The 57,671-nt window shown below is 56.3% G+C and carries 41 protein-coding genes, 1 tRNA gene and 1 riboswitch (1 of these 43 cut by a window edge); of the genes, 30 read left to right on the forward strand and 12 right to left on the reverse strand.

Translation table 11 applies throughout. From position 1 onward, the window contains the following. A protein-coding gene (locus tag AC6I8W_RS00535; protein ID WP_497836551.1) for a VirK/YbjX family protein crosses the window boundary here: on the forward strand, positions 1-362 show its 3' end. 607 nt of this gene lie to the left of the window's left edge; only the last 362 of its 969 coding nucleotides appear in the window; its start codon lies off the left edge, out of view; the stop codon is at positions 360-362. A 4-nt stretch (positions 363-366) separates the two neighbouring features. On the opposite strand, the gene AC6I8W_RS00540 is transcribed toward AC6I8W_RS00535, so the two are convergent. The 5 genes from AC6I8W_RS00540 to AC6I8W_RS00560 all read right to left on the reverse strand — a co-directional run bounded on the left by AC6I8W_RS00540 (position 367) and on the right by AC6I8W_RS00560 (position 5,778). Beyond that, on the reverse strand, positions 367-729 hold the full coding sequence (locus tag AC6I8W_RS00540; protein ID WP_497836552.1) for a YibL family ribosome-associated protein: 363 nt from the start codon (positions 727-729) through the stop codon (positions 367-369). 123 nt (positions 730-852) lie between these two features. After that, positions 853-1,398 carry a mannitol operon repressor MtlR gene (mtlR, locus tag AC6I8W_RS00545; protein ID WP_480367028.1) on the reverse strand — a complete coding sequence of 182 codons (546 nt, stop codon included), beginning with the start codon at positions 1,396-1,398 and terminating at the stop codon, positions 853-855. 45 nt (positions 1,399-1,443) lie between these two features. Beyond that, a complete protein-coding gene (mtlD, locus tag AC6I8W_RS00550; protein WP_497836553.1) occupies positions 1,444-2,592 on the reverse strand; it encodes a mannitol-1-phosphate 5-dehydrogenase in 1,149 nt (382 codons plus the stop codon). A gap of 92 nt (positions 2,593-2,684) precedes the next feature. Next, entirely contained in the window at positions 2,685-4,619 is a 1,935-nt protein-coding gene (locus AC6I8W_RS00555) for a PTS mannitol transporter subunit IICBA (protein ID WP_497836554.1), read from the reverse strand. Between the two features lie 445 nt (positions 4,620-5,064). Beyond that, a complete protein-coding gene (locus AC6I8W_RS00560; protein WP_497836555.1) occupies positions 5,065-5,778 on the reverse strand; it encodes a DUF3053 domain-containing protein in 714 nt (237 codons plus the stop codon). A 379-nt stretch (positions 5,779-6,157) separates the two neighbouring features. Then, a riboswitch (guanidine-I (ykkC/yxkD leader) is annotated at positions 6,158-6,252 on the forward strand. Between the two features lie 61 nt (positions 6,253-6,313). Between AC6I8W_RS00560 and AC6I8W_RS00565 the strand changes: the two genes are divergently transcribed. From AC6I8W_RS00565 to AC6I8W_RS00595, 7 genes are all read left to right on the forward strand, one after another. Continuing rightward, positions 6,314-7,372 carry a putative urea ABC transporter substrate-binding protein gene (locus AC6I8W_RS00565; protein ID WP_497836556.1) on the forward strand — a complete coding sequence of 353 codons (1,059 nt, stop codon included), beginning with the start codon at positions 6,314-6,316 and terminating at the stop codon, positions 7,370-7,372. 15 nt (positions 7,373-7,387) lie between these two features. After that, positions 7,388-8,200, forward strand: a complete 813-nt coding sequence (locus AC6I8W_RS00570) for an ABC transporter permease (RefSeq protein WP_497836557.1) — start codon at positions 7,388-7,390, stop codon at positions 8,198-8,200. Positions 8,201-8,210: 10 nt separating this feature from the next. Continuing rightward, positions 8,211-8,972 carry an ABC transporter ATP-binding protein gene (locus AC6I8W_RS00575; RefSeq protein WP_497836558.1) on the forward strand — a complete coding sequence of 254 codons (762 nt, stop codon included), beginning with the start codon at positions 8,211-8,213 and terminating at the stop codon, positions 8,970-8,972. A gap of 11 nt (positions 8,973-8,983) precedes the next feature. Then, positions 8,984-9,694: an urea amidolyase associated protein UAAP1 gene (locus AC6I8W_RS00580; RefSeq protein ID WP_497838078.1), complete on the forward strand. Its 711-nt coding sequence runs from the start codon at positions 8,984-8,986 to the stop codon at positions 9,692-9,694. Beyond that, the gene (locus tag AC6I8W_RS00585) at positions 9,694-10,329 is read left to right on the forward strand and encodes an urea amidolyase associated protein UAAP2 (RefSeq protein WP_497836559.1); all 636 of its coding nucleotides are present in this window, start codon (positions 9,694-9,696) and stop codon (positions 10,327-10,329) included. Before AC6I8W_RS00580 ends, AC6I8W_RS00585 begins: the two co-directional genes overlap by 1 nt. Before the next feature lie 79 nt (positions 10,330-10,408). Then, positions 10,409-14,008 (forward strand): urea carboxylase, encoded by a 3,600-nt coding sequence (gene uca, locus AC6I8W_RS00590; RefSeq protein ID WP_497836560.1) that lies wholly within the window; start codon positions 10,409-10,411, stop codon positions 14,006-14,008. 250 nt (positions 14,009-14,258) lie between these two features. Beyond that, a complete protein-coding gene (locus AC6I8W_RS00595; RefSeq protein WP_497836561.1) occupies positions 14,259-14,555 on the forward strand; it encodes an HTH-type transcriptional regulator in 297 nt (98 codons plus the stop codon). A 767-nt stretch (positions 14,556-15,322) separates the two neighbouring features. Here the strand turns inward: AC6I8W_RS00595 and AC6I8W_RS00600 are convergent. Further along, positions 15,323-15,913: an HD domain-containing protein gene (locus AC6I8W_RS00600; RefSeq protein WP_497838079.1), complete on the reverse strand. Its 591-nt coding sequence runs from the start codon at positions 15,911-15,913 to the stop codon at positions 15,323-15,325. Between the two features lie 62 nt (positions 15,914-15,975). On the opposite strand from AC6I8W_RS00600, the gene AC6I8W_RS00605 reads away from it, so the two are divergent. From AC6I8W_RS00605 to AC6I8W_RS00680, 16 genes are all read left to right on the forward strand, one after another. Next, entirely contained in the window at positions 15,976-16,440 is a 465-nt protein-coding gene (locus tag AC6I8W_RS00605) for a MarR family winged helix-turn-helix transcriptional regulator (protein ID WP_013507300.1), read from the forward strand. Between the two features lie 85 nt (positions 16,441-16,525). After that, positions 16,526-16,954 (forward strand): organic hydroperoxide resistance protein, encoded by a 429-nt coding sequence (locus tag AC6I8W_RS00610; RefSeq protein WP_480367046.1) that lies wholly within the window; start codon positions 16,526-16,528, stop codon positions 16,952-16,954. A 309-nt stretch (positions 16,955-17,263) separates the two neighbouring features. Further along, a complete protein-coding gene (eptB, locus tag AC6I8W_RS00615; RefSeq protein WP_497836562.1) occupies positions 17,264-18,958 on the forward strand; it encodes a kdo(2)-lipid A phosphoethanolamine 7''-transferase in 1,695 nt (564 codons plus the stop codon). 125 nt (positions 18,959-19,083) lie between these two features. Then, positions 19,084-19,160 (forward strand) — tRNA-Pro (locus tag AC6I8W_RS00620). A gap of 752 nt (positions 19,161-19,912) precedes the next feature. Then, positions 19,913-21,523 (forward strand): dipeptide ABC transporter periplasmic-binding protein DppA, encoded by a 1,611-nt coding sequence (gene dppA, locus AC6I8W_RS00625; protein ID WP_497836563.1) that lies wholly within the window; start codon positions 19,913-19,915, stop codon positions 21,521-21,523. Positions 21,524-21,724: 201 nt separating this feature from the next. Next, on the forward strand, positions 21,725-22,744 hold the full coding sequence (gene dppB / locus AC6I8W_RS00630; RefSeq protein WP_497836564.1) for a dipeptide ABC transporter permease DppB: 1,020 nt from the start codon (positions 21,725-21,727) through the stop codon (positions 22,742-22,744). A 9-nt stretch (positions 22,745-22,753) separates the two neighbouring features. Continuing rightward, positions 22,754-23,656, forward strand: a complete 903-nt coding sequence (dppC, locus tag AC6I8W_RS00635; RefSeq protein ID WP_497836565.1) for a dipeptide ABC transporter permease DppC — start codon at positions 22,754-22,756, stop codon at positions 23,654-23,656. Between the two features lie 12 nt (positions 23,657-23,668). Further along, the gene (gene dppD, locus AC6I8W_RS00640) at positions 23,669-24,655 is read left to right on the forward strand and encodes a dipeptide ABC transporter ATP-binding protein (RefSeq protein WP_021183747.1); all 987 of its coding nucleotides are present in this window, start codon (positions 23,669-23,671) and stop codon (positions 24,653-24,655) included. Beyond that, complete coding sequence (gene dppF / locus AC6I8W_RS00645; RefSeq protein ID WP_480367054.1) at positions 24,645-25,655, forward strand: dipeptide ABC transporter ATP-binding subunit DppF; 1,011 nt, start codon at positions 24,645-24,647, stop codon at positions 25,653-25,655. The genes dppD and dppF overlap by 11 nt, the downstream gene beginning before the upstream one ends. A 472-nt stretch (positions 25,656-26,127) precedes the next feature. Continuing rightward, entirely contained in the window at positions 26,128-26,820 is a 693-nt protein-coding gene (gene bcsO, locus AC6I8W_RS00650; protein ID WP_497836566.1) for a cellulose biosynthesis protein BcsO, read from the forward strand. Then, positions 26,811-27,611 (forward strand): cellulose biosynthesis protein BcsQ, encoded by an 801-nt coding sequence (gene bcsQ / locus AC6I8W_RS00655; RefSeq protein WP_497836567.1) that lies wholly within the window; start codon positions 26,811-26,813, stop codon positions 27,609-27,611. Before bcsO ends, bcsQ (AC6I8W_RS00655) begins: the two co-directional genes overlap by 10 nt. Positions 27,612-27,663: 52 nt before the next feature. After that, the gene (gene bcsA, locus AC6I8W_RS00660; protein WP_497836568.1) at positions 27,664-29,769 is read left to right on the forward strand and encodes a UDP-forming cellulose synthase catalytic subunit; all 2,106 of its coding nucleotides are present in this window, start codon (positions 27,664-27,666) and stop codon (positions 29,767-29,769) included. Continuing rightward, positions 29,766-32,267 carry a cellulose biosynthesis cyclic di-GMP-binding regulatory protein BcsB gene (gene bcsB, locus AC6I8W_RS00665; protein ID WP_497836569.1) on the forward strand — a complete coding sequence of 834 codons (2,502 nt, stop codon included), beginning with the start codon at positions 29,766-29,768 and terminating at the stop codon, positions 32,265-32,267. The genes bcsA (AC6I8W_RS00660) and bcsB (AC6I8W_RS00665) overlap by 4 nt, the downstream gene beginning before the upstream one ends. A gap of 11 nt (positions 32,268-32,278) precedes the next feature. After that, positions 32,279-36,082 (forward strand): cellulose biosynthesis protein BcsC, encoded by a 3,804-nt coding sequence (locus tag AC6I8W_RS00670; protein WP_497836570.1) that lies wholly within the window; start codon positions 32,279-32,281, stop codon positions 36,080-36,082. Further along, entirely contained in the window at positions 36,082-36,528 is a 447-nt protein-coding gene (gene bcsD / locus AC6I8W_RS00675; RefSeq protein ID WP_497836571.1) for a cellulose biosynthesis protein BcsD, read from the forward strand. The genes AC6I8W_RS00670 and bcsD overlap by 1 nt, the downstream gene beginning before the upstream one ends. A 9-nt stretch (positions 36,529-36,537) precedes the next feature. Then, positions 36,538-37,545 (forward strand): family 8 glycosyl hydrolase, encoded by a 1,008-nt coding sequence (locus AC6I8W_RS00680; RefSeq protein ID WP_497836572.1) that lies wholly within the window; start codon positions 36,538-36,540, stop codon positions 37,543-37,545. A 638-nt stretch (positions 37,546-38,183) separates the two neighbouring features. On the opposite strand, the gene bcsC is transcribed toward AC6I8W_RS00680, so the two are convergent. The 5 genes from bcsC to bcsR are packed head-to-tail and all read right to left on the reverse strand — an operon-like array spanning position 38,184 to position 47,419. Next, positions 38,184-41,582, reverse strand: a complete 3,399-nt coding sequence (gene bcsC, locus AC6I8W_RS00685) for a cellulose synthase complex outer membrane protein BcsC (protein WP_497836573.1) — start codon at positions 41,580-41,582, stop codon at positions 38,184-38,186. Continuing rightward, a complete protein-coding gene (gene bcsB / locus AC6I8W_RS00690; RefSeq protein WP_497836574.1) occupies positions 41,575-43,872 on the reverse strand; it encodes a cellulose biosynthesis cyclic di-GMP-binding regulatory protein BcsB in 2,298 nt (765 codons plus the stop codon). Before bcsB (AC6I8W_RS00690) ends, bcsC begins: the two co-directional genes overlap by 8 nt. Positions 43,873-43,887: 15 nt before the next feature. Beyond that, positions 43,888-46,497: a UDP-forming cellulose synthase catalytic subunit gene (bcsA, locus tag AC6I8W_RS00695; protein ID WP_497836575.1), complete on the reverse strand. Its 2,610-nt coding sequence runs from the start codon at positions 46,495-46,497 to the stop codon at positions 43,888-43,890. Then, positions 46,494-47,225 carry a cellulose biosynthesis protein BcsQ gene (gene bcsQ, locus AC6I8W_RS00700; RefSeq protein WP_497836576.1) on the reverse strand — a complete coding sequence of 244 codons (732 nt, stop codon included), beginning with the start codon at positions 47,223-47,225 and terminating at the stop codon, positions 46,494-46,496. Before bcsQ (AC6I8W_RS00700) ends, bcsA (AC6I8W_RS00695) begins: the two co-directional genes overlap by 4 nt. Next, a complete protein-coding gene (gene bcsR, locus AC6I8W_RS00705; RefSeq protein ID WP_497836577.1) occupies positions 47,225-47,419 on the reverse strand; it encodes a cellulose biosynthesis protein BcsR in 195 nt (64 codons plus the stop codon). Before bcsR ends, bcsQ (AC6I8W_RS00700) begins: the two co-directional genes overlap by 1 nt. A gap of 322 nt (positions 47,420-47,741) precedes the next feature. Between bcsR and bcsE the strand changes: the two genes are divergently transcribed. From bcsE to AC6I8W_RS00735, 6 genes are all read left to right on the forward strand, one after another. Beyond that, on the forward strand, positions 47,742-49,289 hold the full coding sequence (gene bcsE / locus AC6I8W_RS00710; RefSeq protein ID WP_497836578.1) for a cellulose biosynthesis protein BcsE: 1,548 nt from the start codon (positions 47,742-47,744) through the stop codon (positions 49,287-49,289). Further along, positions 49,289-49,477 (forward strand): cellulose biosynthesis protein BcsF, encoded by a 189-nt coding sequence (bcsF, locus tag AC6I8W_RS00715; protein WP_497836579.1) that lies wholly within the window; start codon positions 49,289-49,291, stop codon positions 49,475-49,477. Before bcsE ends, bcsF begins: the two co-directional genes overlap by 1 nt. Next, a complete protein-coding gene (gene bcsG, locus AC6I8W_RS00720) occupies positions 49,477-51,132 on the forward strand; it encodes a cellulose biosynthesis protein BcsG (protein WP_497836580.1) in 1,656 nt (551 codons plus the stop codon). Before bcsF ends, bcsG begins: the two co-directional genes overlap by 1 nt. Before the next feature lie 239 nt (positions 51,133-51,371). Further along, on the forward strand, positions 51,372-53,384 hold the full coding sequence (gene hmsP / locus AC6I8W_RS00725) for a biofilm formation regulator HmsP (protein WP_497838080.1): 2,013 nt from the start codon (positions 51,372-51,374) through the stop codon (positions 53,382-53,384). Between the two features lie 295 nt (positions 53,385-53,679). Next, positions 53,680-54,966, forward strand: coding sequence for a dicarboxylate/amino acid:cation symporter (locus AC6I8W_RS00730; protein ID WP_480367060.1), 1,287 nt, complete (start codon positions 53,680-53,682; stop codon positions 54,964-54,966). Positions 54,967-55,210: 244 nt separating this feature from the next. Further along, complete coding sequence (locus AC6I8W_RS00735; protein ID WP_497836581.1) at positions 55,211-56,719, forward strand: M16 family metallopeptidase; 1,509 nt, start codon at positions 55,211-55,213, stop codon at positions 56,717-56,719. A gap of 3 nt (positions 56,720-56,722) precedes the next feature. Here the strand turns inward: AC6I8W_RS00735 and AC6I8W_RS00740 are convergent, their stop codons facing one another. Then, positions 56,723-57,595, reverse strand: coding sequence for an alpha/beta hydrolase (locus AC6I8W_RS00740; protein ID WP_497836582.1), 873 nt, complete (start codon positions 57,593-57,595; stop codon positions 56,723-56,725). Positions 57,596-57,671 lie beyond the last annotated feature (76 nt).

A 57,671-nucleotide genomic window follows, 5' to 3' on the forward strand; every position in this document is an offset into this window, starting at 1 on the left:
GTTTATTTCCGAAACGTCTGTTGATGGAAGCCGTCTTTATTCTGGCACAGCAGTGTGGCGTACAGGCGATTAGCGCGGTGGGGGATACCACCCATGTATTCCGCAGCCTGCGCTACCGGCACAGCAAAGGCGAGCACTTCTTTGCCAGCTACAGTGAATTCTGGCAGTCATTAGGCGGTGAAGTGCGGGCAGATGGCGTATTTAACTTACCGTTGCAGATGGCGCGTAAATCGCTGGACGAGATTGCCAGCAAAAAGCGCGCGGAATATCGCCGTCGTTATGAATTGCTGGATAACCTGACGCAGCAGGTGTTGCAGGCAGCAGGCGTGGCAGGGGTACGCGACGTGTCGCACGCCGCGTAAGCAATCAGAACGGCTGCTTCGCGTAGCCGGTCATCACCTGCAGACCCATTTCACGCCCCAGCGCGGTCATCGGGTGTACCACCACCAGGCCGCGCACGCTTTTCTTCAGCGCACCCATATTGGCCTGCTCTTTTTTGGTGATCTCACGGCTGAACGGCAGCTTCTGGAGCTGCTGTGCTTCTTTGCTCAGCTTCTCGTCACGCACGCCACGCAGGCGTTCGATTTCAACCACCAGCACTTCTTTCTCTTTCAGCAGCTCACCGAGTTTTTCGGCATCACCGGCTTCCAGCAACTGTGGCTCTTTACGGTTCAGGGCATCCAGCTGATCGCTCAGGCGTTTGATCTCAGCTTTTTCTTGTTCTTTCATCGGGAAAACTCGTTAAGGAAAACAGGGAAAGGATACACCATAACGATACGGCTGTTGCGCGATAAATCGCGCCGCTACGGATTTTCGCGCTGTAGCGGCGCGATTTATCGCGCAGTTTTTACCTCAAACCGCAGGCTTTTTAAACGCCTGCTTATGGGAAATCCGGGAAATCAGTTCAGTGAGTGACAGCACCATTGTCGAACGTACCATCTGCAAATAACGCTGCTGCTGCATGGCACGCAGCTCGTCGTCATCACGGGTAAAGTCGGGTTTTGGCGGCCAGGCCGCTACACAGTGCAACTCACCAAAAGGGCCGAGGATCTCGTCGTCGGTAAAACGATACTCGTTGGTATCGTGGTTCAACTCTTCGCGCAGCGCCAACAGCAGCTCACAATCTTCATATTCGTGGCGATTGATCACGCCAAGACCGTAGATCAGCTTCAGTCGTACCGACATCTCACCGAGCGGGCCGTTGCCCAGCAGCAACGGCTCTACGGCGTACTTGACGGCGTAATCATCCTTGCGGAAAACCTGCAAAACCAGCAGGTTAACCGCTTCGGTCAACAGCTCAACGGCGGCGATCAGGAAGCTTCTCACCGAACGACCGGCGTTCAGGCGCTCAAGCACCCGGTTTTCAAAAGCTTGCTTCTCTTCCATTATTGCCTGCATCGTTCAGCTACCGCCGTCTGGCGTGATGAGTCTAAGTGGCGCGCATTATGCCATAGCGTTGTAAGCGCTCACCACTGAGGTGACCACTTCGCTGTTGGCATCCAGCCCGGAGATCTGCGCCAGCGTTGCCTGTGGGCCTTTTTCCGCCAGCAGGGCTTCCAGCTCCTGTGCTTGCGGGTCCTGTGCGCTGCGATAATGCATCGCGGCGGCAATGCCCTGCACCAGGTTGGCGTGCGGCAGTTGATACTCCAGCGTACCCAGCGTTGGTTTGATTAAGCGATCGCCCGCGCTCAGTTTACGCAGCGGCTGACGACCCACACGCTCCACGTCATCTTTCAGATAGGGGTTTTCAAAACGACTGAGGATTTTCTGAATATAGGCGGCGTGTTTATCTGCCTCGAAACCATAGCGCTTGATCAGCACTGCGCCGCTTTCTTCCATCGCCCCCTGCACTACAGCACGGATTTTCTGATCCAGAATGGCGTCGCGGATGGTGGCGTGACCGGCCAACTGGCCGAGATAGGCAGTGATGGCGTGGCCGGTATTAAGGGTAAACAGCTTACGCTCGACAAACGCCATCAGGTTATCGGTCAGTTCCATACCGGGGATGTTTGGCAACTCGCCTTTGAACTGGGTTTTATCGACGATCCACTCGCTAAAGGTTTCCACCGTCACTTCCAGTGGATCGTTGCTGCCCGCTTCAGACGGCGGCACGATGCGGTCGACAGCAGAATCGACAAAGCCAACGTGCTCCTCAACCCAGGCGTGGTATTGCTGTGGCAGCGCGTTCAGCACGTGCTGTTTCAACTGGCTGGTGCCGCGCACCATATTCTCACAGGCAATGATATTCAGCGGACGGACATTACCGTTATCGCGGCGGTAGGCCAGACCCTTGGCGACGCCACCGGCGATGCGCTCCAGAATCTGTGGACCAACCGCCGTGGTAACGATATCAACCTCAGCAATCAGCGCCACGATGTCATCGCTGGTGCTGTTCACGGCGCTGACGCCTTTGACAATCTCAACTTTCGCCTGCTCGCCAACCACATGAACCGGATACTCATGACGGGCGTTAAGGGCATCAAGAACCACCTGATTCACATCCGCAAATACCAGCTCGATCCCGGCATCTGCCAGCAGCTTACCGATAAAACCACGGCCGATGTTACCTGCTCCAAAATGTAACGCTTTCATAATTTGACCCATATCAAATGACGATGGGGCGGGCATGTCCGCCCCGGAAAGTGGGGACGGGCATACCCGCCCCAGGGAATTTAACGATTTGTTCAGGCGGTAGTTTTGCTACCAGACAGCAAATCCAGCACGTCTTGCACGTTGGTGGTATTCGCCAGCTTCTCAATCACGCTCTCGTCGTCCAGTGCGTTAGTCAGGCTGGTGATGACCTGGATGTGTTCGTTATTGCGCGCAGCGATACCGATCACCAGGCGAGCCACTTCGTCAGACTCTTCACCGAACTGCACACCCGCTGGATACTGGCAGAACACCACGCCAGTTTTCAACACGCGATCCTTCGCTTCCACCGTGCCGTGCGGTACGGCAATCGACTCACCGAGGTAAGTAGGGGTCAGCTTTTCACGCTCCAGCATCGCATCCACGTATTCCGGCTGTACGTAGCCGCCTTTTACCAGTTGTTCACCAGCAAAGCGAATCGCCTGCTCTTTGTTGCCGGCGCTCAGACCGAGGAACACGTTGTCAGCACCCAGTTTGAACAGATGGGCGTTACCGGCGTCGAAGCTGTCAGCCAGCGTGGTCTGCACGGTTTCGCGGTGAGCTTCGCTGCGGTTCGCCGCCACCAGACGCTCGGTCAGGTTGGTGTACAAGGCGCTGTCGAGGAAGTTGTTCAGCGAAATATGCTGGGCCTGCGGTGCCTGACGCATCGCGCGTTCAGTCAGGTCGCGATGGGTAATCACCAGGTCCACATCACCCGGCAGGGCGTTGATGGCGCTGTTGGTCACCGAAATATTACTCAGACCGGCATCCTGAACTTTCTTACGCAGCACGCCCGCACCCATCGCACTGGAACCCATACCGGCGTCACAGGCCACGATGATTTTACGCACGTGATTCAGGTCAACGCTCATCGCATCACCGGCAACCGGCGCACCCGCTACGCCCTGGCCTTTGGACTGTGCTTTCATGTCCTGCATACGTTTGGTGGCCGCTTCAATGTCGTCCTCATCTTTCACTTTGCTGGTTTTCAGCAAGATAGAAGAGATGACAAAGGAGACAGCAAACGCAGCGATGATCGCGGTCACGTTCGCAAAGTAAGCGCCTTTTGGCGTCATCGCCAGCACCGCCAGGATGGAACCCGGAGAAGCCGGAGAAACCAGGCCGCCGTGCAGTACGGTCAGGGTGAACACACCAGTCATACCACCGAGGATAACCGCCAGCAGCAGACGCGGTGCCATCAACACGTACGGGAAGTAAATTTCGTGGATACCACCAAGGAAGTGGATGATGGCGGCACCACCGGCAGATTGTTTGGCGCTACCGCGACCAAAAATCATATACGCCACCAGCACGCCCATACCCGGGCCTGGGTTAGCTTCGATCAGGAAGAAGATCGATTTACCCACTTCGCTCGCCTGCTGGATACCCAGCGGAGAGAAGATACCGTGGTTGATGGCGTTGTTGAGGAACAGGATTTTCGCCGGTTCAACAAAGATCGAGGTCAGCGGCAGCAGGTTGTTCTGCACCATCAGGTTCACACCTGCGGCGAGAATATGGGACAGACCTTCCACCAACGGACCGATACCGATAAACGCCAGCAGCGCCAGCAGCATACCGATGATACCGGCTGAGAAGTTGTTAACCAGCATCTCGAAGCCGCTTTTGATCTTGCCATCAACGGCGCGGTCAAAATGTTTGATCGCCCAGCCGCCCAGTGGACCGGCAATCATGGAGCCGAGGAACATCGGCATATCCGCACCGACAATCACACCCATGGTGGTGATGGCGCCGACCACGCCACCACGATCGCCGCCCACCAGACGACCACCGGTGAAACCGATCAACAACGGCAACAGGTAGGTAATCATCGGGCCAACGAGTTTCGCCAGCGTCGCGTTAGGAATCCATCCGGTTGGAATGAACAGTGCAGTGATGATACCCCAGGCGATAAACGCACCGATGTTAGGCATCACCATATTACTCAGAAAGCGACCAAAGCTCTGAACTTTGACCTTCACTGATGAGGACATAAACCCACCCCTTATTGAGACGCGCTGCAATAAGAGAGCGCGTTTGTTTTTGTTAAGACGTTACGGCGGGGGCCGTGGCATTACTGTATGCAGGCGGACTCTAGCACTAGTTTATGACACTGCGTAGCGGGCGAAAAAAGTGTGATGTATATCACGCTAAATTGGGGTGGTCAGGGTGGTATTGAGTGATGTAGATCACAAAAAACCAGTGTAAGAAAAGTACGGTGCTGAATATTTAGACAAATCAGAGGCGTAAATGTGATGACAATCACTTTTTTACTGGTGTGGTTTGTTTCATAAATGTGATGAAGATCACAAACAATCTTTGGTCGAAAATGCGCCAGATCACACTATGCCTGGGCTGGGCGGATCAGAAAAGCAGGATGTAAGGAAGTGACAAAAGTCTGAAAAGCGGGTAAGCCATGATTACCCGCCTGAGAAATTACTAAAAACCGCTCTGAACGGTATTCTGCGCCTGGGTCAATGCCTGGGCATTGCCGGAGAGGGTGCTCATCAACGTGTTGTACTGCGTGGCCTGATCTTGAGTGGGGAATTGCACGCCGCCATCATTGAAGGTTACGCGCGTTCCCTGCGATTGCAGATAATCACCGGTCTGGACGGCGGCCTGACTCAACGCCTGCAACTGTGGCAGTAACGGAATCAGGGTGCTGGACGGCTGGGTGACCACTTTGGCAAAGACGCTGTCATAGACTTTTTTCAGGTCATCCGGCTGTTTCAGCGCGGCATGGCTGCTGTCAGCCTGCATTTTGGCGCTCTGAATTTGCTGCGTTAGCACACTCAGATTGCCACTGGCCTGGCGCAGCGTATCCCGACGCGTCAGGTAATCCTGCGGGGTGCGAATCGCTGCCAGCTCGTCGACTACCGGGCGCATACCCTGCTCAACCGCCTGGTTCACCTGCTGGGAGAAGCCATACAGAATGGCGTAATCACTCGCGTAGTTGCCGAAAGTTTGCTTCTGGTTTTCGCTCAGGCTGGGCAAATGCTCGCCGCTACGCATCACCGTGTTCTGAAGAAAATCAGTAAAGGCTTTACGCTGATCGCCCTCTTTGTCGCCACAGGCGGTAAGTTGCAGCACGGCAAGCAGCGTGATGATCAGCATGCCACTACGCATCCAGATGCGGGAAATTCCTGACGCCATATTTAACTCCTGTAAGTCACCTAATGGCAGATTTCAATTCGATGGGAAAGGTCCTAAAGGATAGAACAATGGCCTGGTGCGCACAACGGGCGGGGTAAGCTAAAAACTGCGCGATAAATCGTGCTGCTACAAATATGTGCACAGAACCGTAGCGGCGCAATTTATTGCGCGGGATTTTGCATGGCTGGCCGTCGATACGCCAACGCCTGCAACATCCTGGTGCGAGCCTGCTGCATCGCTGTGCATCTTCACGCTGTTCAGGCGTAGTTATTTATCAATAATGTATATATTTCAATCGCATAAAATATTGGCACTTTTTTTGCCTCACTATAGCCAGATGCAGGAGCGATAGCGGGTAACCGATGTCGCCAGACAATTTGCAATGGGTCACTAGGGTTCCGATCGCGAGATGCTGGTCCGAGAGTGACCGACCGTCCTCTGACGGTTACACGGCGGGATAAAAGCCCGGGAGGAAAGCGAGATCGTTACTCGCCGCCTCCTGCTTTATTCGTCCGCTAACGTCAGAGGAACCACCATGATCAAAGCCTGCCTTCGTTTGCTGTTGCTTTGCACCATCGCGCTGTTCAGCGTTAACACGCTGGCTGCCGCGAAACCCTCCTTTAAGATTTGCTGGTCCATCTATGCAGGCTGGATGCCGTGGGATTACGCCCAACAAAACGGCATCGTGAAAAAATGGGCCGATAAATACGGCATCGACATCCAGTTTGTGCAGGTCAACGACTACATCGAGTCGGTCAACCAATACACCGCAGGCGGCTTTGATGGCTGCACCATGACTAACATGGATGCGCTGACCATTCCGGCTACCGGTGGCGTTGACAGTACTGCGTTGATCGTCGGCGACTACTCCAACGGTAACGACGGTATCCTGCTGAAAGGTGCGGATAGCGTGGCGGCGTTGAAAGGGAAACCGATCAACCTGGTGCAGCTGTCGGTGTCGCATTACCTGCTGGCACGTGCTCTGGAAAAATCCGGTATGAGCGAGAAAGACGTCAAGGTGGTCAACACCGCCGATGCCGATCTGGTGGCAGCGTTTGGCACACCGGACGTGGGTTCGATTGTCACCTGGAACCCGCTGCTGGCGGAGGCCGAAAAAGTGCCGAACAGCCATCTGGTCTTCTCCTCGGCGCAGATTCCGGGCGAAATCCTCGACCTGCTGGTGGTCAACACCAACACCCTGAAGAAATACCCACAGTTGGGCAAAGCGCTGACCGGTGCCTGGTATGAAACCCTGAAAACCATGTCTGGCCCGGGTGCCACCGCCGTTGCTGCGCGCACACAAATGGCGCAGGCCTCTGGCACCGATCTGGCCGGATTCGACCAGCAGCTGGCGGCGACCCACCTGTTCAGCGATGCCAAAACCACCCTCGATTTCGTCGATAGCCCGCAACTGAAAGCCACCATGCAGTTGGTCGCTGAGTTCTCCTTCAAACACGGTTTGTTGGGAGAGGCTGCGCCAAGCGCGGATGTGGTTGGCGTGGAGACACCAGCCGGTAATTGGGGTAACGCGGGCAATATCAAACTGCGTTTTACCGATGCGTACACCAAACTGGCGGCCGCAGGCCAGCTGTAAGCGGGGGCAAATCCGATGCGTAAACTGATTAACTACCAACCGCTGCCGATGGGCCGCCTGTTGCTCGGTGTGCTGCCGTTACTGGCGGTGCTGCTGGTCTATCTGTTCGCGTCGGATGCGCGTTTAAGCCTGAATGCGGCGGATAAGCTGCTGCCGGGTTTTAACGCGATGGGCGACGCCATCAACCGCATGGCATTTCAGCCCAGTCCGCGTACCGGCGAATATCTGCTGTGGACCGATACCGCCGCCAGTCTGATACGTCTGCTGAGCGGCGTGCTGATCAGCGCCATGCTGGCGCTGGCGCTTGGTCTGTTTACCGGCGCGCTGCCGGTGGTGCGCGCGGTGCTGGCTCCGCTGGTGACGTTGTTCGCGCTGGTGCCACCGTTGGCGATTCTGCCGATTCTGTTTATCTGCTTTGGTCTGGGGGAAGTGTCGAAAGTAGTGCTGATTGTTATCGGCATCACCCCGCTGATTGCACGCGATTTACAACTCCAGGTGGAGAAAATCCCGCGTGAACAACTGGTGAAAGCGCAGACGCTGGGCGGCCACAGCGCGCAGATTTTGTGGCGGGTGATTCTGCCACAGCTGATGCCGCGCCTGTTTGATGCGGTACGCCTGTCACTCAGCTCGGCGTGGCTGTTCCTGATCGCCGCAGAAGCCATCGTTGCCACCGAAGGACTCGGTTATCGCATCTTCCTGATGCGTCGCTATCTGGCGATGGACGTGATTTTGCCATACGTCGCCTGGATCACCCTGCTGGCCTTTGCCCTCGACCTGCTGCTGCGGCTGATTAGCCGTCGCTGCTGGCCGTGGTACTACGCCAAATAAGGAGTGCAGCATGCCCTTACTGCAACTGAAAAATCTTGAGAAGCACTACGGCCAGCAGGTGGTGCTGGAACGTCTGAACATCAGCGTGGAACAGGGGGAGTTTGTCGCGATTGTCGGCGCGTCCGGCTGCGGCAAAACCACCTTCCTCAACATGCTGCTCGGCACTGAAGCACCGACCAGGGGGCAATTGCTGTTGGATGGGGAACCCATCCCCGATGAACCTGATGCCCACCGTGGCGTGGTGTTTCAGCGTTACTCGGTGTTTCCGCATCTGACGGTGCTCGGCAACGTGATGCTGGCGGAAGAGTTCAGCACCGCACGCTGGCTGGGCCGCGTTTGGGGACGGAAGCGCCAGGCGATTCAGCAGCGTGCGCAAGCGATGCTGGCGCAGGTCGGTCTTGAACATGCGCAAAGCAAATATCCACACCAGCTGTCCGGCGGTATGCAGCAGCGCCTGGCGCTGGCGCAGGCGTTGATGAAGCAGCCACGTATCCTGCTGCTGGATGAACCCTTTGGTGCACTCGATCCCGGTATCCGTAGTGAGATGCATCAGTTGATCACCCAACTGTGGCAGCAGCACGGTCTGACCATCTTTATGATCACCCATGATCTCAAAGAGGGCTTCAGCCTCGCCTCGCGCCTGCTGGTGTTCGACAAACTGCGCCACGATCCGCACGCGCCGGAAGCCTGGGGCGCAACCATTACTTACGACCTGCCGCTCGATCGGCAGCGACCTGCTGATGCAGCGCTGCCGGAATCGCAGGTTGCCTGAAGGAGAGAATGATGACGACCTCATATCAAACCCAATTACCGGCCGGTAGCCACTGGTCGTTTGTGATGCGCAGCGGTAGCGCATTGACCCTCACCGATGTGGAAGGGGGCGCAAATGTTGGCATGTTGTTCTACAACCCGGAAAACCTGCTGGAGCGCTATAACGCACCGGACACCCTCAAGTGCCAGCACACCTTTCGCCTGACCGCCGGGCACTGTCTCTATTCCGACATGGGGCGCATTTTTTGCGGCATCGAAGCCGATAGCTTCGGCTGGCACGAGAGCGTGTGCGGCACGCTGAATGCGCAGCAAACTGCCGCGTTATTTGGAACCCGCGATTATCAGCAGGCACGTAACAAGCGCCATCAGAACGGCTACGACAGTTTCCTCGTCGAGCTGGCGAAATACGGTCTCGGCAAGCGGGATATGGCGGCCTGCATTAACTTTTTCGCTCAGGTACGCGCCGATGACAACGGCACGCTGCAACGCGAGCAGCAGGGCGCGGCGGGTGCTGAGGTCCGGCTGCGGTTTGCGATGGATACGCTGGTGCTGCTGCATACCTGCCCGCACCCGCTGACGCCAGCCGGTGATTATCCGCGCCAGCCGTTGGGATTGCAGATCGATGCACAACGTGCGCCGTTGCCGGAGATTTGCCTGCAACGCGAGGAAAACCAGCGCGGTCTGCGCAATAACGCCCTTTATCAATTGCAGGGAGAGTGGTGATGATCAAAGAAAGTTTACTCAATCTGGCTGAGGCGCATTTTCAACAGCAGATTGGTGCCGGGGATTACTGGTTGCACCGCATCGAGCAGGGCCAGACGTTGCGCATCACCGATCTGGAAGGCAATCAGGCAGCGGATACGCTGTTCTTCAATGCTGACGATACCGCCGAGCGCTACAGCATGAGCGACACGTTGCGCGGCCAGCACAACGTGTTCCTTACCGCGGGCAGCGTGCTGCGTTCCAATGATGATCGCCCGATGTTGACCATCGTCGCCGATACCTGTGGCCGTCATGACACCCTTGGCGGTGCCTGCGCTACCGAGAGCAACACGGTGCGCTATGACCTTGAAAAGCGTCATATGCACGCCTGCCGTGACAGTTGGATGCTGGCGGTAGCGGAGCACCCGGAATACGGCCTGACGCGCCGCGATATCACCCACAACATCAACTTTTTCATGAACGTGCCGGTAACGCACGAGGGTGGGCTGACCTTTGCTGATGGCATCTCTGCTCCGGGTAAATATGTTGAGCTGGTGGCGCAGATGAATATCCTGGTGCTGATCTCTAACTGCCCGCAGCTCAACAACCCCTGCAACGGTTACAACCCAACGCCGATTTTAGTCAGCGTGTGGTGATCCTCTGACGCAACGGGACGACCCGTTATCAGCCGTCAATGCCAGCGCAGGACGACCTGCCTGAAAGAGAGTAGAAGTCATGATTGAGCGTGTATTGATTGCCAACCGTGGCGCGATTGCGGTGCGCATTATCCGCACCTTACAAGCGATGAATATTAAGGCGATCGCGGTGTATGCCGAAGCCGATCGTCATGCGCGTCATGTGCGGCTGGCGGATGAAGCCTGGTCGCTGGGCGCGGGCCAGGTGCGCGACACCTATCTGAACCAGGAGAAGTTGCTGACGATTGCCGCCGAGAGCGGCGCACAGGCGCTGCATCCGGGTTACGGTTTCCTCAGTGAAAACCCCGATTTTGTTAACCGCTGCGAGGCTGCTGGCCTGCATTTCCTCGGGCCAAACGCGCAGCAGATGGCAGCGTTTGGTCTGAAGCATCGCGCCCGTACCCTGGCGCAGGAAAATAATGTGCCGCTGCTGCCGGGCAGTGGGTTGCTGACCTCGCTGGAGCAGGCGCAGTCTGCCGCCACCGATATTGGCTATCCGGTGATGCTGAAAAGCACTGCGGGCGGCGGCGGCATTGGTATGCAGCGTTGCGATGATGCGCAGCAGTTGGCCGATGCCTTTACCCGCGTAAAACGTCTGGCTGGCAACAATTTCGCCGACGATGGCGTATTTTTAGAGAAATTTATCGCCCGGGCGCGGCATATTGAAGTGCAGATCTTTGGCGATGGTGCCGGCGAGGTGATCGCGCTGGGCGAGCGTGACTGCTCGGCACAGCGCCGTAACCAGAAAGTGATGGAAGAGACCCCGGCACCGGGCTTGAGTGACGCGGTACGCGCGGAATTGCAGGCGACAGCGGTGCGGCTGGGGCGTGCGGTGCAGTACCGCAGCGCCGGGACAGTGGAATACGTTTATGACGAGGGTAGCCAGCAGTTCTGGTTCCTGGAAGTGAACACCCGTTTGCAGGTGGAACATGGTGTCACCGAGATGGTGTACGGCGTGGATCTGGTCCGCTGGATGGTGCAGTTGGCACAGCAAACGTTGCCACCGCTCGCCAGTTTGCAGCCGGTGGCTGACGGCCACGCCATTCAGGTGCGGCTGTATGCCGAAGATCCGGCGAAGCAGTTCCAGCCAAGTGCCGGTTTGCTCAGCCATGTCGTGTTCCCTGACCAATTGGCAAACGCTACGCTGCGTGTCGACAGCAGCGTTGAGAGTGGCATGGAGGTTTCACCGTTCTACGATCCGATGTTGGCGAAGGTGATTGTGCATGGCGCAGATCGTGACCAGGCGCTGACCGGACTGGCGCAGGCGCTAAATGCGACGGAATTGTACGGTATCGAAACTAACCTGCTGTGGCTGCGCCATTTGCTGACTCTTGCGGAAGTACAGCTTGGGCGCATCATCACCGCCACACTTGGCGGCGTGCAGTGGCAGCCGCCGACGCTGGATATTATTAGCGGCGGCACCCTGACTACGGTGCAGGATGCGCCGGGGCGCACCGGCTACTGGCATGTTGGCGTCCCGCCTTCCGGCCCATTTGACAGCCGTGCCTTCCAACTGGGTAACCGCCTGCTGGGCAATGATCCTCAGGCGGCGGGACTGGAAATCACCCTGCGCGGTCCGACCTTACGTTTCAACCAACGCTGTAGTTTTGTCCTGACCGGTGCTGTGCTTGCGGCGCAGCTCGATCAGCAACCCGTCGCGATGAACCAGATTATCAGCGCGCAGGCTGGGCAAACCCTGACGCTGGGCGAGGTAAGCGACGGCAGCCGCAGCTACCTGTTGCTGGCCGGTGGGCTGGATACGCCACGCTACCTCGGTAGCCGCAGCACCTTTACGCTGGGAAAATTTGGTGGTCATGCCGGGCGTGCGCTGCGGGCGGGCGATGTGCTGCATCTGGCGGCTCCGGTTGAATTGCCACAGACGCAGCTGCCGCAGGCGTTGTTGCCTGAGATGAGTGGCCACTGGCAGCTCCGGGTGATTTACGGACCACACGGTGCACCGACGTTCTTTACCGACAACGATATCCGTGAATTTTTCGCCGCCGAGTGGCAGGTGCACTACAACTCCAGCCGCACTGGCATTCGCCTTATCGGACCGAAACCCACCTGGGCGCGTAGTGATGGCGGTGAGGCGGGGATGCATCCTTCCAATATCCACGACAATGCCTATGCCTTTGGCACTGTCGATTTTACCGGGGATATGCCGGTGATCCTCGGCCCGGATGGTCCATCACTTGGCGGGTTTGTGTGTCCAGCCACCGTGATCGAGGCCGATCTGTGGAAACTCGGTCAGTTGAAAGCGGGGGATCGGGTGCAGTTTCTGCCGATCGATCTGGCGAGTGCCGATCAACTGGCGCAGGCGCAGCGTGAAGAGATCGCCAGTCTGCAACCGCGACCGTTAACGGTAAGCGCAGCGCTGCCCCTGATTGATCCAGTGCTGCACCAACATGCAGCAAGCGGAGAACTGCCATCGCTCTGCGTGCGCGCTGCTGGCGATCGTTTCCTGTTGGTGGAGTATGGCGATCTTCTGTTAGATATCGCGCTGCGTTTTCGTGTCCATGCGTTGATGCAGTGGCTGGAAGCCCATCCGCTGCCGGGTCAGCTGGAATTGACGCCGGGCATCCGCTCCTTACAGGTTCATTATGATGCGCAGCTTTGTTCAAGAAGTGAGCTTCTGGCGCACATTTTGCACGCTGATAATGTACTGGGAACCTTAGCTGATGCCGCCGTGCCATCGCGCACCGTGTGGCTGCCGCTCAGCTGGGATGATGAAGCCTGCCGTATCGCGATCCAACGCTACAGCCAGTCAGTCCGCCCTAATGCGCCCTGGTGTCCGAGCAACATCGAATTTATCCGTCGTATCAACGGCCTGGAGAGCGTTGAGGCGGTGAAAGAGATTCTGTTCAGTGCTGCGTATCTGGTGATGGGGCTGGGCGATGTGTATCTCGGCGCACCGGTAGCGACTCCGCTCGATCCGCGTCATCGCTTAGTGACCACTAAATATAATCCGGCGCGTACCTGGACGGCGGAGAACTCGGTGGGTATTGGGGGGGCCTATCTGTGCGTATACGGCATGGAAGGACCGGGTGGTTATCAGTTTGTCGGACGCACCTTGCAGATGTGGAACCGTGACCGCCAAACGTCAGCGTTTACTCAACCCTGGCTGCTCCGCTTCTTCGACCAGATCCGTTTCTATCCGGTAAGCGCCGACGAGCTGCTACAGATTCGTGAGCGTTTTCCGTGGGGGGATTACCCGTTGCGGATGGAAGAGGGTGAATTCCGCCTTGCCGATTATCAGGCGCTGCTGACACAGCAGGCCACGGAGATTGACCACTTCCAGCAGCAGCGCCAGCAGGCATTCGATAGCGAGCTGGCACGCTGGCGTGCCGAAGGGCAGTTTACCTTTGACAGCCAGCTGCCGGAGTCAGATCAGGAAGAGGCCAGCATTCCCGCCGATTGCTGTGGCGTGGAGAGTCAGGTGGCAGGCAGCGTGTGGCAGTGGCTGGTGGCACCAGGCAGTGACATTGAAGCGGGAGCTACCGTCGGTATTCTCGAGTCAATGAAGATGGAAATCCCGATCGTCGCGCCGGTTAGCGGAAAAATCCATAGTCTGCAACGGCAGGCCGGGCAGCAAGTACAGGCAGGACAGTTACTTATGGTGATTGAACCTGCTGCGGTATAAGAAAGATTAAAAAATACTCAGGAATAAAGCAGCAAAGCCGGGGATCTGACCCATACTTAGAGACCCGGCCTATTGTTGCATTGCTCTGACATCTTTTCGCAGTGTGCAACAGGCTGTGTCCCGTAACGGTTTGATAAAAACTCTTCTTAAACCGCTGCGGGATGCAGCCTGAACTGGCCGGTTTCAGCGTCTGCGGACGCTTTACCTCTCTACTTTCACGTGATTCATAGTGAGTTTTAAGGAGTTCTCTATGGAAATAAAAGATCCAATGGTCGAGTTACTTAGTAGTCTTGAGCAGATTGTTTTGACACGTGATGCACAGCCTTCTGTATCTGAAATCGCCCTTTCTAAGGCGTCAGTTCCCGAGCCACAGCGTTTACGAGAGATGACCGGCATGCAGGTTGATGAATTTGCCCGCGTGATGGGGGTGAGCGTCTCTTCAGTGAAAAGCTGGGAGGCGCAACGCACGCGCCCTTCCGCTACGGCACGTAAATTGATGAAGCTGTTGCAGGCCAATCCCTATCTGGGTCGACAACTACTTGAGTAAACACCGACTATTCGGTTCTGACCCGCCTTGATGGCGGGTTTTTTTTGTATGCACCGGGGTGGTTTCGTTTGCATTGAGGTGGTTTCGTTCGCCTTAGGCTGATGTAGTTGCAGTTCGCCGGTGCGGCGACCGAGCAAAGGGCGCCTGGCCGCGCCCTCTGCACTCCCGTGCCTCGCGCCAGCCTCTTTTTTTGCGCGATAAATCGCGCCGCTACAACTCAACGCCGCCTTTCGCCGCATCCATGCGGCTCATCCTGGCAGCATTCATTCGCTCAGCGAGTCCGGATGGCGCCCCACCCGCCGCTGCACGCCTTTTACTAATCTGTTTTTTTCTTTTCGCTTTTATTTTTTGTTTTTTATTTTTTGTTTTTTCTGCGGTCTTGCAGACGGTGGGGTGGGCGGCATCCGCAGCGCCGAGCGCAGAGGGAAGGCCAGGCCGAGCCGCATGGATGCGGCGAGAGAGCGGAATGAGCCAGGGATGGCGAATCCGCGCGTGCCGTACGGCCTGAGTGATAAGCGAGGGCACAGCGCTATGCGCTGCGCGAGGACGCCGCAGGGCGCGGATTGCAAAGGTCCGCGCCCTCGGACCTTTGCCCGTCCGCCTGTACGTTACGGCTGAAACTGCTTAATGCCTGGCGGGCGGAACCTTCTCAAAGCCAGACCGCTGCTGGCCTGGCGGGCGGAACCTTCTCAGAGCCAGACTGCTGCTGGCCTGGCGGGCGGAACCTTCTCAGAGCTAAACCGCTGCTGGCGGCAGCAGGCGGAACATCACGCCACCCCATACTTAGCAGCCTGCTTCACAAACCAACTCTCCGGCACGCTGTGCGGCGGCTGCGCCAACTGGGCTAACCCCTGCCGAATAATGCTATCCGCCTGCTGCCACAGATGTTTATCCCCTTCATCTAACAGCTGAATTTGTATCTGTTTTTCCACCAGATAAACCCGGGCGAAGTTAGCGTCGAATTGCACAATGGCGCGGGTATTATCGATGATGTCCGCCAGCTTGATGGTTTGCGCCTCGGGCGACGCCTGCGCGGTATGGCGGAAGTGCGCAAGCTTACGTGCAGCACGGTTTTTCGCCTGCGGCTGGGCGCTATCGGTGAGCATATCCACCAGTTGAGCTACGCGTGGGCCGAAGCGGCTGGCGATGTCCTCAAGGGTGCTGGCTGTGTCTTCCACCGTGTCGTGTAGCCAGGCTGCCGCCAGCATCGCTTCGTCATCAGTGACACTACGTACCAGCTCGACCACGGCTGCCGGATGGACGATATACGGCTCATCAGTGTATTTGCGACGCTGTCCGGCTTCGGCATGGGCCTGGGTGGCATAGCGACGCGCCTGATCTTCCAGTGAATTCCGCATCATTGTCTGCTCCGGGAAAAAGTAGCTTGCAATTGTCTAGTGCACTATCTATATTGAATTGCATGAACAGTAACCAAGATGACAAAAAAGTGTCGCAGACGCCACTCAAGCTGGATCAGCATCTCTGTTTCGCCCTCTACTCGGCGAACCTCGCGATGCACAAGGTCTATCGTCAGCTGCTGGGGCAGCTGGAAATCACCTATCCGCAATATCTGGTGATGCTGGTGCTGTGGACTCAGGATGATGTGACGGTTTCGGAGATCGGCGAGCAGCTGTTTCTCGATTCCGCTACGTTGACGCCGTTGTTGAAACGGCTGGAAAGCGCCGGGTTGTTGCGCCGCGCGCGTTCGCGTCAGGATGAACGTCAGGTTGTCGTGACCCTGACCGATGAGGGAAGGGCGTTACGCCAGAAAGCAGAATCCATTCCGGAAGCGATCAAATGCGCTGCGGCTTGTGATGATGAGACGCTGCTGGCGCTGAAAAACCAGTTGGATGATCTACGCGATAATTTGAATCGCGCGAAGTAATTAACGGCGGGTGCGCTGCACCCGTGTAGTCTCAAGGTGTGCTAAATAAGTAGCACGCGATAAAATAGCGAATAGTGAGGTTATCATGTCTTTAGAGAAAGTTGTTTACACTGCAAAAGCTAAAGCCACCGGTGGTCGTGATGGCCGTGCCGTCTCTTCTGATGGCGTGCTGGATGTGAAACTGGGTGTGCCAAAAGAGATGGGCGGCGCGGGCGGCGAAGTGACTAACCCGGAGCAGCTGTTTGCCGCCGGTTATTCTGCCTGCTTCCTCGGTGCGATGAAGTTTGTTGCTGCCCGCGATAAGTTCGCGATTGCGAAAGATGCGTGGATTGAAGGTGAAGTGGGTATCGGCCCGATCCCGAACGGTTTCGGTATCGAAGCGAAACTGAATATCCACCTGCCGGGGATGGATGCCGCTGAAGCGCAGAAACTGGTCGACGCTGCACATATCGTCTGCCCTTACTCTAATGCCACCCGTGGCAATATCGATGTGACGCTGAATATCATTAACTAAACCTGCCTGCATTGATACGTAGCGGCGCGATTTATCGCGCTGATTTTAAAAGGGCGCCGCTACGAAATGTGTCCTTTTTTGATTTGAGCAAAAAATGCGCAACCCGAACCAATAACCAGATTTGTCTGGTCACACCTCTTAACACATGTTTTACTGAGCCACTTCGCAAAATCGCTATGCCCTCGGTTCAGATTCCTCCCGAACAGTTATTTGCATCACGCTTTTCTGCGGCAAAAGCGAACTCTATTGTCTTTACACAGTCCCACTTTAGGGTTAAAGCTCCGACACCAGCCGGGAAAAAAGAAATTCATGAATTATATTAGAACTTTAACGCAGCAGAAGCTGTCACTGCTGCTCGCGTTGTATCTCGGTATCTTATTGAATTTACCGATTTTCTATCGCCGTTTTGACGGCTTTCTGACGAAATCCTCACTGACAAATTGGGCCTCTGCGCTGGCTGAAGTGGTCGCTGCTGTGTTGCTAACCTTCTTCCTGATGCGGCTGCTGTCGCTTGGTGGAAAATGGGTTTATCGCATGCTGTCCAGCCTGCTGGTGGTGATTTCGGTCGCTGCCGCCTATTACATGGCATTCTTTAATGTCGTGATTGGCTACGGCATTGTCGCCTCGGTCATGACCACCGATGTGGATCTGTCCAAAGAGGTGATTGGCCTGCATTTCGTGTTGTGGATGGTGCTGGTCAGCGCCTTGCCACTGATGATGATTTGGCGCAATAACCTAAGCAAAACATTGATTGAGCAGCTAAAAACTCCAGGTCAGCGCCTCAAGCCAACCCTGATTCTGTTGTTGAGCGTGGCGCTGGTGTGGCTGCCGATCCGCTATTTCGACAAGCTGCAAAAAGCCAACGAAGAGATAACCAATATCGATCTGCCAAGCTATGGTGGTGTGGTGGCGCACTCTTATCTACCATCGAACTGGATTGCCGCGTTGGGGCTGTTTGCCTGGACCAAACTGGATGAAAAGGTGGATAGCCAGGAGTTGTTGGACCCGGCGAAAAAGTTCACTTACGTGGCCCCGGCAGGTATTGATGATACCTACGTGGTGTTTGTGATTGGCGAAACTACACGCTGGGACCATATGGGTCTGTTGGGGTATCAGCGCGATACCACGCCAAAACTCTCGAAAGAGAAGAACCTGGTGGCGTTCCGCGGCGAGTCTTGCGATACCGCCACCAAGCTGTCGCTACGCTGCATGTTCGTGCGTGAAGGCGGCACAATGGATAATCCTGGACGCACCCTGAAAGAACAGAACATTTTTGCCGTGCTGAAAGAGTTGGGTTTCACCTCCGAGTTGTTCGCCATGCAGAGTGAAGTGTGGTTCTACGATAACGCCGATGTGAATAACTTCTCTTTCCGCGAACAAATTGGCTCTGAGAAGCGTAACCAGGGTAAACCGGTGGACGATATGCTGCTGGTGCCGGAATTACAGGCATCGCTGGAACGTTATCCGCAAGGAAAGCATTTGGTGGTGCTGCATACCAAAGGTTCGCACTATCTGTATTCGCAGCGTTATCCGCGCAGTTTCGCCCGCTACCAGCCGGAGTGTATGGGGGTGGATGAAACCTGTAGCAAAGCGCAGTTGATTAACGCTTATGACAACTCGATTTTATACGTCGATACCATGCTCGATAGCGTGTTTGATCAGCTGCGTGATAAGAAGGCGATCGTGTTTTATGCCGCCGATCATGGTGAATCGATCAGCGAGAATATGCATCTGCACGGCACCCCGCGTGAGATGGCGCCACCGGAGCAGTTCCGGGTGCCGATGATGGTTTGGGCTTCGGATAAGTATCTGGCCGATGCTGGCAATCGCAGCAATTTCGAGCGGTTACAGGCGCAGCAGCGTGTCGGCAAGATACATCGTCATGTCGAGTTGTTTGACACCATTCTTGGCTGCCTGGGCTATAGTTCGCCGGATGGTGGTATCAACGCGGCGAATAACTGGTGTCAGGCACCGGCGGCAACGCCTGCGGCCAAATCGCTGTAATTTTTTCCTGGAACTTATTGAGCAGCAGAGGCTTTTTCTCTGCTGTCTGCTTTCCAGGCGATCGCATGGATTTGCACAAAAAGGGATTGACGCTCCCGGAGCTGCGCAGTAAGATGCGCCCCCATCGGTGAGTGGCGCAGCCTGGTAGCGCACTTCGTTCGGGACGAAGGGGTCGGAGGTTCGAATCCTCTCTCACCGACCAAATTTAAGAAACCTGCTTGTAAAAGCAGGTTTTTTTTCGTCTGCATTATCCGTAGCGGCGCGATTTATCGCGCGGTTTTTTCCGGCGTCGTACACAAAATTGCGCGATAAATCGCGCCGTTACGGCCTGGTGTGGCCCAGGATTAAGCTTTAAAAGTTAACAATTCACCCCTTACGTCCGGCGATCGCTCATTAGTCGTCATTATTCCTGTTCACGGCTATCAATCCCTTGCCACTTCTCAGCCCGCAGCTTAATTCGCGACACATTCTTCTTATGACCGCTTTTTGCTTTTTGCTGATTTCTTATGCCATTAGTGCAGCATATTTCGCTGCCTGAACGTCATAGCGCACGGGGAATCGTTCATATATTCAACATTTACCGGTAATATTTGTATGTTTTTTAGCGGTGATAATCACTGTCATTTGGCTATGTAGCCAGATAATCACTCGGCATAGCGCGCTTTATCACCTTTTTAAATATTGGCTTACCGGTTGAAGGGTGTTTTTTATCGTTGCTTGCGGTTACTCACACTCTCTGTAAATAACCCCACCTTGTATTGACGTTCTTTGCAACTGTTGACAAATTGATGCGTCAATAGATGCAGAGTCCGACGCGTCTGGCAGATTCCACGGTGCCAGCGCAACAAAAACAACGACTCGCATTTTGGTCACAAAAGTGACTTGCCTGAACCGCAAAAAAAAATCAGAGGTCAGGCGCAACGCACACAACATCACATCACAATGGAGCAAAACATGATCAACTCCCTGGCTAAATCCAGGATGCTGAAGGTCGGTCTGAGCCTGATTGCTATGACCGTTGCCGCGGGTGTCCAGGCGAAAACCCTCGTTTACTGTTCAGAAGGTTCGCCGGAAGGCTTTAACCCTCAGCTGTTCACCTCTGGTACGACCTACGATGCCAGCTCCGTACCGATCTACAACCGTCTGGTTGAATTCAAAATCGGCACCACAGAAGTGGAACCGGGCCTGGCCGAAAAGTGGGATGTGAGCGCTGACGGCAAAACCTATACCTTCCATCTGCGCAAAGGCGTGAAGTGGCAAACCACCAAAGACTTCAAACCGACGCGTAACTTCAACGCTGATGACGTGATTTTCTCCTTCGAGCGTCAGCTCGATAAAAACAACAAGTACCACGGCGTTTCTGGCGGCAGCTACGAGTACTTCGAAGGCATGGACATGCCGAACCTTATCAGCAAAATCGAGAAAGTGGACGATAACACCGTGCGCTTCGTGCTGACACGTCCGGAATCTCCGTTCCTGGCTGACCTCGGGATGGACTTCGCTTCTATCCTGTCGAAAGAGTACGCTGACAACATGCTGAAAGCCGGTACGCCGGAAAAAGTGGACCTGAACCCAGTGGGTACTGGCCCGTTCCAGCTGCTGCAATACCAGAAAGACTCGCGCATCCTTTACAAAGCGAACCCGGACTACTGGGGCACCAAGCCGAAGATCGACCGCTTAGTCTTCTCTATCACGCCAGATGCTTCCGTGCGTTACGCCAAGTTGCAGAAAGGCGAATGCCAGGTGATGCCGTACCCGAACCCGGCTGACATCGCCAGCATGAAGAAAGACAAAAACATCAATCTGATGGAACAACCGGGTCTGAACGTCGGCTACCTGTCGTTCAACACCGAGAAAAAACCGTTGGATAACGTGAAAGTGCGTCAGGCACTGACCATGGCGGTGAACAAGAAAGCCATCATCGATGCGGTTTATCAGGGTGCTGGCCAGGCTGCGAAAAACCTGATCCCACCGACCATGTGGGGTTACAATGACGCGGTGCAGGATTACCCGTATGATCCGGCCAAAGCCAAAGAGCTGCTGAAAGAAGCAGGTCTGCCGGATGGTTTCTCTATCGACCTGTGGGCGATGCCGGTACAGCGTCCATACAACCCGAACGCCCGTCGTATGGCGGAAATGGTTCAGGCAGACTGGGCGAAAATCGGTGTGAAAGCCAACATCGTGACCTACGAGTGGGGCGAGTATCTGAAACGCGCCAAAGCGGGTGAGCATCAGACGGTAATGATGGGCTGGACCGGTGACAATGGGGATCCGGATAACTTCTTCGCTACCCTGTTCAGCTGTGCAGCGGCGAAAGACGGTTCTAACTATTCACGTTGGTGTTACAAGCCGTTTGAAGATCAGATTCAGCCAGCGCGTGCTGAAGCCGATCACAACAAACGTATTGAATACTACAAACAGGCACAGGTGATTATGCATGACCAGGCTCCGGCACTGATCATTGCCCACTCGACTGTGTATGAGCCAGTCAGCAAGAAAGTGACCGGCTATGTGGTTGACCCGTTAGGTAAACATCACTTCGAAAACGTCGATATCCAGGAATAACCTTTCGGATTATGGCGGTCAGGGCCGACGCCGTCGGCCCTCGGGCGGCTTCTTCGCCGCCCGCACTCCGCACTTTTTTTCCGGCTAATTTCTTTTTATTGAAGCGCTTCTGGCGTCGCGTTCGGCTATGTGTCGGATGCATGTTTTGAGCAATGTAGTCCCCGGCGGCAACGCTGCGGGAAATGACTGAGAGTACGGCTTATGCTGCAGTTCATACTCCGACGTCTGGGCCTTGTCATCCCAACGTTTATCGGTATTACCCTGTTGACCTTTGCGTTTGTCCACCTGATCCCCGGCGATCCGGTACTGATCATGGCGGGCGAGCGTGGTATTTCTCCTGAACGCCATGCCCAGTTGATGGCGATGTTTGGTCTTGACCAACCCCTGTGGAAACAATATCTCACCTACATCAACGGCGTATTGCACGGTGATTTAGGTATCTCGCTGAAAAGCCGTATCCCGGTGTGGGATGAGTTTGTGCCGCGTTTTAAAGCCACGCTGGAGCTGGGCATCTGCGCGATGATTTTCGCCGTTGCCGTCGGCATTCCGGTCGGGGTGTTGGCTGCGGTCAAACGCGGTTCGGTGTTCGATCACACCGCAGTAGGCATTTCACTCACCGGTTATTCGATGCCGATTTTCTGGTGGGGCATCATGCTGATCATGCTGGTGTCGGTGCAGTGGAACCTGACGCCGGTCTCCGGGCGTGTCAGTGACACCATCTTCCTCGATGACAGCCATCCGCTCACCGGCTTTATGCTGATTGATACCCTGATCTGGGGCGAACCGGGCGACTTCAAAGATGCGGTGATGCATATGATCCTGCCCGCCATCGTGCTGGGGACTATCCCACTGGCGGTGATTGTGCGTATGACACGCTCCTCAATGCTGGAAGTGCTGGGCGAAGACTACATCCGTACCGCGCGTGCCAAAGGGCTGACGCGGATGCGCGTGATCGTGGTACACGCCCTGCGTAACGCCATGCTGCCGGTGGTCACGGTTATCGGTTTACAGGTCGGTACGCTGCTGGCCGGGGCCATCCTGACAGAAACCATCTTCTCCTGGCCGGGCCTGGGGCGCTGGCTGATTGAAGCGCTGCAACGCCGCGATTATCCGGTGGTGCAGGGTGGCGTGCTGCTGGTGGCGATTCTGATCATCCTGGTCAACCTGTTGGTTGATCTGTTGTACGGCGTGGTTAACCCACGTATCCGTCATAAGAAATAAGGGGGCATCATGTCTGCTGTTGATCCCGCAAGCGTAAGCGCTGCACCCAAGCCGATGACCCCGATGCAGGAATTCTGGCACTACTTCAAACGTAATAAAGGCGCGGTCATTGGTCTGGTGTACATCATCCTGATGTTGCTGATCGCCATCTTCGCTGAGTTTCTCGCACCGCACGCCCCTGCCGAACAGTTCCGCGATGCACTGCTGCATCCGCCGGTGTGGCAGGAGGGCGGCACCTGGAAGTTTATCCTCGGCACCGATGATGTGGGCCGCGATATTCTGTCGCGCCTGATGTTTGGCGCACGCCTGTCGCTGCTGGTGGGTTGCCTGGTGGTGGTGTTGTCGCTGATTCTCGGGGTGATTTTCGGTCTGATGGCCGGTTACCTCGGCGGTGTGGTTGACGCCATCATCATGCGTCTGGTCGACATTATGCTGGCGCTGCCCAGCCTGCTGCTGGCGTTGGTTCTGGTGGCGATTTTTGGTCCGTCGATAGTGAACGCCGGGCTGGCGTTAACCTTCGTGGCGTTGCCGCACTATATCCGTCTGACGCGCGCGGCGGTACTGGTCGAAGTGAATCGTGATTACGTCACCGCCTCCAGTGTGGCCGGTGCCGGTATGCTGCGTCAGATGTTCGTCAATATTCTGCCTAACTGCCTGGCACCGCTGATTGTGCAGGCATCATTAGGTTTCTCCAACGCCATCCTCGATATGGCGGCGTTGGGCTTTCTCGGTATGGGGGCGCAACCGCCGACACCGGAGTGGGGCACCATGCTCTCCGACGTGTTGCAGTACGCGCAAAGTGCCTGGTGGGTGGTGACCTTCCCTGGAGTGATCATTCTGCTCACGGTTCTGGCATTCAACCTCATGGGCGATGGTTTGCGTGATGCACTCGACCCGAAACTCAAGCAGTAAAGAGGCACCGAGATGGCGTTATTAAATGTAGAAAAACTGTCGGTGCATTTCGGCGACGAAAAAACACCGTTCCGTGCGGTTGACCGCATCAGTTATCAGGTTGAGCAGGGCCAGGTGGTCGGTATTGTCGGTGAGTCCGGCTCCGGTAAATCGGTTAGCTCGCTGGCGATTATGGGCCTGATTGATTATCCCGGTCGGGTGATGGCAGAAAAGCTGGAATTCAACCAGCGCGACCTGCAACGCATCTCCGAAAAAGAGCGCCGCCAACTGGTGGGTGCGGAAGTGGCGATGATCTTCCAGGACCCGATGACCAGCCTCAACCCGTGTTACACCGTGGGTTTTCAGATTATGGAAGCGCTGAAAGTGCATCAGGGCGGCAGCCGTAGCACCCGCCGTCAACGCGCGATTGATCTGCTGGAACAGGTAGGGATTCCCGATCCGGCATCAAGGCTGGATGTGTATCCGCATCAGTTGTCGGGCGGTATGAGCCAGCGCGTGATGATCGCTATGGCGATCGCCTGTAAACCCAAACTGCTGATCGCCGATGAGCCGACAACGGCGCTCGACGTGACCATCCAGGCGCAGATCATTGAGCTGCTGCTGGAGCTGCAAAAGCAAGAGAACATGGCGCTGATCCTCATCACCCATGACCTGGCGCTGGTGGCGGAAGCAGCGCAACACATCATCGTGATGTATGCCGGACAAGTGGTGGAAAGTGGCAAAGCGGCGGATATCTTCAAAGCCCCGCGTCATCCGTATACCCAGGCGCTGCTGCGTGCGCTGCCGGAATTCGCGGCGGATAAAGCACGTCTGGCTTCGCTGCCTGGCGTGGTGCCGGGCAAATACGATCGCCCAACCGGCTGCCTGTTGAATCCGCGCTGCCCCTACGTGACCGACCGTTGCCGTAGCGAAGAGCCTGAACTGCGCGACATTCCGGGCCGTCAGTCCAAATGTCACTTCCCACTGGATGATGCCGGGAGACCGACTTATGAGTCATGAAAAAACACAGCAGGATTACCTGTTGCAGGCGATTGACCTGAAAAAACACTACCCGGTGAAGAAAGGGTTGTTTGGTCAGGAGCGTCTGGTCAAAGCTCTGGATGGCGTGTCATTTAATCTGGAGCGTGGCAAAACGCTGGCGGTGGTCGGGGAGTCGGGCTGTGGTAAATCCACCCTTGGCCGCCTGCTGACCATGATTGAAACTCCGACCGAGGGTGAGCTGTACTGGCACGGGCAGGATTTGCTGAAGCATGATCCGCAGGCGCAGAAGCTGCGTCGGCAGAAAATCCAGATTGTGTTCCAGAACCCCTATGGTTCGCTGAATCCGCGTAAAAAAATTAGCCAGATTCTGGAAGAGCCGCTGGTGATCAACACCACGCTGACCAAAGCGGAACGTCGGGAAAAAACGCTGGAGATGATGGCGAAAGTTGGCCTGAAAACCGAACATTACGATCGCTATCCGCATATGTTTTCTGGCGGTCAACGTCAGCGTATCGCCATTGCCCGTGGCTTGATGTTGGACCCGGATGTGCTGATCGCCGATGAACCGGTATCGGCGCTCGACGTGTCGGTGCGTGCACAGGTACTGAACCTGATGATGGACCTGCAACAGGATCTCGGCCTCTCCTACGTATTCATCTCCCATGATCTGTCGGTGGTGGAGCATATCGCCGATGAAGTGATGGTGATGTACCTTGGCCGCTGTGTGGAGAAGGGCAGTAAAGAGGCAATATTCAGCAATCCGCGGCATCCGTATACACAGGCGCTGTTGTCGGCCACGCCACGCCTCAACCCGGATGAACGTCGTGAGCGTATCAAGCTGACCGGCGAGCTGCCCAGCCCGCTGAACCCGCCGCCGGGCTGTGCTTTCAATGCGCGTTGTCGTCGCCGCTTCGGTACTTGCGTGCAGTTGCAGCCGAAGCTGAAAGCCTATGGTGAGCAGCAGATTGCCTGCTTTGCCGTGGACCAGGATGAGAACCAGCCGATTACTGGCGCATAAGTCATCTTGCAGAGAAAAAGGCCCCTGTCGGGGCCTTTTTCATTTGTTCGTCTATACTTCAAAAAAATTAACGACTGGCTCATCGATTATGAACCCACAGCAAAATTCATTACCCGATTGCATCTGTCATTCGCTGGTATTAAAAATTGTTTCGGCTGTTAAGACAAATTCCGAATTTTGTCAAATTTGTGTGAGATTAATCACACAGGTGAAAAATCCGTAACTTGCAGAGGGTTGGAGATTTTTCAGTGAGTTATGAAAAGATTATCACCGTGATTATTTCAGTTAACCGATATTAATTAATTTCGGGCCATAAACAGCAGGAGAGTTATTTTGCACCCTTTTTTTCAATCACAAAGATAAAACTCTTTTATTGAATGCGGCGTTTTAATAATCAGATTTCTCTCACTGTGTTTTAATGTATGTGATATATTCGCGAAAATTTCCCCCCTCCTTTCACAGGCCCCTGGTCATGAAGAACTACGACGATTTGCAGCGTTTTAAGGAAAAAACGCAGACGCTGGATATCGCTTTCAAGGATATGTCTGGGCAAACGCAGGAAGCCGACCAAAGTCAGTGGGCGATTATCCGTCAGCTGGCGGCGGATGATGAGCAGGAAACCTTAGGTAGCGGCCAGCGTATTGACCTGCCGCAACCCCAGCCGATTCGCGGCAACGAATTCGATGCACCGCCACAGCAACAACAGATCACACCGATCGCCAGCAGCGTACGTGGCTCGATTCTGGATAGCCTGGCGGCAACGCCAGTCGCGGCGGCGGCCCCGGCTGCGGTGTCCTCACTGTTTCCACCGGCTCCGGTCAAACCCACACCGTCAGTGACGCCTGTGGCACCGAAAGCAACGCATGTTGAACGGCAGGTGACGACGTCGCTGTTTCCACCGCCGTCACCGAAACCGGTTGAAGCGCCTGTGGCTCCTGTCGTGACGCCAGAGCCGGTGGTGACGCCAACACCGGTTGCGGTTATGCCTGCACCGATTGTTGTGGCACCGACCCCCACCTTTGCTCCACCTGTCGCACCGGTTCAACCCGCAGCGGCCCCGTCACGCTTTGGCGCATTATTCCGTTCACGGCCAGCTGAGCCTGCGAACCTGTCGAAAGAGACATTACTGAAACCGTTACTGGAGAAGATTGCGCTATGCCGTTAGTTTGTGTGTGCTCGCCTAAAGGGGGAGTAGGGAAGACCACAATGGCAGCCAACCTGGCCTGGAGTCTGGCCCGCGCAGGCAGCAAAGTTTTGGCAATTGATTTTGACGTACAAAACGCGCTTCGCCTGCATTTTGGTGTTCCGCTGCATGATGGCCGCGGTTTTGTGGCACGTTCGGAGGAACAGGCCGACTGGAGTCAGTCGATTCTCACCACTGGCGGCAATATTTTTGTTATGCCGTACGGTGATGTCACCGAGCAACAGCGCGAACGTTTTGAAGATAACCTGAGTAAAGATCCGCATTTCCTGAAGCGCGGCCTGGATACGGTACTGAATTATCCCGGCCTGGTGATTATCGCGGATTTTCCGCCAGGACCGGGTCCGGCATTAAAGGCAATGACGGCGCTTGCCGATATGCATTTAGTGGTGATGCTGGCAGATACCGCTTCTGTTTCTTTGCTGCCGCAAATTGAAAACGACCGCATGATTGGTCAGCCACTGAATAATAAACATGGACACTATTTTGTGCTCAACCAGAGCGATAACCGCCGCAATATAAGCCGTGATGTCAGTGCTTTTATGCAGCAACGTCTGGGTGACAATTTACTGGGCGTGGTACACCGTGATGAAAGCGTCGCGGAAGCCAATGCGTCACAGCAATCTGTTTTTGATTTCAGCCCTGCATCTGCGGCAGCGTTTGATATTGAGCTGATTGCCAAGCGTGTCTCCAATATTCTGAATATTACCGTGGGCAACGGTGAAGTTCAGGCGCCCATCCGTAGTCATTATTAATAGTCTGGCATTGCCAGACCTAATAATAACAACACAGCTCCGCAGGTGAATCATGAGTAAACTCGCGTTTTACCTGCTGCTGCTGGTGCTTGCACCGGTCGCAGCGGTAATCATCATTACGCCAATGGATAGCCAGAAACAATATATCTTTGGCTTAATCAGCATCGGTATGCTGTTTTTAATGGGCTTGAGTAAAAGCCGTAAAATAACGGTGGTGATGGTCATCCTCTCCGCCCTGATGTCTACCCGTTATATCTGGTGGCGCACTACGGAGACGTTGCAGTTTAATTCAGAAATTGAAGCCATTCTCGGGATTGGCTTATATCTGGCTGAACTATACGTCTGGCTGATCTTAATTCTTGGCTTTCTGCAAACCACGTGGCCATTAAAACGCACCATTGAACCGCTGCCGGACGACACCAGTTTGTGGCCGACGGTGGATGTGTATGTGCCTTCCTATAATGAAAGCCTGGATGTGGTACGTGATACCGTGCTGGCGGCGCAGTGTATTGATTATCCGCGCGACAAGCTGAAAATCTATTTGCTGGATGACGGCAAGCGCAGTGAATTTGCCATGTTTGCCGCCGACGTCGGCGTCGGGTATATCACCCGTGATGACAACCGCCATGCGAAAGCCGGTAACCTCAACCATGCAATGAAAATCACCAAAGGTGAGCTGATTTGCGTGTTCGATTGTGACCACGTTGCCACCCGTACTTTCCTGCAAGCGACGGTTGGCCCGTTCCTGAAAGATCCTAAACTGGCGCTGTTGCAGACGCCGCACTACTTCTACTCGCCGGACCCGTTCGAACGTAACCTGCGCGCCGCTCGCAGCATCCCGAACGAAGGCTCACTGTTCTACGGCCCGGTGCAGCAAGGCAACGATAACTGGAATGCCACCTTCTTCTGCGGCTCCTGTGCAGTGATTCGTCGTAGCGCGCTGGAGGAGATTGGCGGGTTTGCGGTTGAAACCGTCACCGAAGATGCTCACACCGCGCTGAAAATGCAGCGTCTGGGTTGGGGATCGGCCTTCCTGTCGATTCCGCTGGCGGCCGGTCTGGCGACCGAACGTCTGGGCCTGCACGTCATTCAGCGTACCCGTTGGGCGCGTGGTATGACGCAGATTTTCCGTGTTGATAATCCGCTGTTTGGCCGTGGCCTGAAGTGGCAGCAACGTTTGTGTTACCTCAACGCGATGTTGCACTTCCAGTTTGGTCTACCGCGTGTAGCATTCCTGACGGCACCGTTGGCGTACCTGTTGTTTAACCTCAACATCATTCACTCGTCGGCGTCGCTGATCTTTGCCTACGTGCTGCCGCATCTGGTGATGTCGTTGTACGTCAACTCACGCATGAATGGCCGGTTCCGTTACACCTTCTGGGGTGAAATTTACGAAACGGTGATGTGTTTCCACCTGGTTATTCCGACCATTTTGACTATGTTCTCGCCGAAACACGGTAAGTTCAACGTAACCGACAAGGGTGGGGTGCTGGATCAGGGCTTCTTCGATTTCCACATCGTGCGCCCGCATGTGATTGTGGCAGCGCTGCTGACGATAGGCATCGTGGCAGGTGTGGTACGTGCCACCATGCATAACTACTTCGGCGTGGATCCTTATGTTATTGCCCTCAACGTTGGTTGGGCGGTATTCAGCCTGATTATCCTGATGGCGGCGATTGCCGTGGCACGCGAAACCAAGCAGGTGCGTAAAACCATCCGTATTGAAGTGCAGATCCCGGCGATTATTCACTACGCCAGCGGCATCTCATCGCGCACCATGACCAGTGACTTGTCGATGGGCGGTGCGCAACTCGACGCGCCGGATGGCCGCCATGAGTTCGATGAAATCGAAGAGATTGACCTGTTGCTGAAGTCGGGTGCCATCACCATTCCGGTGAGCAAAATCTCTGGCGATGATGAAACCATTCGTCTGCGTTTCGAAGCTATGCCGCTGTCGCGTCGTCGCGAACTGGTGCGCGTGGTGCTGGCGCGTGCCGATGCGTGGATTCAGCCGCAATACAAACAGGATAACCCGTTGTTGTCGATCGGCACCATTGTGCGCACCGTCTTCGAGCTGTTCTGGCTGACATGGAAAGATCGTCGTAATAAGGGCAAGCAAGAGGCTCAGACTGCCGTCAAAGAGGACAGCGCCGCATGAAGAATTTGACGCAAACGTTGCTGGCGAGTTCGCTGGCAACCGCGCTGCTGCTCGCGCCTGCCTGGGCGGAAACACCAGCGACGGTGACGCAGGACAGCTCTGCGCTGGGGCAAGTGCCGCCGCCGCAGGGACTGGATACCAATGCCGATGCACAGCTGAAAGAGGCCGCAGGCAGCGCACCTTATATGCCGCCCGAAACCACGCCTGCGGTCAGTGCACCGGCTGAAAACGCGCCTGCGGTGGAAAATGATGCGCCAGCCGCCGCCAACGAAGCACCGGCTCCTGAGATGGTTCTGCCGACACCGGCCCCTGCGCCGAGCGTCGCCACGCCGCTCAATCAGCCGGTCAGCACCGTGATTTCGGTGGCACAGATGGGCCAGAAGCAGGGCATCGTGTTAACCGGTGGTCAGCTCCAGTCAGGTATCGTGTTTACTCTGCCGGGCGATGAGGTGATCACCAATGCACGTCTTAACCTGTCGCTGCGTGTTTCTGCCGCGCTGGCGTCGCGTAATACCTCACTGCAACTGATGCTCAACGGCCAGCCGTTGGGTACGCTGCCGCTGGGTTCCACCGACAGCGATACCAGCGATTATCAGCTCGATATCCCGGCAGCGATGGTGGTTGCCAGCAACAACCTGAGCTTCAAAATCAACGATGCCGACAAGTTGCTGTGCGAGAAAGAGAGCGCGCAGCAATATCAGGTGACGATCCTGCCGAAAACCACGCTGAGCATGGAAGGTCAGCGGTTGAACATTGGCACCAGCCTGCGTAACTTCCCACGTCCGTTTCTCGATCCGCTGCGCATGACGCCCGCCAGCGTCACCATTGGTTTTACGTCAAACGTGACGCCGGATACCGTCAGCGCGGCCGCGTTGGTCGCCTCCTGGCTGGGTATTCAGTCGGACTACCGTGGCATCCGCTTCCCGGTGGTGCGTGGCGATCTGCCTGAGCACAACGGCATTCTGTTTGGTCATCCCGGTGATAAAATCGGCATCCTGACCTTCCCGGCAGCCAACGGCCCGACGTTGCAGATGGTCGATAACCCGATTAACCCGGTGTACAAACTGCTGTTGGTGAGTGGTGCCGATGATGCGCAACTGCGTCAGGCAGCTAACCGTCTGACCACCCAGCCACTGACCACCGATGCCAGCAACCTGAATGTGCAGTCGCAGCCGATTGCGCTGCGTAAGCCATATGATGCGCCGCGTTGGATCAACACCAGCCGCCCGGTGCGTCTGAGCGAGCTGCTGCGTAAGGATCAGAGCCTGACCACCACCGGTATCTGGCATGATGCGTTGAGCGTGAACTTCCGCGCCGCGCCGGATCTGTTTATGTGGGATGGCGATACCATTCCGGTCAACCTGCATTATCGTTTCCCGTCCGAGAGCTGGATCGACGAGAACAATTCGTTCCTTAACGTGATGCTGAACGGCACCTTCCTGCGCAACCTGACGGTCAATAAAGTCGGCTTACTGGAGAGTGCATGGCACCGTCTGGGCGGCGACGCGCGTCAGGAAAACTACACGCTGAAGCTCGATCCCTATCTGATTTACGGCGATAACCAGCTGGCGCTCTACTTCAACATCAAGCCGAAAGCGGATGCACCCTGCGGCGTGTTGCTGAACAACAACATCAAAAGCCGCATTGAGGATGACTCGTCGATCGACCTGAGCCATACGCGTCACTTCACCATGCTGCCGAACCTGTCGTACTTCGTGGGTGCGTCTTTCCCGTTCACGCGTCTGGCTGATTTCTCACAGACGGCGCTGCTGCTGCCGGAAAAACCGAGCGATGCCGAGATCTCCACGCTGCTGGATATGGCTGCGCGTGCCGGTAACGCCACGGGCGTGCCGTTGGCGCAAAACCAGGTGCTGTTCGGGATGCCGAATGGCGGCACCAATCTCTCACGTCTGGAGCAGAGCGATTTGCTGGCGGTCAGTACCACGCAAAACAGCGCCTTTAACCAGGCGATGCTGGCAGGGACACCGTATGAAACCAGCGGCAATACGCTGGGCGTGAAAGACCCCACCACCTGGGACAAGCTGCGCGGCTGGCTGACCGGTGACTGGTATCGTCAACAGTTGGATGCCGACCGTTACTTTTCCTCCAACGAGGCGTGGCGCGGCTTTGTCAGTTATCGCTCGCCGTGGAACCCGGATCGCCTGGTGGTGATGACGGTAGCAACCAGCGATGACCAGCTGCTGCGTCTGCACAACGATTTGAACTCGGCGCGTATCAACGCCGGTATTCGTGGCGATACCGCCATCATCACCGATGAAAACGGTATCCGCAGTTTCCGCGTTGGGGAGCAGTTCCCAAGCGGCGAAATGCCCTGGTACATGATGGTGGTGTGGTATGCCAACCAGCACTCGGTGCTGATGGCGCTGGCCGCATTACTGGTCTCGGCACTGGTGGGCAGTGGCGCCTGGGTGATGCTGAGACGTCATGCATGGCGACGTCTCAACCCGCAAGGTGATAGCAAGTCCGGCAAGAAGTAAGGATAAAAATAATGAAAAAACATCTGTTAAGCGCCGGTATTCGCCATGCCCTGATTCTGGGTGGGGCACTGACATTCTCTCAGCCGCTGTTGGCGGCTGAGAGCACAAATCCTGCGTTACAGGCGCTGTTTGATCAGGCGGCTTACTGGCATCAGAAAGCGCATGACGATTTAGCCCAGGCTTCGCTGCAAAAAGTGCTGATGGTGGAACCCAATAACACCCAGGCGCTGTACCTGCTGGCGCTGTATGCTCAGCAGAGCGGCGATAACGTCGCCGCTTCGCAATGGCGCGCACGCCTGAGCAAAGTCTCGCCCAACGACGGGCATCTGACCGAGCTGGATAACGCCCGTCAGCTGCAAAGTATCCCGCAGTCGCAGCTGTCACTGGCGCGACAGCAGGCGCGCAGCGGCAACATCGCCGCGGCGCTGCAAACCTGGCGCAACACCTTCAGCGGTAATGAGCCACCGCCGAGTGTCGCTGCCGAATATTACCTGACGATGGCCGGTGACCGCTCCATGCTGCCGCAGGCGGTTGAAGCGTTGCGTCAATTCTCTGCTGAGCATCCGCAGGATACCGGGGCCAAACTGGCGCTGGGTAAAGCGATGACTTACCAGGAATCGACGCGTCGCGAAGGTATCGACCTATTAGCAACGATGGCTGATGGCAACAAAGACGCAGATCGTTCACTGCGGCAGGCGCTGCTGTGGCTGGGGCCACAGGCTTCTGATGCGTCGCTATATCAGACCTGGCAGCAGCGCCATCCGCAGGACAACACGGTAATGGATTATTACCGTAAAAATGTCGGTGGCGCGGAGAAAGGCGCGGGCTTTACCGCCCTGAACAGTGGCGATGTCAGCAGCGCTCAAAACAACTTCCAGAAAGTATTGCAGGCCAACCCGCAGGATGCCGATGCGCTGGCGGGGATGGGCTATGTGGCGCAGCGCGCCGGACGTTATTCTGAAGCGGCTGATTACCTGACACGCGCCGCGCAGATGGGGGGCGATCAGAGCGCGGAGCGTCAGAAACAGGCCACCGATGCCCGTTTCTATGCGCAACTGGCGACGGCACAGCAGGCCCTGAAAAATGGTGACAGCGCTCAGGCGCTGGCGTTGAGCGAGCCTCTGGCTCAGGCCGAAGGCGAGAAAGGCACCTCCGCCAAACTGTTCCGTGCGGATGTGTTGCGCCGTACCAATCAACTGCCGCAGGCGGAGCAAACCTACCGTTCGATCCTGCAAAGCGACCCGGATAACCGCAACGCCAAAGAAGGGTTGTTTTACGTGCTGCGTCAGCAAAACCGCAGCGCTGAAGCCAATACTCTGCTGGCCTCATTGCCGGACAGCGTGCGTCAGAGCGTGGCACCGCGCGGCAGTAGCACCGATCCGATCCGTCAGCAGGCGAAACGTGAGCTGGCGGCAGGTAACAACGCGGCGGCAATTGCCACCCTGCAACAGGGTATCGCGCGTAACCCGAACGATGGCTGGCTGCGTCTTGATCTGGCGCGCATCTATCGTGGACAAGGCGAGAGCATGATGGCGGCGAATATCATGCAGCCGACGATGCGCACCGGTGCCAGCACCAATGAACTTTACGCCGGTGCGTTGAACGCCAGCGAAAGTGGCGCCTGGCAACAGGCCAGCCTGCTGCTGGCGCGCATTCCCAACAGCAGCAAAAGCAGCGATATGCGCGAGCTGGCGCAACGCGTGAATTTTAACCTGCAAATGAACACCGCCGATCAGTATCTGGCGCAGGGTTCTAATGCGGCGGCGGCGAATACGCTGCGCGCACTGGCGGCGAATCCGCCGTCGAACCCGGTGGATGCCGGTAACCTGGCGCAGAAACTGGCGAAAGCGGGGGATCTCACCACTGCGGTCTCCGTGGTGCGCAGCAATTTACAGCGCGGTGTGCAGGGTAACGCCGGGGATTACGCCGCGCAGGTGGCGGTGCTGAATCAGGCCGGTCTGACCACCGAGGCGCAGAGCTTCCTCAGTAGCCCGGAATTGCAGGCACGCAGCACCCCGACGCAGCTGGCGGGTATTCGCAATGGCTACGTCATCAACGAGGTGGATCGTCTGCGCGAGCAGAAACAGTACGCCGCCGCTTACGACAAGCTGGTGGGTGCGCTGCAACACGATCCGCAGAACCGCGATCTGATGTTCGCGATGGCGCGTCTGTACCAATCCGGCAAGATGAACAAAGAAGCGGGTGTGGTGTACGATTACCTGATGACCCAGGACACCCCGACTCAGGATGCGCGCGAAGGGGCGATCAACGTAGCGCTGGCAATGAACGACGTGCAGCAGGCCAATACCCTGACGCGCGGCCTGCGCAACGAGCAGACACCGGACCGCCTGTTGCTGCTGGCACGCGTGGCGGAAGCCAACGGCGAGCACAGCCAGGCGATGAGTTATCTGCGCACGGCGCGCGGCCAGCTAATTGGCTTGCAGGGCGCACAAACCGGCAGCGTACCCACCGTGGGTGGTCTGGCGCTGGCGGATAACCCGTTTATCAACCGCAGCACTTCACCGGTAGGGCGTACGCCATCCAGCTACGGCGCGGTGATGCCGTGGCAGTCCACGCCGGATGCGACCAGTAGCGCCAGTGGCGTGACGCTGGCGAGCAACACCCCGGCGGTGCAGCAGAGCCGTACGCTGAAGCAGATCGACGACATGATGGACGATTTGCAGGAGAAAACCGGCACCTGGACTCAGGGGCAGTTGCAGGTGCGTGGACGTGATGGCGAATCGGGCCTGAGTAAGCTGACCGAAGCCAAAGCGCCGCTGACTTTCTCCACCGTGCCGTTCGGCGATTCGCGCTTCGACTTCACCATGACGCCGATTTCCCTGTCGGCGGGCAGTGCGGCGGGCGATGCCTGGCGTCGTTTCGGTACTAACTCACTGATTCAGGGTGCCGTGGTCGCAGCGGGCGATGCCGAAGTCACCGATGTGCCTTCTTCTTCGACCAATTCGCAGAAAGGCAACGGGGTTGAGCTGAGCATGGCCTTGCGCGGCGACAGCTACAAAATCGATCTGGGCAGTACACCGCTCGGCCAGGATCTCAGCACTATGGTGGGGGGCATCCAGTGGTCGCCGAAGCTGACTGACTTCCTGACGCTGATCCTGACCGGTGAGCGTCGTGCGGTGACGGATAGCTTGCTGTCGTATGTCGGTGCAGAAGACAGCGCCAGCGGCAAAAAATGGGGCCAGGTGACGAAAAACGGCGGTAACGCGCTGTTGAGTTATGACGACGGTGACGCCGGTTTCTATGTTGGTGCTGGGGCGTACAGCTATATCGGCGAGAACGTGGCCAGCAACAATAGCGTGCAGGCTACAGCGGGTGCTTATGTGCGTCCGTTCCACTACGATGACCGCGAGCTGAAGGTGGGGATGAGCCTGTCGTGGATGGACTACTCAAAAAATCTCAGCTACTTCAGCTATGGTCAGGGTGGTTACTTCAGCCCGCAGAACTACGCGTCGATCTCGTTCCCGGTCGACTTCTCGCGTAAGTTTGATGACCTGAAGGTGAATATCGGTGGTGCGATCGGTTATCAAACCTATAGCCAGGATAAGAGCGCTTACTTCCCGAACGATCCGTCATTGCAGTCGCAGTTGCAGGCGATGGCCGATGCGGGTTACGTCAAGAGCGCGTACTACGATGGCGATAGCAAAAACGGTATCGGTTATAACCTGCATGCCGGAGCTGATTACAAGGTCAACAAAGATCTCACCCTCGGAGGTCAGTTAGGCTACGACACCTTCGGTGATTACAACGAGACCACAGCGAATCTGTACTTCCGTTACATGTTCGGAGACAACTAATGAGTGAGCAATTGGCAGCCCGTGTCAGCCACCCGCATCAGCCGGGTTGGTTTGATCTGGTCAGCGTGATGATTGAAGGCATGTTGGATAATGCCGGAGAGGAAGCGGAAGGTTTCCTCAACCAGGTGGGCGAATCGCTGGCAGCACGCTATCCTTTGGCGGAGGCGCGCACCGTGCAGGATTTGGAGCGCGAAATCAATTTGCAGCTGGCGCGTTTTAATTGGGGTTTTGCCCAGTTACAGCCGATGGAGAACGCCATCCTGATTGAGCACCATGCGTTACCGGCTGGCGACAGTCTGGTGAATACCGAACGTTGGCAGTTGGCCTTCAGCGCGGTGCTGGCCGGAGTGTATGCCCACTGGTTGCAGGATCAGGGCGGCAGTGTGAAGGTGCCGGTCACGCTGGAAAAGCTCGACGGCGGCACGCTGCACTACCGATATCAATAGGAAGCTGAGATGAGTGTTAAGCCGTTCTGGCGTCAATGGATACTCTGTTTCATGGTGATGTTTTTTAGCGCCCAGGCGGCCGCAAATGGCTGGAGTACCTTTAAAAGTCGCTTTATGAGCAGCGATGGTCGTATCAGCGATACGGCCAACAACAACGTCAGCCATACCGAAGGTCAGGGTTACGGCATGTTGCTGGCGGTGGCGAATGACGATCGCCCCACCTTTGATAAACTGTGGCAATGGACGCAGACGCATCTGCGCAATCCGCAAAATGATCTGTTTTACTGGCGCTACACTCCCGGTGCGACTGATCCCATCGCTGACAAAAATAACGCGTCGGATGGTGATGTCCTGATTGCCTGGGCGTTGCAGCGTGGGGCGCAGAAGTGGTCCTCCAACAGCTACCAGCAGGCGTCGGATCGTATCCAGCGCGCAATTGTGAAGCTCAATGTGATCACCTATGCCGGGCATACCGTGATGCTGCCGGGCGTGCAGGGTTTCAACAAAACCAGTTTTATCGTGCTCAATCCGTCCTATTTTCTGTTCCCCGCCTGGCGTGAGTTTGCGCAGCACAGCCATTTGCGCGTCTGGAATCAGTTGATTGATGATGGCATGGACCTGTTGGGCGATATGCATTTCGGTAAAAGTGGTTTGCCGCTCGATTGGGTGGCGCTGAATGCCGACGGTTCGGTGGCACCTGCGGTGGGGTATTCCAATCGCTTTAGCTATGACGCGATTCGTATCCCGCTGAATATCTGGTGGTACGACCCGCAAAGCCTGCGTCTGGTGCCGTATCAGCGTGTCTGGCAGGGATATGGACGTTTAACCACTCCGGCATGGTTTGATGTGCTGGCGAATACGCCTGCACCTTATAACCTCGATGGCGGGTTGCTGGCGATTCGTGATTTGACGCTGAGTGAGACGGGGTATCTGAGTGACCGGCTGGCACCGGATCAGAACTACTTCTCGGCCAGTTTGCAGTTGCTGACCTGGATGGCATATCAGGAAAGGCGCTGATCTAGCGAGGCGTTTTGTTGGTATTTGAGCGGTTTCGTTCGCCACAGGCTGATGCAGTTTCAGTTCGCCGGTGCGGCGACCGAGCAAAGGGTGCCTGGCCGCACCCTTTGCAATCCCGGGCCTCGCGCCAGCCTCCCTCGCCGCTGCGCGGTGCCTTCGCTCATTCACGCTGCCGACGGACCGGCGTCGATTCGCTCCTGCTCAACGCCGCCTTTCGCCGCATCCATGCGGCTCATCCTGGCAGCATTCATTCGCTCAGCGAGTCCGGATGGCGCCCCACCCACCGCTGCACAACCTGTGCTTATCAGTCTCTTTCTTTTGGCTTTTGGCTTTTTTGTTTTTCTACGATCTGACAGGCGGTGGGGTGGGCGGCATCCGCAGCGCCGAGCGCAGAGGGAAGGCCAGGCCGAGCCGCATGGATGCGGCGAGAGAGCGGAATGAGCCAGGGATGGCGAATCCGCGCGTGCCGTGCGGCCTGAGTGATAAGCGAGGGTACAGCGCTATGCGCTGCGCGAGGACGCCGCAGGGCGCGGATTGCAAAGGTCCGCGCCTTCGGACCTTTGCCCGTCCGCCTGCACGTTGCAGCTGAAACTGCCTAATGTCTGGCGGGCGGAACCTTCTCAGATCCAGACCGCTCATCATTTAAAATCCGCATACGGAATCAGCGGTTGCGGTGGCATATCCATATCACCGTTCCAGCCCGCCATCGAATAGCGTACATACAACAAGCCGTGACTTGGGGTGTAATCTTTCGCCTGCTGAATATCCATCGCCAGCCCGACGAACCAATGTGGTGTTAAGCGCCGTTCCACGATCGCCTGCAAGGTATAACCCACGCCACTGCTGGAGCTGCTGTTCGAATAAGGGTTCGACGCCAGTTCAAACCCCGGATTGACCGGATAACGCTGCTGCGCATCAGTTTTGGAATGCGACCAGGAAACCGAACCGCCCAAATCATAGGACCAGTTTTCCGTACGCTGCCGCCAGGTTACCGGCACCGAGAACGACAGATATTGCTGCGGGCTGTAGTAACCACCCTGCCCGAAGGTGTAATCGCTTAAATCCTTCTGGTAGTGCCACAGCATACTGTTTAGACCGATGGTGGCGCGGCGGTTGTCTTCGTTGATCAGCTTGTAGTAGTAACCCGCCATCAAACGTTCACGGGTGTTATCCGCGACGTTTTCCCCGGTCAGCTGATGGGCGCTGAGATCTGCCCAGACGCCATGCGCGCCGCCCTGATCGTAACTCAAACCCAATGAACCGCCGGTGGCAACCACGCCACCCCAGGTTTTGCCGCCGTTGGTGGCAGGATCGCGTGCGCCAGCAAAGGCCAGCAGCGAGCTGGAAATCGGGCGACGGGAAGCGGTCAGCGTCATGCCGATGTCATCCACATCGGTTTTCCAGCTCAGGCCGCCCACCCAGTTGGTGACTTCAAAGCCCAGCGGTGTGGTGCCGATATCGCCAGACCAGCGATCGTTATGCCAGCCCACGCCAATCGACGTCCCCTCGTCGCGCTGGGTGAAATCACGGCTACAGCCGCCGGAGTTGGCATCGTTACAGCTGCCGAAGCGATCGTTGTGGCTGCCGTTTTCGGTGGCAAAGGTGCCCGCCGATACCAGCACATGATCGACGCGGACAAAACTGCGGCCATCGGCCAGCGGCGTTTCCGCCTGCATCATGGTGGTGTGCGCGGTGAAATCCGAACGGCCACCAGTGCCCTTGTCGCGCGAGTAATCCTGCTCCAGCGTGACGGTGGTGTCCTGCTGACGATAAAGGTCGGCCGCGTCGCTGCGAATACCGCGCTTCAACCAGTCATCCTGCGGCTGGTTGCGGGTCAGGTAAGTGTAGCTGTCGTTATCCTGCGGCACGGTTGCGCTGATGCCGCTAGCGGACATTGCCAGCCGGTAATCCTGCTGTGCCTGGGTTGGCTGGCGTAACTGGGTCTCCAGCCGTGCCGCATCGCGATACACCAACGCTTTACTTTGCGAAGGCGCTTGCTGGGTGGCGCGAGTTTTTAGCGCGTTAAACAGCTGCTGCGCCCGCGCGTTGTCGCCGCTGTTTTGCCAGGCGAGCGCCACCCGACGACCGCTGTTGATGCTTTCCTCCGCCACGCTATCCGGCAAGGTTTGTAGCGCCTGGCGTGCTTCCTGCGGGCGCTTTAACGCAATCAGGGCTTCGATACGACCGAGTGCCGCGTCGTTATTGTGTGCGTCCTGTTTGAGCACTTGCTGGTAACCCGCCAGCGCGCTGCGCGCATCACCACGCTCCAGCGCCCAGTCGGCCAGCGTGATGTCACGGCGAGGCGAGGCAGGCTGCTGCTGTAATAACGCTATCGCTGCCGCTTCGTCGCCGCCGTCGCGCAGCGCATTGGCGCGGGTGAAGACTTTCTGCTGATTCAGCCGATCGGCCAGTTCATGCATGTTGTCATCCCAACGTGACTGCGGCAGGCGATTAAGTGCTGCCAGAGCTGCATCATCCTCATCCCCGGATGATAGCCACAGCGCCCAGGCGTACAACGTCCCCGGGTCCTGCGGATGCTGGCGCACCATGTTGTTCATCACCTCCCGCCCCCCGGCTCCATCACCGCTGTTGCGTAACGCACCAGCCAGTCGGTATGACAGCCAGATATCGTCAGGCGTTTCCTGGGCTGCCTGACGATATTTCACTACCGCCTGATGCCATTGCCCTTGCTCGGCCAGTGTATCGGCTTCGGCGCGCAGCTGGTTGATGCGCAATGACGTCAGGCGGCGCACTGCTGTGGTATTGCTGCGATCAATATGCAGCGCCAGTTGCCAGTAGCGTTTGGCCTGAGCTTCGTCATGGCGCGCCTGCGCCACGTCGCCGAGGCCAATCAGCGCCCAACTGTCACGATTATCAATCACCTGGGCGTTGAGATACTGACGTTCCGCCCCGTTGAGATCGCCTTTCTTCAGCGCATTATCGCCGTTGTTGATCGCCAGCCAGTAGCGGTTGGTTTGCAGCAGCGATTGCCATTTCCCCACCTGGGTACTGGCCTGACCGTGTTTGATGGCCTTTTCTAACCACATAATGGCCGCAGCACGGTTGTTGGCGCGCGCCTGAGCCTGGCCCATCGCCCCCATCAGTTCGGCATCATCAGGCGTGGCTTTCAGCGCTGCGCTGAGGGAGGCAATCGCCCCGGCACCGCCCCCGGCATCCACCAGCGCCAGCCCGCGCATACGTTGGCGATATGCTGGGTCGGCCAGCAATTTTTGCTGGCGTGCCAACTCCTCCTGCCCACGCTGCTGCGCGTCGCCGGAGGTAAACACGGTGAGATATTGCTTCAGGCTGGCGACGCTACGGTCACTAACCGGTTGATTCTGAATCTGTTGCAGCCAAAGTTCGGACGCGGCATCTCGGCCACCATCACGTCTGGCGAGGCTGCGCAGTTGCATCAGCGCTTCGGCCGGTTGATTGTTATCAAAGGCCATGCGCGCCAGTTGCAGCTCCACGCCAATATTGCCGGGATAGCGTTTTTCCAGCGCCTGTAGCTGGCGGTACGCCGTCTGCTGCTGAGCGGGCAGACGCGCCACCAGTTGCCAGTATTCCAGCTCGGTGTTCACATCCGGGAACACGCCATGAAACAGCGCGTCCCAGGCGTCTTTTGCTTCCGCTATGTGACCTGCGGCGGCCAGCAGCCGCGCTTGCTGCAACTGTTGGCGGCCGTCAGCGGACATCAGCTTCAGGCCTGCTGCGGATTCATGGGCGGCGGCGGATTGCGGAGCCACACGTTTCAGCTCATCCAACAGCTGCTGGGCTTTGGTCTGATCGCCCTGACGCAGCGCCATACGGATTTGCGCCGCCAGCACCTGCGGGTTGTCAGGGTCGATTTTTTCCAGCCGGTAGAGCGATTGCTGCACCAGATCATACTTGTTGGTCGATTCGCCGGTACGGATCTGCATTAGCAGCCATTCGACCGGCGAAACCTGCGGACCGGTGGGGGCGGCGACCGATCCCGCCAGCATCCCCAGCGTGCTGCTGAGCAGCAGCCCGAACCGCAGTGCGCGTGCTTTATTCATCGTCTTCGTCTTCGGCCAGACGGCGGCGGCTCACCATGCGCATCAGACGCCATGCCATCAGGGCAAACAGCACCACCACCAGCGTCGCGCACACCGCCAGCCACACCGGATGGGTCGCCAGCATATTCCACAGACGCTCCCACCACGGCAGATGGCCGACAAAATAAGTATCGCCGACGCGCAGGCTGTAGACGCCCGACTCACGGATAATCGAGGCGGAGCCGAAAATCGCCGCGCGTTTGCCGGTGTCCTGCATCGCGTTGTTGAGCAGATCCCAACCGCGTGGGCTGTCGGCCAGCAGGGCCACCACGCTGCGCTGATCAAAGAACGGTGACTGGAAGCCGACAATCACCCCCAGCGGGCCGCGCGAGCTGATGGTGGTTTGGCTTTCGACGGCGCGATCGCTGGCGGAGACCGGGATGTTAGGTGCAGCGACCGGGCGTGCCGGTTTGTTGAGCCAGCTGCGAGCGGCATCGACCAGCGCATCGATCTTGCGGTCATCCTGGAGATCGGTCGGAATGCTGCCGATCATCAGCAGATCGGCATCGCTGCTTTTGGCTTTGCTCCAGTCGTCGCTCATCTGTACGCGCAGCGCCGGATAGCCGGTCTGTGCGCCGATGCTGCCAAGCGCATTCAGCAGGGTGGTGACTTCGTTGTTACTCGGTTTGGGTTGCACCAAAACCAGCGACTGCGCCAGGTCGGCATAGCGGCTGTAAGGGAAACCGGCGTTGGCGTATGCCGCCAGCGATGGCATTTCGATGTAGTGGCGATAGCCGGAGAAATCGATGCTGGAGTGATCGTCAATCACCACGTGGTGACCCACGGCGGTGACGGTTTCGCATCGGCCATCGGCGGTGCCGCCAATAAAGGTGTTGGCGTAGTCGAAGTCAAAGCGTAGCTGGTTCACCACGCCGAGACGCAGCGCCGGAATGGTCAGTTGACGGCTGCTGTCCTGCAAGCCCTGGAGCAGCGGGATATGCAATAGCTGCTTGCCACCTGTGTCCTTCGGCATCAGCGGGTAATCCTGCATAAACTGATTATTCAGATGCACCGCCAGGCGCGAGCCATCCTGCTGAATCGGCGAGGTGTAGCGATAAATCAGGTCCATATCGATGCCGCGTGCACGTACCAGGAACAGGTCTGGCGGCAGGTTGAGCGTCAGAGCAATGGGGTTGGGTTGCAGGCCGTCGGATTGCAATTGGTTCTGGTACTGCGTCAGTTCGGCAAAACTGGTACGGCGGTCGGTGCGCACCCAGTTTGGTGCATCGTACGCTTTACGCGGTGCCAGTAATTTGACGTCATCGACCGTCGAAGTATCACCGCGCAGCAACAGTTCACCCTGAGCAATGCCCTCGACGGCGGTCAGCAAATCTTTGTCGTCACGACCGAGGATCAGCAGCATCTTCTCATACGGGTTGTCCGGCTGGCTGACCATCATCACCGTCGGTTTTTGCACCGGCGGCATCTCTTTCAGGAAATCAGGCCGTTGATCGTTAGTGGCAAACACCACCGCGTGCTGTTCTTTCGGCAACTGGTTATACAGCACCGGGAAGGTTTGACCGCGCCATTGCGCCTTGCTGCCAAAATAAGACGCGAGAATCGCAGCGGCACGCTGTTGTTGCAGATTGGGTGCCGTGCTGAACACCATCGGCAGTTGCAGCGGACGGCTGTCGCGGCTGTCGAAGAAGGGTTCCGGAAAGTGCGACAGATCGTTTTTCAGCGGCAGTTTTTGCAGCGTCAGGTCGAGCTGGCTCTCTTTGCCGATATCCAGCCAGATGGTGCTGTTGGCCGGGTTTTCACACACGTTAGCGTAATGGCCGACCAGCTCCAGCCGCACGCGGTTGAAGTCGGTGATAAAGCGCGGATCGATCGCCAGCTGAGTTTGATTCTCTTTGCCGAGCTGATCGGCGGTAATGGTGATCAGGCTGACCAGTTCATCGTTGAGATAGACCTTAAGCTGTGACAGCGTTGGGATCAACGCCGGTGACGGACGATAGTTGAGGGTCAGCAGCGCGCGTGTCACCACTTCATCACTACGCACGCCAAACTCAATCTGACCGGTTGGCCCAGTGCCGCGCAACGTCATGCTGCCCGGTGGTGGTGCGACCTGGTTAAACAGCAACTGGCTGGCGCGCAGCGGTGCACCAGGCAACAACTGGTCGCTCAGCACCGGCAGTGGACTTTGTGCCGCCGCCTGAGGCGCTACCGGAGCATCAGGTTGCAGGGCGGCCTGCGCCAGCGTGGCGGTACTCAGCAGCAGGGCGGTGAACCAACTCAGTTTTCTTGTCATGGTCATATCATCAACTTAATGAGTGTTTTCTGTTTTCACGCGGCCAGGCTGTTGCGGCAGCAGTGATGCCAGCCAGCTCACCAGGGTAGTGAGCAGACTGAATAAACGGCGCAGCGGGCGCGGGCCGTACTCCGCCAGACGCAGATAGCCTTTAAAGCCCAGCACCATAATGTCGGCGAGGCTTTGTACCGGTTTGTCTTCCGGGAAACCGTCCTGCCACAGCGCCCAGGTATCGGCGCGGGCAAAGGTACATTGAATAAATTCAATGTGTTGTTCAGTGGAAAGCTGATGCAGGCGAATACCGGCGCGGCGGCCAAATACGCGCTGTACCTGGCAGGGGAAACTGAACTCCTGCTGACCACGGCGCAGCAGCAGCCACACTGGCTCATCTTCTTGCAGCGCATCCGGCTCGCGTAATTCCACGCCGACACCACCGTCCGAGTAGTCGCGCAGCGTGCATGGCACCATATGGCCATCCTCGCGTGCAATGGCTGCGGGCATGGCGATCTCGACACGATGCGCTTCACGAATCTGCCGCGCCTCTACCGATACCGCCACCGCACCACCGAGGATGATCATGTTATAAATCACCCAAATCAGGCTGACCCAGATGGTGAGGATTTCATTGGACGGGCCGTAAGCCATACGCCAGAAGGCCATCACAATCCCCGCCAGATTTAGCAGTACCAGGAACATGTAGGGTTTGGTGATCACCCAATCGAGATGGCGTTTCTCCACCAGGCCACCCTTGGCGGTGACGTTGAATTTGCCTTTGTGCGGATTGAACAGCGCCACCGTGGTCGGGCGGGCGATATACCACGCCAGCACCGTCTCATACACTTCACTCCAGAAAGAGTGACGCCAGCGCCCCTGGATGCGTGAGTTGGTCAGGCTGGTGTGCAGCATATGTGGCAACACATAAATGGCGATCGCCAGTGCCGGGGCATAGATGATGTAGGCATGGCATAGCAGGAAAGCCAGCGGTGCCAGCAGGAAGATCAGCCGGGGAATCCCGGCGAGAAAGTGCAGCATGGCGTTGGCGTAACACAGGCGCTGCACCAGCTTTAAGCCTTTGCCAAACAGCGGGTTATCCAGACGGAAAATCTGCACCATACCGCGCGCCCAACGGATGCGCTGGCCGATATGCGCCGACAGGCTTTCGGTCGCCAGACCTGCTGCCTGCGGGATGCGGATATAGGCCGAGGTGTAGCCGCGACGGTGCAGGCGCAACGAGGTGTGCGCATCTTCCGTTACGGTTTCCACGGCGATGCCGCCAATCTCATCCAGCGCGGTGCGGCGCAATACGGCACAGGAACCGCAGAAAAACGCTGCATCCCAGGTGTCGTTGCCATCCTGCACCAGGCCGTAGAACAGCGAGCCTTCGTTTGGCGTCTGGCGGAAGCGCCCGAGGTTGCGCTCGAAGGGATCGGGCGAGAAAAAGTGGTGCGGTGTCTGCAACATCGCCAGCTGTTTATCTTTCAGGAACCAGCCCATGGTCATTTGCAGAAACGAACGGGTCGGCACGTGATCACAGTCGAAAATCGCCACATATTCGCTCTGACAACGGGTTTGCAGCGCATGGTTGATATTGCCCGCTTTGGCGTGTTCATGGGTCGGGCGTACCACATACTGCACGCCGACGCTGGCGGCAAACTCACGGAACTCGTCGCGCGTGCCGTCATCCAGAATATAGATATTCAGCTTATCGCGCGGCCAGTCGATGCCCATAGCCGCGTAGATGGTGGGTTTCACCACGCTGAGCGGTTCGTTATAGGTCGGCACCAGAATATCGACGCTCGGCCAGACGGTGATCTCGTCAGGCATCGACAGCGGATGGCGGTTGAGAGGCCACAGTGTCTGGAAATAGCCCAGCACCAGCACCGTCCAGGAGTAGGTTTCTGCGCCAATCAGCAGCAGGCCGAAGGCGAGGCTAACCGGGTCGTCCCAATTGAGGGTTTCGGTATAGCGCCACCACAGGTAACGGCAGGAAACGGTCAGCGACAGCACAATCAGCATGATGGTGGAGAGTCGTCCCGGCACGCGGCGCACCAGCATCGCCAGGCTCCACAGCAGCAGCACGAAGAAAAACTGCGTCATGATGCCAAACGGCTGGGAGATGCACAGCAGTGCCAGCAGACTGGCGGCAATGGCGGCAACGATAAACAGCAGCTGGCGTGCGCGTGGAGGTAAACGTTGCAGGCGTTGCTCACTGCGCCGGATGACGCCACGTTTTTTCAGCTGCAATGGCAGCGCACCCAGCCATTGATAGAACTGCTGACGCCAGCGAAACAGCGGCTTAAAGGCGTTATTGAAGCGTTTACGTTCACTGCGTTCGCTTTCGTCGAGCGGCAATATCAACAACAGCCACAGGCTTTGTAGCGCATAGCGCAGGACATCGAGCGGGCGCGGGCGTTGCAGGGAGATTTGCGGATAGTAACGCTGGCGTTGTTGCAGGATGCGTTGCCAGCCCGGGGTCTCGAGGCGTAGCAGTGACCAGGCAAGGATGCACCAGATGAGATGCAGGACAATGGTCGGCCAGGCGGCTCCATGCCGACGCGCCAGACGGGCGCGTTGTTGCAATGCCTGCCATGCCTGCGGGATTAACAGCCAGCGCAGTGGATTCATTTTCCTGCCCCGGCCACATTGAGCAGTAGCCAGTTTGCCAGGGTATTCACCTCTTCACTGGCAAGGGCGTGCGGGCGATATTCACCCAGAGGTTGTTTCATCATCAGTGCTTCCGCCAGTGCTTCATCCCGATGAATCACCTGGGGAATCAGGTTGCGCAGCGAGCTAATCCACAACTGATGCAGATCCTGTTGCAGTTTACTGTTGGCGTTGAACTGGTTGATCAAAAACAGCGTGTGCGGCAAAAAACGTGGGTGATGCAGACGCAGTTGGCAGTTGGCATCGGGGGTCAATACCTGAATGACCTGGTCAGCGCTGCGCAGGAATGGCAGATGCCAGGGCGACACATCTGCCGGTAAATCCAGGATCAACCAACGGTATTGAGATTTGAGCGCAGCGAAAGCATTAAGTAACGGTTCAGCAAATTTTTCGTCGAAACAACGAATGCTTAACGCCTGCTGATGGGTTATTGCGCCAAAAGGTAAGAAATCTAACCCCGGCCGGTAACGTTGCGCGGTCTGCTGCCACGGCTGTTGATTGAGCAGGGCGGACATCCATCCAGCCTCATGATCCACCGCCAGGTTGAAGTGGGTAGACAGTTGATTGGCTGGGGAAAAATCGAGTATCAGCACCGATTCCTGTAAGGCATTCAGCGCCCATCCGAGCGCTGCGCAGAGCGCAGTGGCACCACAGCCGCCGCGCAGTCCCTGAAGAGCAATGACCGGCATTAGCGTTCAGACTCCTGAGCGGCGGATAATTCCTGCAAAAGCGGCCAGCTCGAGAAAATAGTATTCAGGCGCTCTTCACGGGCGATATCAATGTAGCGAAACGCCTTCAATGAAAAGGCCTCACTTAAGGTATTAATGTCATCCTGTTCTTCACGGGTTCGTGATTCCAGCGAAAAGGCATTTTCTGTTTTCATTACTTTTTTGCCAGCTAAAAATGACAATCGAGAGATTACGATTATTTTTATTGATATAAGTTTAACGTCGACGAAAACGATAAACACCGGCACAGATCAATGTGGTTTGCGTTATACCTGTCATACTTCAAGGTGCAGGTGTGTTGACTGCGCTCATTCACCCCAGTCACTTACTTTAGTAAGCTCCTGGGGATTCATTCTCTTGCCGCATTCCTGCATCTCGAAGTATTTAGGGTATAGTCGAATGTTTTTTTATTTCAGCAGTTCCAATCGTCGCCGTCTATAATAAACTAGCCTGGATTGTACAGATCGCGAATCAAATATGAAAAATCACTATGCGCTCGGCCTGCAACGGGTTCAACAGGAATTAATTACACTGCAAACGCCAGGTCTTTACTGGATAACCTGCCAGCGGCAGGAGGATGCGCGATCGTTTCTGCGTCAGGTGATAAGTCAGCAACAGGCTGTAACACTGATTAGCTCAGACGAAAAACCGCAGCTATTGCTCACCCCCGATCCGCCCGGCGGACCGGTACGTATCCCTTTATTTTCTTTGCCGGCCAATAAACTCTCGTTGCAACAACTGCAAGGGGATTTTGCGCGTGTAATGAATAAGCGAAGTGGTCTGGTGTTGTTTTATAGTAACGCAGCACATTGGGTTAAATTATCGCAGGAAGAACTGGCGATTTGGCTGAAGCGGATGCGTCGTCAATTAATTGAAAAAAACATGACGCTGCTGATGATAACTTCTGGTACATCAATAATTAACCTGCGGAATTATCTCCAGCGTTATTTTCGCCAGATTGATGGTCTCGCACATTTAGATTATCAACAGGATAGCTGGCAATATCGCATCAACTGGTGGTATTCCGCTGACCAACTGTTGGCTGACCGCGCGATTCGACTGCGTTTTGTCGAAAACCAGTTTATTGCCGCCAGTGAAGACGAGCAAAATATTCCGCTTAGTTTGAATGATGAGAACCAATTTCTTGCCGAGCAGAGCGTGCTGGAAGGCGCGCCCCCTTTTTCCGTGCAGTGGCAATTATTTAGCGATAATGATGGGGTGTTTTCCCGCGCACAACAGGCCAATGCGGCTACGGTGATCTTTAGCCTCGCCAATAACCATGATATCGACGCGCTGGCGAAAATGGTTCACAGCCTGCGACGCTCACGCGGTAACGCCTTGAAGATAGTGGTACGCGAGATGAATACCAGCCTGCGTTACAGCGATGAACGTCTGTTGCTGGCCTGTGGCATCAATGCCATTGTGCCCACGGCGGCGACGCTGTCGCGATTTCTTACCACGCTGGAGGGCATTCAGGGCCAGCAGTTTACTCGCCACGTGCCCGCGGATTTGCCTGCGTTGATGCAGGCCTTGCAACCGTTGCAACTGCGCGGTTTTCTGCCATTGAATGCTTTCTGTGGCGCGGTGCAGACGCTAATGAAAAACACGCTGCTACCGGAAAACGATAAAGGCCTGATGGTGGCGCTGCGTCCGGTGCCGCAGCTAAAACCGGAACAGGTGCTGACGTTATGTAAGCCTCGCCGTTTCGGGGATCTGGTGACGCAGCTGGATGATCGTCTCTATCTGTTCCTCTCCTCCTGCCGGTTTAACGATTTGGACATTGCGCTGAAATCCATCTTCTCACTGCCGCATGACGAGTTGTTCAGCAATCGCATGGTGTGGTTCGAAGACAACCAGATTGTGTCTGAAGTGAATAAAATCAGCCAACTGACCCCGGTGACACACCATGATTTACCGGTGGAACCCGTGACCCTGGCCGCAACGGCACCGCCCCCGACAGCGCATGAACGTGCCGCACAGCTTCCTCAGCCGATCACCCTGGACATTGATGGAGCGCAGCCCTGATGACGCTAATGGATTGGGTGCAGGTCATCATCCTGCTACTACTGATTTTGCTATTTCTCAAATCCCTGTTGGTCCGCTGGCTGCCGCGCAGCAGCAACAGCCTGCTGATGAGCCTGCTTCCGGCGCGTGCGCTGAAGTCCGAGGGTGTCTGGCAACGGAATACGACGAAAACGGATAAAAAATCGTAATGAGCGATAAAAAATCTTCGGCCAGCGGCTGGTCGCTGCATGGCTCCTGGTGGCGTGGCCTTGGCGGCTGGAACTTTTACTTTCTGCTCAAGTTTGGGTTGCTGTGGTATGGCTACCTGAACTTTCACGCCCTGAGCAATCTGGTGTTTCTCGCCTGGCTGCTGCTCCCGCTGCCATCGCTGCGCTGGCATCGTCTGCGCAATTGGGTGTCGCTACCAATTGGTTTTGGCCTGTTCTGGCACGATACCTGGCTGCCAGGTCTTAGCTCGATTCTCAGCCAGGGTGACCAGGTCGCGGGATTCTCTGCCGCTTATCTGCTGGATTTGACCGATCGCTTTATCAACTGGGAGATGATCGGGGCCGCCTTTGTGCTGCTGGTGCTGTATCTGTTTGTTGCACAATGGATTCGTATCACGGTGTTGGTGTCACTGCTGTTGATTTGGCTGAATATTGTCACGATTGCCGGGCCTTCCTTTAATATACTGCCGGGCAAAGCCGCGACGCCGGAAGTGGTGTTAAATGAGCAGCCTGCGGTGGCCGGTAAAACGCCGGATGCGCTCGATCAATCGGCGGCTCCCACCAGTGCCAACCTTACCGCGTGGCTCAACCGTTTTTATGACAGCGAGCGGCAGCGCGTGACCCATTTCCCGGATAGTCTGCCTGGTGATTCGCAGCCATTCGATATTTTGGTGCTGAATATTTGTTCGCTGTCCTGGTCGGATCTGGATGTGGCGCAGCTGCGCAATCATCCGTTGTGGCACCACTTCGATATCATGCTGAATAACTACAATTCGGCCACCGGTTACAGTGGTCCGGCAGGAATTCGCCTGTTGCGCGCCAGCTGTGGGCAGACCTCGCACAGCGATCTGTATAAGCCTGCGGATCAGCGATGCTATCTGTTTGATAATCTTGCAAAGCTTGGCTTTAAACAGGAGCTGGTGATGGATCACAACGGCGTCTTCGGCAACTATCTGAAGGAGATGCGCGAAGACGGCAATATCCAGGCACCGTTAATGTCACAGGCCGGTATCGCGCCGGAACTGACTTCGTTTGACAGCTCGCCGATCTACAACGACGGTCAGTTATTGCAGCGTTGGCTGGATGAGCGCAGCAAAAGTAACGATGCGCGTAGCGCCACCTTCTATAACCTGATTCCATTGCATGACGGTGTCCGTGAGCTGGGCAGTACGCGTACGGCTGCCTGGCAACCGCGCGCCAAGATGTTGTTTGATCAGCTCGATACCTTCCTGACCAATCTGGAGAAATCGGGCCGGCGCGTGATGGTGGTGGTGGTGCCGGAGCATGGCGCGGCATTGCAGGGCGATAAGATGCAGATGTCTGGCCTGCGCGATATCCCCAGTCCGTCGATTACCCATGTCCCCGTCGGCATCAGCTTTATCGGTATGAAGGCACCGCATCAGGGCCAGCCGCTGACCATCGATACGCCGACCAGTATGCAGGCGCTTTCCGAGATCATTTCACGGGTGGTGGATGGCCAGGTGTTCAATGCGCCGAACGTGAATATGTCCGCGTTGACCGATAATCTGCCGCAAACGCCGGTGGTGTCGGAGAATGATAACGCGGTGGTGATGATGTATCAGGGCAAACCCTGGATTCGCTTGAATGGCGGCGATTGGGTGGCCTATCCGCAATAATTACTGGCACGACTCGTAGCGGCGCGATTTATCGCGCAGGTTTTTCAGGCATCGCGCACAATATTGCGCGATAAATCGCGCTGCTACGGATGTGCATTTATCCGAATAACGTTGTTTGATACCAGGCGAACCCTGGTTTTGCGACTTTCTCCCGGCGAAAAAAAACCGTGTTCTGGGATATACTTGCTGCGCATTTTCCTGTCTGATAACACGGCTTAGAGTTGCCAGGAGAGATTTTGTTGCGCGTCAGTCGTTCTTTAACGATAAAGCAGATGGCCACAGTCTCCACCGTGGCGTTAGTGACTATCTGTATTTTTATCGTCATCCAGCTATTTCATTTTGTGCAGCAGCGCAGGATAGACTACGCCCAGCAAATGGAAAATGTGGCGCATACCGTGCGTCAGCCGCTGTCGGAAGCGGTTTTGAAAGCCGATATTCCCCAGGCAGAACATATCCTTAACACCCTTAAACCGGCCGGTATTTTGTCGCGCGCGGATGTGGTGTTACCCAATGCATTCCAGGCACTGCATGCCGACTTTGAGGTCGAGAAGCCGGTGCCGGTGCTGGTGGCGCGTTTGTTTGAGTTACCGGTGCAAATTACGTTGCCGCTTTATTCCGTTGAGCGCACCGGGCTGCCAAAACCCATCGCTTATCTGGTACTACAGGCAGATTCATCAAGGGTGTATCAGTTTATCCTGAGTACGCTCTCCACCATGATAACCACCTATTTATTACTGGCGCTGATTTTGTCGGTATCGATAAGCTGGTGTATCAATCGGCTGGTGGTACATCCTTTACGCAATATCTCGCGTGATTTGCAGGAGTTGCCGCCGCAGGCCATCCTGACGCATAAATTGACGCTGCCAGAAAATCATCGCGATGATGAAATCGGTATGCTGATCCGCAGCTATAACCGTAACCAGCAGGTGCTGGAGTCGATTCATGATGAAATGAGCCGACTGACCACCCATTTTGCCGTGACCGACCTGCCCAATCGCACCCTGTTCCTGGCCCTGCTTGATCAGCATATCCATCACCGCCATCGCCACGACGCCTGGGGGGTGATGGTGATTCGTATTGAAACGCTACAGGAAGCCAATGGGGTGCTGAGCGACGATCAGCGCGATACCCTGATGCTGACGCTGGTGGAGAAAATCCGCAGCACTATCGACGATCATACTTTGCTGGCGCAAACCGGAGCGAGTGACTTTGCGTTGCTGATGAAGCGTGCGCACAACCCGTTCCGGGCGATGCGGCTGGCGCGCAACCTGATGCTGCGTATCAATCAGCCAGTCAATCTACAACAACTGCAACTACGCCCCAATGCCAGCATTGGTCTCGCGTTGCATGACGACACGCCAATTTCCGCCAGCGAGCAGCTCGATCGAGCGACTTCAGCGATGATGTCGGCACGCCATCAGGGCAAAAATCAGATCCTGTTTTTCGACCCGGCGCTGACCGAGCGGGCGCAAAAGCGTTTAACCCAGGAACATGATATTTTGCAGGGCTTGCAGGATGAGGAATTCGCGCTCTATCTGCAACCGCAAATCAATATGGCAACCGGCGAGCTGGCGGGGGCGGAAGCCTTGCTGCGCATGCGTCAGCCGGATGGCAGTTGGGGATTGTCGGAAGAGTTTATTGCCAGCGCGGAAGAGATTGGCGTGATTGCCTCGATTGGCCGCTGGGTGTTTGAAGAAGCGTGTCGCATCATTGCCGCCTGGCAGAAGCAGGGAATTAATATCCCGTTGAGCGTGAATATATCCGCGGTGCAGCTGCGTGATGCCAGCGTGGTCAGCCATTTGCAGGGGTTGCTGGAGCGGCATCGCATTACGCCAGGTAACTTCGTACTGGAAATCACTGAAACCGCCAAGATTGGTGATGCCGAACAGGCGATCGCATTGCTGCGGATGTTGCAGCAAACTGGCGTCGCGGTGGCGCTGGACGATTTCGGTATGGGTTACTCTAACCTGAACTATCTGCATCAGTTTAAAGCGTTACCGGTCAACAAGTTAAAGATGGATCGCAGCTTTGTTGCCGCTCTGCCGGATGATGACACTATGGTACGCATCGTGGCTGCCATCGCCGATATTATCCATCTTGATGTGATTGCTGAAGGGGTGGAAACCTCCGAGCAGCGAGACTGGCTGCTGGCGCGCGGTATTACTATCGGTCAGGGCTATTTGTACGCTGAAGCACTGCCGCTCAACGTCTTCAATCAACGCTGGCTTGACAAGCCATCACCCACCAAATAATCACCTGATTTATTGATTTTCCTTGCGAAATTGCATAACTCTCGCTTGCTGAAGCGTTTCAGTTCATAGTTAGAGTTTTGTAACTTTTGTAAGGAATGTAAGCCTATATTAATCAGGTTAACCGGATGTTATTTTCCCTGAAGTCGGCAGGGGCTTCCCGAATCCCGTAGCGGCGCGATTTTTCGCGCGGATTTTTCCATCAGCGCGTACGGAATTGCGCAATGAATCGCGCTGCTACATGACACCATTACATTAGATAAATGACGGTGAAATCCGTCTTCACTGGACACCTGTTATGAAAACTTCGCTGTTGAAAAGCCTCTACTTTCAGGTGCTGGTTGCCATTGGCATCGGCGTTCTGTTAGGCCATTTCTATCCTGAGTTAGGCGCGCAGATGAAGCCGCTCGGCGATGGTTTTGTTAAGTTGATCAAGATGATCATCGCCCCCGTGATTTTCTGTACGGTGGTGACCGGTATTGCCGGCATGGAGAGCATGAAAGCAGTTGGGCGGACTGGCGCAGTGGCGCTGCTCTATTTCGAAGTTGTCAGCACCATCGCGCTGATTATTGGCCTGATTGTGGTCAACGTGATTCAGCCGGGGGCGGGTATGAACATTGACCCAGCCACCCTGGATGCGAAAGCGGTTGCGATGTATGCACAACAGGCGGAACAGCAAGGCGTGATTGCCTTCCTGCTGGACGTGATCCCCAATAGCGTGATCGGTGCCTTTGCCAGCGGCAACATTTTGCAGGTGCTGCTGTTCGCGATTCTGTTTGGGTTTGCGCTGCATCGTCTGGGTGACAAAGGCACGCTGATTTTCAACGTGATTGAGAGTTTCTCGAAAGTCATCTTTGGCATCATCAATATGATTATGCGTCTGGCCCCGATTGGCGCATTCGGTGCGATGGCGTTCACCATTGGTAAATACGGTGTCGGCTCGCTGGTACAACTCGGCCAGTTGATTATCTGCTTCTACATCACCTGTATCCTGTTTGTGGTGGTGGTGCTTGGGCTGATTGCCCGTGTGGCGGGCTTCAACATCTTTAAATTTGTGGCGTATATCAAAGAAGAGCTGCTGATCGTGCTGGGGACGTCTTCTTCGGAATCTGCGCTGCCGCGTATGCTGGACAAGATGGAACGGCTTGGGTGTAAGAAGTCGGTAGTGGGTCTGGTGATCCCGACCGGTTACTCCTTTAACCTTGATGGCACCTCCATTTATCTGACGATGGCCGCCGTGTTTATTGCGCAGGCAACCAATGCACATATGGACGTTATCCATCAGATCACCTTGTTGGTGGTGCTGTTGCTGTCGTCGAAAGGTGCGGCAGGTGTGACCGGTAGTGGCTTTATCGTGCTGGCGGCGACTCTGTCTGCGGTGGGGCATCTGCCGGTAGCCGGTCTGGCGCTGATTCTGGGTATTGACCGCTTTATGTCCGAAGCGCGTGCACTGACTAACCTGGTCGGTAACGGCGTGGCGACCGTCGTGGTGGCGAAGTGGGTCGGACAGCTGGACGAGCGTCAGCTGAATGAGACGCTTTCTTCAGCGAAAAAGGCGAAAAACGCACCGGAATCTTCGTTGTAAAGCGACAATTGCGTTAATTTTCCGGGAAATGCCCGCTGCGACTTGCCCTCGCAGCGGGCATTTGCATAATAAACCCCATTGATTTTTTTCCCGGTTTTTCACCTCGTTGCGCGACATCCCGACCAAGTTGTGGTCAAAGAGTCAGATGAAGAATAAACGTGGCGGCAAACTGCCGCATCGGTCAGGCTCTGAACGACCGAACGCGCCGTGATAACGAGTGTTGATCTGTTTGATAGGGGTTCACATGCAGGGCACCAGAATTCGGCTTTTGGTTGGCGGATTGCTGTTGGCAGCATCCGGTTTTGGCGCGCAGGCCGAAACACTCCAGCCCGATCCCGCCTGGCAGGAAGGTAAACTGGACAATGGTTTTAGCTGGCAGCTGCTGACGACGCCACAGCGTCCCAGTGACCGTATAGAGCTGCGCCTGATCGTTAACACCGGGTCACTGGTGGAGAGTGCGCAGCAAACCGGCTTCAGCCATTTGTTACCACGCCTGGCGTTGGTACATAACACCGCGCTTGATACCAATCAGCAACGCGCCTTGTGGCAACAGGCGATGGATCCTCATCGTCCACTGCCACCTGCCATATCGTCGTACGATTTCACCCAATACAATCTGAGCCTGCCGAATAATCGCCCGGAGCTGCTGAAAGAAGCGCTGAACTGGCTGTCGGCGACCGCAGGCAAGATGACGCTGAATGAACAGGTGGTGACCACCGCACTCGGCGTGTCCGACCCCATCGCCACCTGGCCGCCCAATACCCAGGATGTGTGGTGGCGCTATCGCATGAAAGGCTCGACACTGCTGGCACACGATCCCGGTGAGCAACCGCGTGCACCGGTCGATATCGCCCAACTCAAAAGTTTCTACCAGCAGTGGTACACGCCAGATGCCATGACGCTCTACGTGGTCGGTAATGTTGACAGCCGCAGCCTGGCGGAGCAGATCAACAAAGCCTTCGCGCCGTTACAAGGTAAACGGGCCTCACCGGCGGCGATGCCGACGCTGTCGCCGTTACCGCATCAACCGGTGAACCTGGTGAATGGTGCGATGAATCAGGATCGCCTGTCGCTGGTGTGGGACAGTCCGTGGCAGCCAATTCGCGATTCGCAGAACCTTGAGCGTTACTGGCAGAGCGACCTGGCGCGTGAAGCCTTGTTCTGGCATGTACAGCGCGCATTGGCCGATAGCAAAGCGCAGAGTGTGCAGGTGGGCTTCGACTGTCGCGTGTTGTATCAGCGCGCCCAGTGCGCCATCAATATGGATAGCCCTAATGCGTCGCTGCCCCAGAACATGAATCTGGTGGCGAAAGAGCTGGCGGCGGTGCGTGATAAAGGGTTGCCGCAGGATGAGTTTGATGCGCTGATGGCGCAGAAGTTGCTGGAGCTGAACAAGTTGTTCGCCACTTACGCGCGTACCGACACCGATATTTTGATGGGACAACGTATACGTTCACAACAAAATGCGGTGGTGGATATCGCCCCGGAGCAGTATCAAAAGCTGCGTCAGGCATTTCTCGCGAGTTTGACGCGTGATCAGCTCAATCAGGAGTTGCGTCAGCAATTGTCCCAGGAACTGACGATGGTGCTGATCCAGCCGGAAGGTGAGGCGGAAACTAATGTGAAGATGTTGCAGGAAGGCTGGGACAAGGTGATGGCACCGCCCGAGACACCTGCTACGCCAGCCAGCCCGGATGATGTTAAAAACGATGGCAACGCCAGCAGCAATGAGCTGGCCCCACCATCGTCTTAAGCCTCAGGTTTTTGCCCGCAGCCATTCGGTCACCAGCATCGGCCAACTGGCTAAGGGCAAATCCGCCACGCCACGGATGCCAAATCCGTGGCCGCCTTTCTGATAAAAGTGAATTTCTGCAGGTACGCTGTGTTCACGCAGCGCGCTAAAGAACACCATGCTGTTATTGATTGATACCGTTTCATCGTCTGCCGCGTGAATCAGCAGCGTCGGTGGCGTTTGGCTATGTACCCGTGTTTCCAGCGAATAAGCATCAATGGTTTTTTGATCCGGCCAGGCACCCAGCAGCCGGGTACGAGCGCTCTCCAGCGCCAGTCCGTCGCGCATGCTGATCAGCGGATAAATTAGCACCATCGCGTCTGGTCGTGGTGAGAGGCTGTCGGCCTGATCCTGCACCGGATAGATTTTCTCCGTGAAACGCGTTCCGAGGCTGGCGGCAACGTGGCCGCCGGCGGAGAAACCCATCATCACGATATATTTGCCGTTCATACCGCGTTGCGCCCGGTCGCGCAGTACTCGCACTGCGCGCTGCGCATCAGCCAGCGGTGCATCCGGGCCTTCGTGATGGCCGTCATAGGGCAGACGGTAGGTCATCACCGCCAGCGTATAGCCCATCGACGTGAAGAATGTCGCCAATGCGCTGCCTTCGCGATCGATCAATACCCGTTGATAACCGCCGCCCGGTGCGACCAGCAACGTAATACCGTTGGAAGTTTCGGGATGCCAGATAGCCATCTCCGGGCAGCGTACACCGGTGGCAGCACGATCATAGGGTTCATACTCTTTGGCGAGGTCGACAATCTGCGGCTGTGCGCGTGAGTCGCTGGCGCCCGGTGCATCGCCGTGCGGCCAGATATTAATAATTTCTGTGTGCATAAATCGGTCCTGAGCGAATCATGTTGTCGTTTTTGTGGTCGCGGCCGGATCAACAGCGTCCTGCTGTTATTGATTA

Source organism: Pantoea sp. X-Soil-TKNS-1211 (assembly GCF_059730495.1).

Bases quoted from the DNA above. Each gene is read 5' to 3' on its own strand.
- mtlR (WP_480367028.1), bottom strand. From the start codon at position 1,398: ATGCAGGCAATAATGGAAGAGAAGCAAGCTTTTGAAAACCGGGTGCTT.
- mtlD (WP_497836553.1), bottom strand. From the start codon at position 2,592: ATGAAAGCGTTACATTTTGGAGCAGGTAACATCGGCCGTGGTTTTATC.
- bcsA (WP_497836568.1), top strand. From the start codon at position 27,664: ATGAGTAAACTCGCGTTTTACCTGCTGCTGCTGGTGCTTGCACCGGTC.
- AC6I8W_RS00595 (WP_497836561.1), top strand. From the start codon at position 14,259: ATGGAAATAAAAGATCCAATGGTCGAGTTACTTAGTAGTCTTGAGCAG.
- AC6I8W_RS00580 (WP_497838078.1), top strand. From the start codon at position 8,984: ATGACGACCTCATATCAAACCCAATTACCGGCCGGTAGCCACTGGTCG.
- bcsO (WP_497836566.1), top strand. From the start codon at position 26,128: ATGAAGAACTACGACGATTTGCAGCGTTTTAAGGAAAAAACGCAGACG.
- bcsC (WP_497836573.1), bottom strand. From the start codon at position 41,582: ATGAATAAAGCACGCGCACTGCGGTTCGGGCTGCTGCTCAGCAGCACG.
- dppB (WP_497836564.1), top strand. From the start codon at position 21,725: ATGCTGCAGTTCATACTCCGACGTCTGGGCCTTGTCATCCCAACGTTT.
- AC6I8W_RS00565 (WP_497836556.1), top strand. From the start codon at position 6,314: ATGATCAAAGCCTGCCTTCGTTTGCTGTTGCTTTGCACCATCGCGCTG.
- bcsD (WP_497836571.1), top strand. From the start codon at position 36,082: ATGAGTGAGCAATTGGCAGCCCGTGTCAGCCACCCGCATCAGCCGGGT.
- dppA (WP_497836563.1), top strand. From the start codon at position 19,913: ATGATCAACTCCCTGGCTAAATCCAGGATGCTGAAGGTCGGTCTGAGC.
- AC6I8W_RS00540 (WP_497836552.1), bottom strand. From the start codon at position 729: ATGAAAGAACAAGAAAAAGCTGAGATCAAACGCCTGAGCGATCAGCTG.
- bcsB (WP_497836574.1), bottom strand. From the start codon at position 43,872: ATGACAAGAAAACTGAGTTGGTTCACCGCCCTGCTGCTGAGTACCGCC.
- bcsB (WP_497836569.1), top strand. From the start codon at position 29,766: ATGAAGAATTTGACGCAAACGTTGCTGGCGAGTTCGCTGGCAACCGCG.
- dppC (WP_497836565.1), top strand. From the start codon at position 22,754: ATGTCTGCTGTTGATCCCGCAAGCGTAAGCGCTGCACCCAAGCCGATG.
- AC6I8W_RS00740 (WP_497836582.1), bottom strand. From the start codon at position 57,595: ATGCACACAGAAATTATTAATATCTGGCCGCACGGCGATGCACCGGGC.
- AC6I8W_RS00735 (WP_497836581.1), top strand. From the start codon at position 55,211: ATGCAGGGCACCAGAATTCGGCTTTTGGTTGGCGGATTGCTGTTGGCA.
- bcsG (WP_497836580.1), top strand. From the start codon at position 49,477: ATGAGCGATAAAAAATCTTCGGCCAGCGGCTGGTCGCTGCATGGCTCC.
- dppD (WP_021183747.1), top strand. From the start codon at position 23,669: ATGGCGTTATTAAATGTAGAAAAACTGTCGGTGCATTTCGGCGACGAA.
- AC6I8W_RS00570 (WP_497836557.1), top strand. From the start codon at position 7,388: ATGCGTAAACTGATTAACTACCAACCGCTGCCGATGGGCCGCCTGTTG.
- AC6I8W_RS00555 (WP_497836554.1), bottom strand. From the start codon at position 4,619: ATGTCCTCATCAGTGAAGGTCAAAGTTCAGAGCTTTGGTCGCTTTCTG.
- AC6I8W_RS00600 (WP_497838079.1), bottom strand. From the start codon at position 15,913: ATGCGGAATTCACTGGAAGATCAGGCGCGTCGCTATGCCACCCAGGCC.
- bcsE (WP_497836578.1), top strand. From the start codon at position 47,742: ATGAAAAATCACTATGCGCTCGGCCTGCAACGGGTTCAACAGGAATTA.
- AC6I8W_RS00670 (WP_497836570.1), top strand. From the start codon at position 32,279: ATGAAAAAACATCTGTTAAGCGCCGGTATTCGCCATGCCCTGATTCTG.
- bcsQ (WP_497836567.1), top strand. From the start codon at position 26,811: ATGCCGTTAGTTTGTGTGTGCTCGCCTAAAGGGGGAGTAGGGAAGACC.
- AC6I8W_RS00730 (WP_480367060.1), top strand. From the start codon at position 53,680: ATGAAAACTTCGCTGTTGAAAAGCCTCTACTTTCAGGTGCTGGTTGCC.
- bcsA (WP_497836575.1), bottom strand. From the start codon at position 46,497: ATGAATCCACTGCGCTGGCTGTTAATCCCGCAGGCATGGCAGGCATTG.
- uca (WP_497836560.1), top strand. From the start codon at position 10,409: ATGATTGAGCGTGTATTGATTGCCAACCGTGGCGCGATTGCGGTGCGC.
- bcsQ (WP_497836576.1), bottom strand. From the start codon at position 47,225: ATGCCGGTCATTGCTCTTCAGGGACTGCGCGGCGGCTGTGGTGCCACT.
- AC6I8W_RS00575 (WP_497836558.1), top strand. From the start codon at position 8,211: ATGCCCTTACTGCAACTGAAAAATCTTGAGAAGCACTACGGCCAGCAG.
- AC6I8W_RS00585 (WP_497836559.1), top strand. From the start codon at position 9,694: ATGATCAAAGAAAGTTTACTCAATCTGGCTGAGGCGCATTTTCAACAG.
- AC6I8W_RS00680 (WP_497836572.1), top strand. From the start codon at position 36,538: ATGAGTGTTAAGCCGTTCTGGCGTCAATGGATACTCTGTTTCATGGTG.
- bcsF (WP_497836579.1), top strand. From the start codon at position 49,289: ATGACGCTAATGGATTGGGTGCAGGTCATCATCCTGCTACTACTGATT.
- bcsR (WP_497836577.1), bottom strand. From the start codon at position 47,419: ATGAAAACAGAAAATGCCTTTTCGCTGGAATCACGAACCCGTGAAGAA.
- dppF (WP_480367054.1), top strand. From the start codon at position 24,645: ATGAGTCATGAAAAAACACAGCAGGATTACCTGTTGCAGGCGATTGAC.
- AC6I8W_RS00610 (WP_480367046.1), top strand. From the start codon at position 16,526: ATGTCTTTAGAGAAAGTTGTTTACACTGCAAAAGCTAAAGCCACCGGT.
- eptB (WP_497836562.1), top strand. From the start codon at position 17,264: ATGAATTATATTAGAACTTTAACGCAGCAGAAGCTGTCACTGCTGCTC.
- AC6I8W_RS00605 (WP_013507300.1), top strand. From the start codon at position 15,976: ATGAACAGTAACCAAGATGACAAAAAAGTGTCGCAGACGCCACTCAAG.
- AC6I8W_RS00560 (WP_497836555.1), bottom strand. From the start codon at position 5,778: ATGGCGTCAGGAATTTCCCGCATCTGGATGCGTAGTGGCATGCTGATC.